The organism is Sporosarcina sp. P12(2017), from assembly GCF_002743035.1.
GTDB lineage: Bacteria > Bacillota > Bacilli > Bacillales_A > Planococcaceae > Sporosarcina > Sporosarcina ureae.
Map to the genome: position 1 here is coordinate 57,672 of NZ_PDYL01000009.1, position 57,671 is coordinate 115,342.

At 40.0% G+C, this 57,671-nt stretch carries 59 protein-coding genes (2 of these 59 cut by a window edge); 23 read left to right on the forward strand and 36 right to left on the reverse strand.

Annotated features, from left to right (window positions below):
• On the forward strand, window positions 1–459 hold the 3' portion of the coding sequence (locus CSV80_RS08935; RefSeq protein ID WP_099670551.1) for an AAA family ATPase. Its footprint begins 1,275 nt before the window's first position; only the last 459 of its 1,734 coding nucleotides appear in the window; the start codon falls outside the window, past its left edge; its stop codon occupies window positions 457–459.
• 54 nt (window positions 460–513) lie between these two features.
• Here the strand turns inward: CSV80_RS08935 and CSV80_RS08940 are convergent, their stop codons facing one another.
• Window positions 514–1,830: a cytochrome P450 gene (locus CSV80_RS08940; RefSeq protein WP_099670552.1), complete on the reverse strand. Its 1,317-nt coding sequence runs from the start codon at window positions 1,828–1,830 to the stop codon at window positions 514–516.
• A 95-nt stretch (window positions 1,831–1,925) separates the two neighbouring features.
• On the opposite strand from CSV80_RS08940, the gene CSV80_RS08945 reads away from it, so the two are divergent.
• Window positions 1,926–2,081: a DUF1540 domain-containing protein gene (locus CSV80_RS08945; RefSeq protein ID WP_085131684.1), complete on the forward strand. Its 156-nt coding sequence runs from the start codon at window positions 1,926–1,928 to the stop codon at window positions 2,079–2,081.
• An 89-nt stretch (window positions 2,082–2,170) separates the two neighbouring features.
• Here the strand turns inward: CSV80_RS08945 and CSV80_RS08950 are convergent, their stop codons facing one another.
• Window positions 2,171–2,662: a PaaI family thioesterase gene (locus tag CSV80_RS08950; RefSeq protein ID WP_233208473.1), complete on the reverse strand. Its 492-nt coding sequence runs from the start codon at window positions 2,660–2,662 to the stop codon at window positions 2,171–2,173.
• A 301-nt stretch (window positions 2,663–2,963) separates the two neighbouring features.
• Here CSV80_RS08950 and speD point away from each other — a divergent pair, with 301 nt between their 5' ends.
• The 6 genes from speD to nspC are packed head-to-tail and all read left to right on the forward strand — an operon-like array spanning window position 2,964 to window position 9,316.
• A complete protein-coding gene (gene speD / locus CSV80_RS08955; RefSeq protein WP_099670553.1) occupies window positions 2,964–3,788 on the forward strand; it encodes an adenosylmethionine decarboxylase in 825 nt (274 codons plus the stop codon).
• Window positions 3,775–5,271, forward strand: a complete 1,497-nt coding sequence (locus tag CSV80_RS08960; RefSeq protein ID WP_099670554.1) for an aminotransferase class I/II-fold pyridoxal phosphate-dependent enzyme — start codon at window positions 3,775–3,777, stop codon at window positions 5,269–5,271. The genes speD and CSV80_RS08960 overlap by 14 nt, the downstream gene beginning before the upstream one ends.
• Window positions 5,252–6,103: a polyamine aminopropyltransferase gene (gene speE / locus CSV80_RS08965; RefSeq protein ID WP_099670555.1), complete on the forward strand. Its 852-nt coding sequence runs from the start codon at window positions 5,252–5,254 to the stop codon at window positions 6,101–6,103. The genes CSV80_RS08960 and speE overlap by 20 nt, the downstream gene beginning before the upstream one ends.
• On the forward strand, window positions 6,093–6,953 hold the full coding sequence (speB, locus tag CSV80_RS08970; RefSeq protein ID WP_099670556.1) for an agmatinase: 861 nt from the start codon (window positions 6,093–6,095) through the stop codon (window positions 6,951–6,953). The genes speE and speB overlap by 11 nt, the downstream gene beginning before the upstream one ends.
• 16 nt (window positions 6,954–6,969) lie before the next feature.
• The gene (locus CSV80_RS08975; RefSeq protein WP_099670557.1) at window positions 6,970–8,169 is read left to right on the forward strand and encodes a saccharopine dehydrogenase family protein; all 1,200 of its coding nucleotides are present in this window, start codon (window positions 6,970–6,972) and stop codon (window positions 8,167–8,169) included.
• Window positions 8,170–8,179: 10 nt separating this feature from the next.
• Complete coding sequence (nspC, locus tag CSV80_RS08980) at window positions 8,180–9,316, forward strand: carboxynorspermidine decarboxylase (RefSeq protein ID WP_099670558.1); 1,137 nt, start codon at window positions 8,180–8,182, stop codon at window positions 9,314–9,316.
• 43 nt (window positions 9,317–9,359) lie between these two features.
• Here nspC and cax read toward each other — a convergent pair whose 3' ends face one another.
• Together cax and CSV80_RS08990 are read right to left on the reverse strand one after the other, a co-directional pair.
• Window positions 9,360–10,406, reverse strand: coding sequence for a calcium/proton exchanger (gene cax, locus CSV80_RS08985; protein WP_233201556.1), 1,047 nt, complete (start codon window positions 10,404–10,406; stop codon window positions 9,360–9,362).
• A 368-nt stretch (window positions 10,407–10,774) separates the two neighbouring features.
• A complete protein-coding gene (locus CSV80_RS08990) occupies window positions 10,775–12,670 on the reverse strand; it encodes an alkaline phosphatase family protein (RefSeq protein ID WP_158231982.1) in 1,896 nt (631 codons plus the stop codon).
• A 302-nt stretch (window positions 12,671–12,972) separates the two neighbouring features.
• On the opposite strand from CSV80_RS08990, the gene CSV80_RS08995 reads away from it, so the two are divergent.
• On the forward strand, window positions 12,973–13,599 hold the full coding sequence (locus tag CSV80_RS08995; protein ID WP_099670561.1) for a superoxide dismutase: 627 nt from the start codon (window positions 12,973–12,975) through the stop codon (window positions 13,597–13,599).
• 146 nt (window positions 13,600–13,745) lie between these two features.
• On the opposite strand, the gene CSV80_RS09000 is transcribed toward CSV80_RS08995, so the two are convergent.
• The 3 genes from CSV80_RS09000 to CSV80_RS09010 all read right to left on the reverse strand — a co-directional run bounded on the left by CSV80_RS09000 (window position 13,746) and on the right by CSV80_RS09010 (window position 16,788).
• The gene (locus CSV80_RS09000) at window positions 13,746–14,549 is read right to left on the reverse strand and encodes an alpha/beta hydrolase family protein (RefSeq protein ID WP_099670562.1); all 804 of its coding nucleotides are present in this window, start codon (window positions 14,547–14,549) and stop codon (window positions 13,746–13,748) included.
• Window positions 14,550–14,979: 430 nt separating this feature from the next.
• Complete coding sequence (locus CSV80_RS09005) at window positions 14,980–16,326, reverse strand: sodium-dependent transporter (RefSeq protein ID WP_099670624.1); 1,347 nt, start codon at window positions 16,324–16,326, stop codon at window positions 14,980–14,982.
• 177 nt (window positions 16,327–16,503) lie between these two features.
• On the reverse strand, window positions 16,504–16,788 hold the full coding sequence (locus CSV80_RS09010) for a KGG domain-containing protein (protein WP_099670563.1): 285 nt from the start codon (window positions 16,786–16,788) through the stop codon (window positions 16,504–16,506).
• Between the two features lie 233 nt (window positions 16,789–17,021).
• Between CSV80_RS09010 and CSV80_RS17660 the strand changes: the two genes are divergently transcribed.
• Entirely contained in the window at window positions 17,022–17,180 is a 159-nt protein-coding gene (locus CSV80_RS17660; RefSeq protein WP_199083955.1) for a hypothetical protein, read from the forward strand.
• Between the two features lie 40 nt (window positions 17,181–17,220).
• On the opposite strand, the gene CSV80_RS09015 is transcribed toward CSV80_RS17660, so the two are convergent.
• Complete coding sequence (locus tag CSV80_RS09015; protein WP_099670564.1) at window positions 17,221–17,955, reverse strand: hypothetical protein; 735 nt, start codon at window positions 17,953–17,955, stop codon at window positions 17,221–17,223.
• A 4-nt stretch (window positions 17,956–17,959) separates the two neighbouring features.
• A complete protein-coding gene (locus CSV80_RS09020; protein WP_099670565.1) occupies window positions 17,960–21,808 on the reverse strand; it encodes an AAA domain-containing protein in 3,849 nt (1,282 codons plus the stop codon).
• Window positions 21,809–22,450: 642 nt separating this feature from the next.
• Between CSV80_RS09020 and CSV80_RS09025 the strand changes: the two genes are divergently transcribed.
• Together CSV80_RS09025 and CSV80_RS09030 are read left to right on the forward strand one after the other, a co-directional pair.
• Window positions 22,451–22,639 (forward strand): hypothetical protein, encoded by a 189-nt coding sequence (locus CSV80_RS09025; RefSeq protein WP_099670566.1) that lies wholly within the window; start codon window positions 22,451–22,453, stop codon window positions 22,637–22,639.
• A gap of 30 nt (window positions 22,640–22,669) precedes the next feature.
• Window positions 22,670–22,906 carry a hypothetical protein gene (locus tag CSV80_RS09030; RefSeq protein WP_099639513.1) on the forward strand — a complete coding sequence of 79 codons (237 nt, stop codon included), beginning with the start codon at window positions 22,670–22,672 and terminating at the stop codon, window positions 22,904–22,906.
• Window positions 22,907–22,978: 72 nt separating this feature from the next.
• Here CSV80_RS09030 and CSV80_RS09035 read toward each other — a convergent pair whose 3' ends face one another.
• Complete coding sequence (locus tag CSV80_RS09035) at window positions 22,979–23,320, reverse strand: YunC family protein (RefSeq protein ID WP_099670567.1); 342 nt, start codon at window positions 23,318–23,320, stop codon at window positions 22,979–22,981.
• A 366-nt stretch (window positions 23,321–23,686) separates the two neighbouring features.
• Here CSV80_RS09035 and glnA point away from each other — a divergent pair, with 366 nt between their 5' ends.
• The 3 genes from glnA (at window position 23,687) to CSV80_RS09050 (ending at window position 27,288) form a co-directional block, all read left to right on the forward strand.
• On the forward strand, window positions 23,687–25,021 hold the full coding sequence (glnA, locus tag CSV80_RS09040; RefSeq protein WP_099670568.1) for a type I glutamate--ammonia ligase: 1,335 nt from the start codon (window positions 23,687–23,689) through the stop codon (window positions 25,019–25,021).
• A gap of 143 nt (window positions 25,022–25,164) precedes the next feature.
• The gene (locus CSV80_RS09045) at window positions 25,165–26,739 is read left to right on the forward strand and encodes an amidohydrolase (RefSeq protein ID WP_099670569.1); all 1,575 of its coding nucleotides are present in this window, start codon (window positions 25,165–25,167) and stop codon (window positions 26,737–26,739) included.
• A gap of 54 nt (window positions 26,740–26,793) precedes the next feature.
• Window positions 26,794–27,288, forward strand: a complete 495-nt coding sequence (locus CSV80_RS09050) for a TspO/MBR family protein (RefSeq protein WP_099670570.1) — start codon at window positions 26,794–26,796, stop codon at window positions 27,286–27,288.
• 46 nt (window positions 27,289–27,334) lie between these two features.
• Here CSV80_RS09050 and CSV80_RS09055 read toward each other — a convergent pair whose 3' ends face one another.
• Complete coding sequence (locus CSV80_RS09055; RefSeq protein WP_099670571.1) at window positions 27,335–27,571, reverse strand: hypothetical protein; 237 nt, start codon at window positions 27,569–27,571, stop codon at window positions 27,335–27,337.
• Window positions 27,572–27,650: 79 nt separating this feature from the next.
• Complete coding sequence (locus CSV80_RS09060; protein WP_099670572.1) at window positions 27,651–28,628, reverse strand: YsnF/AvaK domain-containing protein; 978 nt, start codon at window positions 28,626–28,628, stop codon at window positions 27,651–27,653.
• Between the two features lie 149 nt (window positions 28,629–28,777).
• Here CSV80_RS09060 and CSV80_RS09065 point away from each other — a divergent pair, with 149 nt between their 5' ends.
• Window positions 28,778–29,185: a YugN family protein gene (locus tag CSV80_RS09065; protein WP_099670573.1), complete on the forward strand. Its 408-nt coding sequence runs from the start codon at window positions 28,778–28,780 to the stop codon at window positions 29,183–29,185.
• A 39-nt stretch (window positions 29,186–29,224) separates the two neighbouring features.
• On the opposite strand, the gene CSV80_RS09070 is transcribed toward CSV80_RS09065, so the two are convergent.
• The 4 genes from CSV80_RS09070 to CSV80_RS09085 all read right to left on the reverse strand — a co-directional run bounded on the left by CSV80_RS09070 (window position 29,225) and on the right by CSV80_RS09085 (window position 31,407).
• A complete protein-coding gene (locus tag CSV80_RS09070) occupies window positions 29,225–29,551 on the reverse strand; it encodes a hypothetical protein (RefSeq protein WP_099670574.1) in 327 nt (108 codons plus the stop codon).
• 60 nt (window positions 29,552–29,611) lie between these two features.
• Window positions 29,612–29,953, reverse strand: coding sequence for a CHY zinc finger protein (locus CSV80_RS09075; RefSeq protein WP_099670575.1), 342 nt, complete (start codon window positions 29,951–29,953; stop codon window positions 29,612–29,614).
• Window positions 29,954–30,119: 166 nt separating this feature from the next.
• The gene (locus tag CSV80_RS09080; protein ID WP_099670576.1) at window positions 30,120–30,851 is read right to left on the reverse strand and encodes a YqcI/YcgG family protein; all 732 of its coding nucleotides are present in this window, start codon (window positions 30,849–30,851) and stop codon (window positions 30,120–30,122) included.
• Between the two features lie 187 nt (window positions 30,852–31,038).
• Window positions 31,039–31,407: a carboxymuconolactone decarboxylase family protein gene (locus CSV80_RS09085; RefSeq protein WP_099670577.1), complete on the reverse strand. Its 369-nt coding sequence runs from the start codon at window positions 31,405–31,407 to the stop codon at window positions 31,039–31,041.
• Window positions 31,408–31,508: 101 nt separating this feature from the next.
• On the opposite strand from CSV80_RS09085, the gene CSV80_RS09090 reads away from it, so the two are divergent.
• Window positions 31,509–32,006 carry a metallophosphoesterase family protein gene (locus CSV80_RS09090; protein ID WP_099670578.1) on the forward strand — a complete coding sequence of 166 codons (498 nt, stop codon included), beginning with the start codon at window positions 31,509–31,511 and terminating at the stop codon, window positions 32,004–32,006.
• 12 nt (window positions 32,007–32,018) lie between these two features.
• Here CSV80_RS09090 and namA read toward each other — a convergent pair whose 3' ends face one another.
• Window positions 32,019–33,038, reverse strand: a complete 1,020-nt coding sequence (gene namA / locus CSV80_RS09095; RefSeq protein ID WP_099670579.1) for an NADPH dehydrogenase NamA — start codon at window positions 33,036–33,038, stop codon at window positions 32,019–32,021.
• 142 nt (window positions 33,039–33,180) lie between these two features.
• Between namA and CSV80_RS09100 the strand changes: the two genes are divergently transcribed.
• Entirely contained in the window at window positions 33,181–33,810 is a 630-nt protein-coding gene (locus CSV80_RS09100; RefSeq protein WP_099670580.1) for a Yip1 family protein, read from the forward strand.
• Between the two features lie 77 nt (window positions 33,811–33,887).
• Here the strand turns inward: CSV80_RS09100 and CSV80_RS09105 are convergent, their stop codons facing one another.
• The gene (locus tag CSV80_RS09105) at window positions 33,888–34,442 is read right to left on the reverse strand and encodes a DJ-1/PfpI family protein (RefSeq protein ID WP_029054949.1); all 555 of its coding nucleotides are present in this window, start codon (window positions 34,440–34,442) and stop codon (window positions 33,888–33,890) included.
• Window positions 34,443–34,588: 146 nt separating this feature from the next.
• On the opposite strand from CSV80_RS09105, the gene CSV80_RS17510 reads away from it, so the two are divergent.
• Window positions 34,589–34,762 (forward strand): hypothetical protein, encoded by a 174-nt coding sequence (locus tag CSV80_RS17510; protein WP_155979549.1) that lies wholly within the window; start codon window positions 34,589–34,591, stop codon window positions 34,760–34,762.
• Between the two features lie 265 nt (window positions 34,763–35,027).
• Here the strand turns inward: CSV80_RS17510 and CSV80_RS09110 are convergent, their stop codons facing one another.
• The 5 genes from CSV80_RS09110 to nagZ form a co-directional block, all read right to left on the reverse strand.
• On the reverse strand, window positions 35,028–36,317 hold the full coding sequence (locus tag CSV80_RS09110; protein ID WP_099670581.1) for a purine/pyrimidine permease: 1,290 nt from the start codon (window positions 36,315–36,317) through the stop codon (window positions 35,028–35,030).
• Window positions 36,318–36,821: 504 nt separating this feature from the next.
• Complete coding sequence (locus CSV80_RS09115) at window positions 36,822–39,185, reverse strand: penicillin acylase family protein (RefSeq protein WP_099670582.1); 2,364 nt, start codon at window positions 39,183–39,185, stop codon at window positions 36,822–36,824.
• 238 nt (window positions 39,186–39,423) lie between these two features.
• Window positions 39,424–40,218, reverse strand: coding sequence for a VLRF1 family aeRF1-type release factor (locus CSV80_RS09120; protein WP_099670583.1), 795 nt, complete (start codon window positions 40,216–40,218; stop codon window positions 39,424–39,426).
• Window positions 40,219–40,321: 103 nt separating this feature from the next.
• A complete protein-coding gene (locus CSV80_RS09125; RefSeq protein ID WP_099670584.1) occupies window positions 40,322–40,954 on the reverse strand; it encodes a lipase family alpha/beta hydrolase in 633 nt (210 codons plus the stop codon).
• 18 nt (window positions 40,955–40,972) lie between these two features.
• Window positions 40,973–42,619, reverse strand: a complete 1,647-nt coding sequence (gene nagZ, locus CSV80_RS09130) for a beta-N-acetylhexosaminidase (protein WP_158231876.1) — start codon at window positions 42,617–42,619, stop codon at window positions 40,973–40,975.
• A gap of 114 nt (window positions 42,620–42,733) precedes the next feature.
• On the opposite strand from nagZ, the gene CSV80_RS09135 reads away from it, so the two are divergent.
• Entirely contained in the window at window positions 42,734–42,913 is a 180-nt protein-coding gene (locus tag CSV80_RS09135) for a hypothetical protein (RefSeq protein ID WP_029054954.1), read from the forward strand.
• A 47-nt stretch (window positions 42,914–42,960) separates the two neighbouring features.
• Here the strand turns inward: CSV80_RS09135 and CSV80_RS09140 are convergent, their stop codons facing one another.
• The 5 genes from CSV80_RS09140 to CSV80_RS18025 all read right to left on the reverse strand — a co-directional run bounded on the left by CSV80_RS09140 (window position 42,961) and on the right by CSV80_RS18025 (window position 45,221).
• Window positions 42,961–43,920 (reverse strand): bile acid:sodium symporter family protein, encoded by a 960-nt coding sequence (locus CSV80_RS09140; RefSeq protein ID WP_099670586.1) that lies wholly within the window; start codon window positions 43,918–43,920, stop codon window positions 42,961–42,963.
• 152 nt (window positions 43,921–44,072) lie between these two features.
• Window positions 44,073–44,195, reverse strand: coding sequence for a hypothetical protein (locus CSV80_RS18010; protein WP_255397466.1), 123 nt, complete (start codon window positions 44,193–44,195; stop codon window positions 44,073–44,075).
• Window positions 44,196–44,247: 52 nt separating this feature from the next.
• Entirely contained in the window at window positions 44,248–44,370 is a 123-nt protein-coding gene (locus CSV80_RS18015; RefSeq protein ID WP_255407645.1) for a hypothetical protein, read from the reverse strand.
• A 53-nt stretch (window positions 44,371–44,423) separates the two neighbouring features.
• Window positions 44,424–44,546 carry a hypothetical protein gene (locus tag CSV80_RS18020; protein ID WP_255407646.1) on the reverse strand — a complete coding sequence of 41 codons (123 nt, stop codon included), beginning with the start codon at window positions 44,544–44,546 and terminating at the stop codon, window positions 44,424–44,426.
• A 552-nt stretch (window positions 44,547–45,098) separates the two neighbouring features.
• Window positions 45,099–45,221 (reverse strand): hypothetical protein, encoded by a 123-nt coding sequence (locus tag CSV80_RS18025; RefSeq protein ID WP_255407647.1) that lies wholly within the window; start codon window positions 45,219–45,221, stop codon window positions 45,099–45,101.
• A gap of 362 nt (window positions 45,222–45,583) precedes the next feature.
• Here CSV80_RS18025 and CSV80_RS09145 point away from each other — a divergent pair, with 362 nt between their 5' ends.
• Window positions 45,584–46,057 (forward strand): cupin domain-containing protein, encoded by a 474-nt coding sequence (locus tag CSV80_RS09145; protein ID WP_233201557.1) that lies wholly within the window; start codon window positions 45,584–45,586, stop codon window positions 46,055–46,057.
• Window positions 46,058–46,160: 103 nt separating this feature from the next.
• Here CSV80_RS09145 and CSV80_RS09150 read toward each other — a convergent pair whose 3' ends face one another.
• From CSV80_RS09150 to CSV80_RS09170, 5 genes are all read right to left on the reverse strand, one after another.
• The gene (locus tag CSV80_RS09150; protein WP_099670588.1) at window positions 46,161–46,475 is read right to left on the reverse strand and encodes a hypothetical protein; all 315 of its coding nucleotides are present in this window, start codon (window positions 46,473–46,475) and stop codon (window positions 46,161–46,163) included.
• A 976-nt stretch (window positions 46,476–47,451) separates the two neighbouring features.
• Complete coding sequence (locus tag CSV80_RS09155) at window positions 47,452–48,501, reverse strand: enoyl-CoA hydratase/isomerase family protein (RefSeq protein WP_158231877.1); 1,050 nt, start codon at window positions 48,499–48,501, stop codon at window positions 47,452–47,454.
• A 36-nt stretch (window positions 48,502–48,537) separates the two neighbouring features.
• Window positions 48,538–49,995 carry a CoA-acylating methylmalonate-semialdehyde dehydrogenase gene (locus tag CSV80_RS09160; protein WP_099670590.1) on the reverse strand — a complete coding sequence of 486 codons (1,458 nt, stop codon included), beginning with the start codon at window positions 49,993–49,995 and terminating at the stop codon, window positions 48,538–48,540.
• Between the two features lie 13 nt (window positions 49,996–50,008).
• The gene (locus CSV80_RS09165) at window positions 50,009–51,217 is read right to left on the reverse strand and encodes an iron-containing alcohol dehydrogenase (protein WP_099670591.1); all 1,209 of its coding nucleotides are present in this window, start codon (window positions 51,215–51,217) and stop codon (window positions 50,009–50,011) included.
• A gap of 51 nt (window positions 51,218–51,268) precedes the next feature.
• Window positions 51,269–52,069 carry an enoyl-CoA hydratase-related protein gene (locus CSV80_RS09170; RefSeq protein ID WP_099670592.1) on the reverse strand — a complete coding sequence of 267 codons (801 nt, stop codon included), beginning with the start codon at window positions 52,067–52,069 and terminating at the stop codon, window positions 51,269–51,271.
• Window positions 52,070–52,497: 428 nt separating this feature from the next.
• Between CSV80_RS09170 and CSV80_RS09175 the strand changes: the two genes are divergently transcribed.
• The gene (locus CSV80_RS09175) at window positions 52,498–53,094 is read left to right on the forward strand and encodes a TetR/AcrR family transcriptional regulator (RefSeq protein ID WP_099670593.1); all 597 of its coding nucleotides are present in this window, start codon (window positions 52,498–52,500) and stop codon (window positions 53,092–53,094) included.
• A 201-nt stretch (window positions 53,095–53,295) separates the two neighbouring features.
• The gene (locus tag CSV80_RS09180; RefSeq protein WP_099670594.1) at window positions 53,296–54,288 is read left to right on the forward strand and encodes an NADPH:quinone oxidoreductase family protein; all 993 of its coding nucleotides are present in this window, start codon (window positions 53,296–53,298) and stop codon (window positions 54,286–54,288) included.
• A gap of 175 nt (window positions 54,289–54,463) precedes the next feature.
• Here the strand turns inward: CSV80_RS09180 and CSV80_RS09185 are convergent, their stop codons facing one another.
• From CSV80_RS09185 to CSV80_RS09195, 3 genes are all read right to left on the reverse strand, one after another.
• Window positions 54,464–55,282 carry an enoyl-CoA hydratase/isomerase family protein gene (locus tag CSV80_RS09185; protein ID WP_099670595.1) on the reverse strand — a complete coding sequence of 273 codons (819 nt, stop codon included), beginning with the start codon at window positions 55,280–55,282 and terminating at the stop codon, window positions 54,464–54,466.
• Window positions 55,269–56,954: a BCCT family transporter gene (locus tag CSV80_RS09190; RefSeq protein WP_158231878.1), complete on the reverse strand. Its 1,686-nt coding sequence runs from the start codon at window positions 56,952–56,954 to the stop codon at window positions 55,269–55,271. The genes CSV80_RS09185 and CSV80_RS09190 overlap by 14 nt, the downstream gene beginning before the upstream one ends.
• 95 nt (window positions 56,955–57,049) lie before the next feature.
• On the reverse strand, window positions 57,050–57,671 hold the 3' portion of the coding sequence (locus CSV80_RS09195; protein ID WP_099670597.1) for an acetate--CoA ligase family protein. 1,490 nt of this gene lie beyond the right edge of the window; the window shows 622 of its 2,112 coding nt (coding positions 1,491–2,112); the start codon falls outside the window, past its right edge — the gene reads right to left on this strand; its stop codon occupies window positions 57,050–57,052.

Below are 57,671 nucleotides of genomic sequence, written 5' to 3' on the forward strand. Positions count from 1 at the left end.
CCAGGTTCTGTGAGAAAAGCTACAATCATACCAAGAGGTCAAGCACTCGGTTATGTAGCCCCTATTCAAAAGGAATTGCATTTATCTACAGCTACCGAATTGCTTGATCAAGTCAGTATGATCCTTGCGGGTGGCATTGCAGAGCGTCTCTATTTAGGTGAGCACAGTATTGGTGTTGGAGGCGATGTGGAACAGGCCAAAGATATTCTTGAGCGTATGGTGAACACTGGATTGTTCCAGGAAGGGTTTTCTTTGATCTTCAATAAAGCTGAAAGAGAAGAAAAAATGCAAATGCTATTTAATCAAGCTGCCAAAAAGACGGAAACGCTCATTAAGGAGCACCCGTATCAATTTGAAGAGTTGGTCAATGCTCTATTTAAAGAAGAAACGCTTGAAGGTGATGAAGTACAGCGCATCGTCGAGTTACCGACTCCAAAAGATGCGGTTGTATTTATCTAATAGCAAAACAGCGATCATCCTATTGATGATCGCTGTTTTTTGGGTTCGCGTCGGTTATCGGCGCTTCTCTATCTTCATTGGCCAACCATTTTTAATCCGCAATGAAATCAACGGTTCCGGATCAGGCCGATGCGATCGAACATTATAGAATAAAAACTTCTTATACAGCACTGACAGGATGAGTGTTGCTTCGAGCATAGCAAATCGCGAACCGATGCAACTGCGGGAACCACCACCGAATGGGAAATAACTAAATGGCGCATACTTATTACCTGCCGCAAACCGATCCGGGTTGAATGCACATGGATCCGGGAATACTTCTTCATTTCGGTGAACCGCATACGGACAAATCATAAATGTGCTTCCCTTTTTGAAAGTTCTCCCGAACATCTCAACAGCTTCGTCAAGTTCACGATAAATTAGCCAGGCAGGAGGATAAAGACGCAAGCCTTCTTCAATAAGTTGCTGTGTGTACGGTAATTCTCGCATCCAATTAAATGGGTTACCTACCAAGTCCGCTGTATTCAATTCTTCCAACAGACGTTTCTCCACTTCAGGATGCCCTGCAATTTCAGCAAATAGCCAGCCTAATAAGTTCGCTGTTGTTTCATGGCCCGCTAGCAACATCGTCATCATTTGATCACGTACTTCTTTGTCGGGCAATCTGTTTCCCGCCTCATCAGTCACCGCCATCATCATGCCAAGCAACGAATCTTCAAACCATTCAGGATGCTCATTCGCAGCAACTAACACATCGTCAATCATGGCTTCTAGTGTCTGTATTGCCTCTTTATGTTTCAAGTTCCCTGTAGTCGGAACTGAAGCCGGGATCATCACGGGACTGAATAAAATTTTGACGCTTTGCTCAATCGTTGTCGTGACAGCATCCGCGAGCTCTTTCTCCTCTGCCGAGACATCTGTCGAAAACATCGTTCGTGTAATGATCGATAAAGTCAAACGCATCATAACATTATGTATATCCACTTCCTCTTCATGCTCAAGACGTTCGACTAGCTTCTCGGTTTCATCCATGATGGCATAGGCATAACGCTCCAGTACATCTTTATAAAACGCTGGCTGAATATATTTCTTCTGCGTCGCATGTCGCTCTCCTTCTGTCGTCAGTAGACCTTCTCCCACTGTTCTTCGCAATACAGTCGTTGTCCGTCCTTTAATAAATGACTGGTCTTGACGAATCAAGATTTCACGAATAGCTTCGGGACTGTTGACCACAAACGTCGGGGAAATACCTGTCTTCAAAGAAATCACATCACCAAGCGGCTGTACTCGCGTGAAAAAAGCAATCGGATCACGTACGAATTCCAAGTAATTCTGTAAACGTGGTGTCGCAATATCTTGTACAGTAACCATGAACTCTCCTCCAAAATTATCAAAATGTACTACTTCCCTATCTCCTGTATGTATGCAGTATTTCTGGATATGCTAGTAAAAAGGAGGTGGGTCAATTGGCAAAAGACGTATTATGTGAAGTAACGAACTGTCATTTTTGGGAATCAGGTAATCAATGTGGAGCAGATGAAATCAAAGTTATCTCACGAAAAGGAAAAAAAGCGAAAGACTCAGCCGAAACAGATTGTGGCACGTTCCTTCCAAAAGGATGATCTACCGAGCAGCAGCCACGCTTTTATGCTTGGCTGCTTTTTTAATTTTAAAGCTAGATGCCTACGCATCGCTTCCCAGTTCATAGTAATCATTTCAACTTGAACGTAGCAGTACAATGAGCAACTAATTCATCTTTCTCATTGAAGAGTGTTCCTTCAACCAAAGCTGTAGAGCGTGTTCTATTGATCACGGCAGCTTTTGAATAAACAGCTTCCTGAATGACCGGCTTTAGAAATTGTGTTGTCATTTGTATCGTCATGACATCATTTGCACCCATCGAACGACAAAGCATTCCCATCGTCGTATCGAGTACGGACATATACATACCGCCGTGAATAGTTCCGCGTACATTATCATAGTGTTGACGATAAGGTAAATATAATTCCACATGACCCGCTTCAAGTTTTTGTGTTTGGAGACCTGCAAATTTCCAAAAAGGACTTGACTCGAAATCTTGTCGAACTTGTTCTAAGTATTCCACTGTCGTATCGTTCATTTCATTACCTCCAGAAAATGTAGTAATTGTTTTATATACCATATCGTAAAGACGTTCTGGCGACAATTCAAAGCATTCTACCATTCTCTATATAGTTCCTGTTTTCTAATATTTTTTAATAAAAAGTCTATGTTTTTTATTCTTTTTCCTTTATAATGAAATCAATTTCATAAGTTTTTTAATTTAGGAAGAGTACCTGTGAGTATTATGCCAACCCAATCACCTGTTATGTAATGGAATAGAATTCATCTCTATTCTTATATCAACAAGCGACGCAGAGTAAAGGTCCCTCTCCAATCTGTCATGTTTGTGTTATTTCATGTGGATTGGAGAGGGACTTTTTTTATGTGAACATGCTTATAAACACTTTAATTAGAAAGGACGGATGTTACGGTTGGAAAATAAGCTGAAGCTCTACGGCTTTAACAACCTCACCAAAACTCTTAGCTTCAACATTTACGATGTAAGCTATGCAAAAAGTAGAAGAGAGCAAAGTGAGTATATCGCCTATATAGATGAGCAATACAATTCAGAACGTTTAACGAAAATTCTCTACGATGTGACCGAAATGATTGGTGCGCATGTTTTGAATGTAAGTAAACAAGATTACGACCCTCAAGGTGCTAGTGTAACGTTGATGATTTCAGAGGAAAAATTTCCTGCATCACAAATTGATCCTTCTTGTAATCAAGGCGCGATTCCTATCTTGCCAGATAAAGACTCCGTCGTCAGTCATTTAGACAAAAGCCACGTGACTGTCCATACGTATCCCGAGTATCATCCCGATAACTCTATTGCGACATTTCGTGTAGATATAGATGTGTCGACGTGTGGGGAGATTTCCCCATTGAACGCGCTTGACTACCTTATCGGAAGCTTTGACTCGGATATTATTACCGCAGATTATCGCGTACGTGGATTTACACGATCAGTAGACGGTAAAAAACTATTTATGGATCATGCGATCACATCAATCCAAGACTTCATTGACGAGAAAACATTGCAGAAGTATGATGCCATCGATATAAATGTTTACCAAGCAAATATTTTCCATACAAAATTACTTATTAAAGAAATTGATTTGCAAGATTACCTATTTAACAAAGACGTTTCAGAAATACCGCCAAAAGAACGCCTTCAAATATCTCATAACCTTCGCAAAGAGATGATTGAAATCTACAGCGGTTCCAACGTCTATGAAAATGAGTGAGGAGAGACCATTGAAATTATCACAACATCGCGTTCCAATTATGGAAGCATTGGAGGAATATCAAGAAGCACGTGTCGTTCCTTTTGATGTTCCCGGACACAAACACGGTCGGGGCAATAAGGAACTTGCAGATTTCCTCGGGGAGACTTGCTTGCATCATGACGTAAATTCCATGAAACCTCTTGATAATTTATGTCACCCCGTTTCTGTCATACGTGAGGCTGAAGAGTTGGCAGCAGACGCTTTTGGCGCGAAGCACGCCTTCTTGCTTGTAAATGGGACGACCTCTGCCGTACAAGCTATGGTCATGACCGCTTGTAAAACAGGTGAGAAAATCATCATGCCGCGAAATGTTCATCGCAGTGCCATAAACGCCTTAATCTTAAGTGGTGCTATTCCCATCTATGTGAATCCTGGAGTGCAAAGAGAACTTGGTATTCCACTTGGCATGGCGGTGGATGAAGTAAAGAAAGCAATTGTGGATCACCCTGATGCTAAAGCGATTCTTATTAATAATCCAACTTATTATGGTATCTGCTCCAATCTGCAAGCCATTACTGACCTAGCACACACACACGGTATGCTCGTGTTAGTGGATGAAGCACATGGCACACATTTTTATTTCAATGATAATTTGCCTGCTTCCGCTATGTCCGTCGGCGCGGATATGGCGTCTATCAGTATGCATAAATCAGGTGGATCTTTAACGCAAAGTTCATTTTTATTAATCAATAATAAAGTAAGTGAAGGCTATACGCGACAGATTATTAACTTAACGCAGACTACGAGCGGTTCTTATCTATTGATGTCGTCACTGGATATTTCACGTAAAAACCTGGCATTACACGGTCAGGAAATTTTCGATAAAGTGATCAGGATGGCGCAGTATACTCGCGATGAAGTTAATCAGATTGGTGGCTACTATGCATACTCCAAAGAGCTGATCAACGGTGATACCATCTATGATTTCGACGAGTCCAAACTGTCTATTCATACGCGCCAAATGGGACTTGCAGGAATTGAAGTGTATGATATTTTACGCGATGAATACGATATTCAAATCGAGTTCGGAGATGTAGCGAATATCCTCGCCTATATTTCAGTCGGAGATCGTACGCTGGATCTTGAACGACTAGTTGCAGCACTAGCGGAAATCAACCGGCGGTATAAAAAGGATCCTAGTTCTTTATTCGACCATGAATACATTAACCCAGAAATTGTACAATCGCCTCAACAGGCATTTTACGCGGATAAAGAGATAATATTGCTAACTGAATCTGCAGGACGTGTAGCAAGCGAATTCGTCATGTGCTATCCCCCTGGCATTCCAATTGTGGCACCTGGAGAACGAATTACACATGAAATAATAGAATATATCGACTACTGCAAAGACAAAGGTTGTTTCTTAACAGGTACCGAGGATTCAAAAGTTGATTATATTAACGTAGTAAGGAGGACATTTGATGAACCTATGGTTTACTGAAGATCATTCACCTCATACTCGCTTTTCCTTTCGCGTTGAAGAACATTTATATACTGCAACGAGTGATTTCCAGAAAATTGATGTCTTCCAAACGACAGAGTTCGGTAGAATTTTGACATTGGACGGTTATGTCATGGTGACAGAGAAAGACGAATTCATTTATCACGATATGATTGTTCACGTGCCGATGGCTACTAATCCCTCCATCCAGAAAGTGTTAGTTATTGGTGCAGGTGATGGTGGCACCGTACGTGAATTGACGCGCTATCCATCGATCAAACAAATCGATATGGTGGAGATTGACGAGCAGGTCGTGAAAGTATGTCAGAAGTTTTTACCGCAAACCGCAGCGCAACTAACGGATTCGCGCGTCACGCTTTATTTTGAGGACGGTCTGAAATTCGTCCGTCAGCAAGAGAATGCCTATGATTTGATCATTGTCGATTCCACCGATCCATTCGGGCCAGGAGAAGGTCTCTTCACAAAAGAGTTTTATGGCAATTGCTATAAGGCGTTGAATGAACATGGCATTCTTGTGAATCAGCATGAAAGTCCTTTCTACGCCGAAGACGCACGCGGTATGCAACGAGCACATAAAAGTATTATGGGGTTCTTCCCCGTTTCTAAAGTCTATCAAGCACATATTCCAACCTATCCATCAGGGCACTGGCTGTTCGGATTGGCTTCTAAGAAATATGACCCAATAGAAGATTTGGATTCTGATGCCTGGAATGCACTTGGTTTACAAACAAAATATTATAATACAAAACTGCATGTCGGCTCGTTCGCCTTGCCGAATTATGTTAAGGAGTTACTGACTCATGCTAAATAAAAATATAGAAACATTTCTAGGTTTCGATGCAGATTACAAGGATTCTTCATTCGTAATTTTCGGTGCTCCTTTTGATTCTACAACCTCTTTTCGTCCTGGCACGCGCTTCGCCAGTAAAGTGATGCGCAGTGAGTCATTTGGTCTCGAGACATACAGTCCGTATCAAGAAGCTGATTTAACGGATTACTCATTATTCGACGGCGGTGATTTGGAACTGAGTTTTGGTAATACAGAACGTGCTCTCGAGCAAATTGAAGAGTTCACTTCACTCGTTTTGAAGGATGGGAAAATCCCTTGCATGATTGGCGGCGAACATTTAGTGACTCTCGGGGCTGTACGTGCTACTGCGGAAAAGTACCCAGATCTGCATGTTATTCAATTCGATGCACATACAGATTTGCGCGATGATTATTTGGATCAGCGTCTATCCCATGCCACGGTTATACGCAGAATTTGGGACTTGCTCGGCGATAATAAAATCTTTCAATACGGCATTCGTTCAGGTGATCGTCCTGAATTCGAATGGGCGGCTCAGCAACATGTATTCATGAATAAATTTAATTTTGATGGTCTTGAAAATACGGTTGAAAAACTACAGGGTAAACCCGTCTATTTGACAATCGATCTGGATGTACTGGATCCTTCCGTATTCCCTGGAACCGGTACACCGGAAGCGGGTGGCGTGAGCTTTGTTGAATTGCTAAATGCGATTTTGACAGTCAGCGGTTTGAATATCGTTGCCTGTGATATTAATGAACTGTCCCCTGTCTATGATCAAAGTGGTGTATCGACCGCAGTTGCTTGTAAAGTGTTGCGTGAATTAACAATTGCAATAAATAAAAATAACTAAATTGGTGGTGTCTTTAATGGGAAAAGCATTAATTATTGGGGCAGGCGGCGTAGCAAGCGTCGTCGTGCATAAGTGTTGTGAGGTACCAGATGTATTTGAAGAAATCTGTATCGCAAGTCGTACAAAGTCTAAATGTGATGCATTGAAAGAAAAGCTGGATGGTGGACGCACCAAAATCCAAACTGCACAAGTAGATGCGGATAACGTGCCCGAACTCGTTGCGTTAATCAATGAATTCAAACCAGATATCGTCATTAATGTCGCATTGCCTTATCAGGATTTGACAATCATGGATGCATGTCTCGAAACGAAAGTAGACTATCTGGATACTGCCAACTACGAGCCGCTTGATACAGCGAAATTCGAATATAAATGGCAGTGGGCTTATAAAGAAAAGTTTGAAGAAGCAGGTATTACAGCATTGCTTGGCAGCGGTTTCGACCCTGGCGTAACCGGTGTGTTCTCCGCTTACGCATTGAAGCATTACTTTGATGAAATCCATACGATTGATATCGTGGATGCCAACGCAGGCGACCATGGCTATCCATTTGCAACTAACTTTAACCCGGAAATCAACATCCGTGAAATCACAGCAAATGGACGCTATTACGAAAATGGAGAGTTCATCGAAACAGAACCTCTTGAAGTGAAACGTGTCTATGATCTACCTGAAATTGGACCAAAAGATGTCTACTTGCTATACCATGAGGAACTTGAATCATTAGCGAAAAATATTACTGGTGTAAATAAAATTCGTTTCTGGATGACGTTTTCCGAAAAGTATTTGATGCACTTACGTGTACTTGAAAATGTGGGTATGACGTCCATCGATCCGATTGAATTCGAAGGTCAACAAATCGTTCCACTACAATTTCTAAAAGCTGTACTACCGGACCCCGCTTCTCTCGGACCGCGTACGAAAGGAAAAACGAATATCGGTTGTATCTATCAAGGTACGAAGGACGGCGAGCCAAAAACGTATTACGTTTACAATATTTGTGATCACCAAGAGTGCTATCGTGAAGTAGGATCACAAGCTATTTCCTATACAACAGGTGTACCAGCTATGATCGGTGCGATGATGATGTTAACAGGCAAGTGGAAAAAGCCGGGTGTCTTCAATATTGAAGAATTCGATCCAGATCCATTCATGGATGCGTTGAATGAGTATGGTTTACCTTGGCACGAAGACTTCAATCCAACTTTGATAGACTGAGGAGAATAGTATGAACTTTGATGTACAAGCAGTTCCATCGCCTAGTTATGTCGTTGATGAAAAATTGCTGATTGCTAACTTAGAAAAACTGAAATCCGTTATCGATCAAACAGGATGCAAGATCTTACTTGCCCAAAAAGGATTTTCGATGTTTGAAGTCTATCCGTTGATCGGACAGTATTTGCATGGTGTTACTTCAAGTGGTTTATTTGAAGCGCGCCTTGGCTTTGAAGAGATGGGGAAAGAAGTACACACGTATGCACCTGCTTTTCACGAAGACGAGTTTGAGGAGATCCTTCGCTACTCTGATCATTTGGTATTCAATTCATTTGCGCAGTGGAAGCAGTTCAAGAGCCGAGTTCAGGAGCAGGAAAAATCCATTGAGTGCGGAATCCGGATAAACCCTGAGTACTCGGAGATTGAAGTCGACATGTATAACCCTTGTTTCGCCTATTCACGATTCGGTGTTACGTTGGAAAATTTTGAAGCTGATGAACTAGAGGGTATTCATGGCTTACATTTCCATACGATGTGTGAGCAAAACTCTGATACGTTGTGGAGGACGATCCAAATCATCGATGAAGAGTTCGGACCCTATTTACAGAAGATGAAATGGATCAACTTCGGCGGCGGTCATCATATTACACGTCCTGACTATGATATCGATACCTTAATCCGCTCTATTCGATTTATGCAGGATAAGTATCAACTTGATGTGTACCTGGAGCCAGGCGAAGCGGTTGCACTAAACACCGGCTTCCTCGTTGCCACTGTGCTCGACACAATGCATAATGGCATGCCAATTGCCATTCTCGATACCTCAGCTTCCTGCCATATGCCGGATGTTCTGGAGATGCCTTATCGTCCTGAGATTGTCGGAGCAGGTATACCAGGTGAAAAAGTCCATACTTATCGATTAGGGGGGCCAACTTGTCTTGCGGGTGATGTTATTGGTGATTATTCATTCGACCAGTCATTAAAACCTGGCGACCGTCTAGTGTTTTGCGACATGGCGCATTATTCAATGGTGAAGAATAATACTTTTAACGGAGTCAATCTGCCGTCTATCGTCCTCCATACTGCGAATAATGAGATCAACATTGTAAAACAATTTGGTTATGAAGATTTTAAGCAACGCCTATCATGATAAAAAACCGATTCGCTATTTTAAGCGAATCGGTTTTTTATACTTATAACAAAAAGAATCCAATCCCCATTATTAAGTAAGCTGAGAATAGCACGAGACCTTCGAACCAATTGGACTCCCCATCATTACATATATTGACCACTAATAATGTAGCAGTAATCATAGCAATCAATTCTGGCCAAGTGAATACTAGTGGCATTGCGGTAGGCATCATTAACGAAATCAGTACAAGCACTGGTGTTACGAACATTGCAATCTGCAAGGTAGAACCGATTGCAATCTCTACCGATACATCCATTTTATTTTTCATTGCCAATGTAATGGCAGAAGAGTGCTCTGCTGCGTTCCCAACGATTGCGACGATGATGACACCGATAAACAATTCTGACCAGCCAAATTTTTCACCTAGTGTACCAAATGTATGCACGAGCTTTTCAGAAACAAATGCTACAGCTACTGTTGCAACTAATAGTACCACTACGGACTTTATCTTTGTCCACTCCGGCACTTCATCTGTCTCATGATTTTCTGAACCGAATACGCCTCGGTGTGTAAATAATTTAAATACTAGACCTGCCAAGTAAATTAGGATCAGTATGATCGAAATACCAACACTCAAATTCAGCCCAGTTCTAGTATCCATCGTCATCGAGAAGACTTCCGGAATCACAAATGCCACGACAATCGCAAAAATTAATAATGCGGAATTAAATCGAGCGTCAAAAATATTAAAATTCTGTCTCTTATGCTTCAGGCCACCTGCGAAAAACGATAAACCCAGTACCAATAATAAGTTACCTAAAACAGAACCAGTTAACGACGCCAGTACGATTGCAATTAATCCGGCTTTTAACGTGAATATAGAAATAATAAGTTCTACCGCATTACCGAAAGTTGCATTTAATAAACCACCAATTCGTGGTCCACTGACAATCGCTAAACTTTCTGTTGCTCTTCCGATGAATCCAGCTAGCGCAATAATACTGTAACAACATAGCGCAAACATCCATAAATCTGACCAATTCAAGAATGACGCTATAAATACTAAAGGCACGCCTGTAAACGCCATGACGGTAAATACTTTATTCAGTGTCTCCACCTCTTTTCATAATCAATTTGTTATAATCTTTCCCTAATTCTATTGCAAATAAACTGGTTAATAAATGGTTGATCACCGGAATGAAGTTGAAGCAAATAGCGTGTAATTAAATTACCACTTATTAGTATTCAGAAATAAGACTTTGCTCTATCAACTATAATTATCAGAATTATTCCAGTTATAAAAAATCATCATTATACTTTTATTCTGATTAAACGCATGATGCTTTTTTGATAAAGTAATATAGTAAGAGAATTTTATTGAAAACAAAAGAAGTGCAATAGGTTATGTCCTACCTACGCACTTCTTAAATGAATGAAATCTGTTTGAATATTATATTTATTCTTCCAGCTGTATAATTATCTTCCTGCCCAAATGATTTTTCCTTCTACAAAGTCTGGAACTCGTAAGCCTAATAACTCATATACACTTGGTGCAATATCTGTCATCGTAATTCTTTTGCTGATTTGGCCTGGTGGGATCATAGGGCCCGATGCATATAAAATCGGCCGTAATGGCAAGCGTTCAGGATTTCCACCATGACTCCCTAATTCCTGCGTTGGTTCAACAGCAATTTCTGCATCTTTCCCCATTATAAACCCTGGAGCAGCGGATAAAAACACGTCCCCACTATTATTATTATTTAAAGTAGCGTATCCCTCTTGATCCTCTGTCCAAATAGTCTCGTATGGATACACTTCAGACTGCTTCTCGCTAGATAAGACAGACCAGTTTGGATACATATAGACCTTATCAAATTTCCCATTTTTACTAGTAAGCCAACGTAAAATAGGGTGTGCTACTTTTTCGGGATTTTGGGAAAGTGCAGTAAAAACGGTCTTATGTGTAAAGATCGATACGACTTCCTTCTTCACTTGTTCATATTCTTCTTCCTTCACGATTCCTTTTTTCTCTCTGCCCTTCAAATTTACATAAACATGAGCAATCGTTCCACTCGCTTCTGCATAAGCTTTTGTTTTAGATGCATCTATATTTCCCTCTTGATCTTTTACAAGTAGTCCTGCCTTTTCCAGTTCTTTATTCGGTGAAAGCCTTGTATGAATTGATTCCAATCCATGATCTGACACAATTAGTACGTGATCATTGGGGTTTAAATTGTTTTTAATTCGACCGATTGCACGATCTGCTTGGCCAAATGCCCAGCTCACATATTCCTCTTTTTCTACTACATTTGCTAATTGATATCCAGGTTGAGCAGGTTCTCTTAATAAAAATTCATGTAGTTCATTGTCTACTACAGAATAATAGTAAAATAATAGGTCAGGCCGATAGTTCTCTTTAATATAAAAACTGACATCTGTCACCCAGTTTGTGAATCGTTCGCCTACTTGTTCATATTCTTCTCTTGTAATATCTCCATTTTTAAACGCCTCTATTTCATCAGCTGCTGGATAAAATCCAAATTCAGATTGTATCTCTTCTGCAAATGTTCCGGGTCCTCTGTATAGTCCACCCATTATAGTACCTTGAAACAACTGAAGTTCTTCTTTGTTCTCAGGATTTCTCTTTAGTTTCACGTAAAACCCTGCACTATCAAAATTATGTAAGTGCAACGCGACAGCAATCCAATCATCGGGTGATACTTCTTCGCCCATATCTTTTCTATCCATAGACATATAATATTTTGATTCTTTTTCATCTGTTCGCAAAATATATAAATTTTTAGCAGGTGATTTTTTTATATCCAATGAAATAACTGCCTCTTCTACTTTTATTGATCCTGCGTTTATTTGTTCAACGCGTTTATCATTTACTTCTGAAAACTTTAGGTTATGAAGCTTCGAATCTGCTAAGGTCCCACCTGAATAGACAGCATAAGTAGCAGCAGATGCGTTTTCTGGATTCGAGTTAGGAAAAGAAACGGTTGCTGTGACTTTCCCTTGATTTCTTGCCTCTTTCCATATAGGCGTAACACCCAACGTCTGCGCAAAACCACTTTGGTCTTCTTTTACTTTCTCCCCTGATGAATGAAAATGATTACTGACAATACCTGTCTTTGAAGGTCCAGCACCCGTAGACATTGCTGCATGGGATGGTGCAGTCAATGATGGTGTAACTGTAACAAAGTCTGTGGCATAAGCTGCCTGTTGCTGAAACTTTTCTAAGTTCGGCATGATTCCTTTGCTTATATAACGTTTTGCATCTTCATATCCCAAGCCGTCAAATGACACGACGCTAATTGTGCCTGTTGTTTCAGCAGCTTTACTAGATGAATGATTAGTAGTGATAGTCATACTACATAAAATAATAATTATTATGAACATACTTATTCGCTTAAACATATTGTCATCCCTCGCTTTATTGACCTATTCCCTTCATGAAAATAAGGTAAACTTGCTAACTAAAAAGCCAAAAAATCTTTCTCTTTCATTTCTAATTTCAAGCAGAACGTTACTAGTCCTTTAGTTCTGTTTATTATTTATTTTTCATAAATCTCTTGCATTTTTATTGTTTCTTTATTAATGTTGCCTTAAGGAAACATTATTTCCTTAGGGAAACTTTTAAAGTTTCTCATCGTTTCTTTGGAGGTGAAAATTTGAAGCCATTTGTTCTTCCTGATTTGCCTTATGCAGTAGACGGCCTTGAACCGTATATTGATGCACGGACATTGGAAATCCACCATGGCAAACATCATCAGACGTACGTCAATAACTTGAATGCGGCATTGGATAACCATGAAGAGTTACACTCTCAATCTCTTGAAACCATATTGACTGATCTCAGTCAGGTACCTGAGGATATACGTACTGCCGTCCAAAACAACGGCGGTGGACATTACTGTCACAGCTTATTCTGGGAATCCATGACGCCAAAAAGTAAAGGGGAACCATCCGCAGACATTAAAAGGGAAATCGAAAAGTATTTTAATACATTCGATAATTTCCAAGATGTCTTGTCAAAAGCGGCAGTCAGTCGCTTTGGTAGTGGGTACGGCTGGTTAGTACTTTCTGACGGCGAGTTAGAAGTCATGAGCACGCCAAACCAAGATACACCATTGAAAGACGGAAAAACTCCATTACTAGTCATTGATGTATGGGAACACGCTTACTATTTGTCATACCAGAACCGCCGCCCCGAATTTGTACAAAATTGGTGGCACACTGTGGACTGGGACATTGTGAATGAGCGTTTCATTCAAGCTGCTAAAACAGCAGCAACTTAATTTTTCTTTTTTCCTTATCTCCAGTTTTACCCTACATTCCAAAATTAGGGCTGCCGATCCGCGGAAACGGGTCAGGCAGCCCGCCTTTTTATTTTCACTAAAAAATCTCCCGCCACGTGTATACTGTGCGGAAGATTTTCACGAATTTATGTTTGAGACACTAACTTTTCTACTAGACTACCTTCGAGCCAAGCTAAACTCTTGTCGAATAGTTCATCTTCGAATGAATGACTGGAAAATGTATGATCTGCTTTGTCGATATACTGTTCAAACACTTGCCTAGTATCTACGCGTTTATTAAGTGAGTTTGCGTATCGCACCGCATGTTCTTTCGGAATTTGCTCGTCTTCCTTTGCATGAATAATATGCGCTGACCCTCTAAATGAGCGAACCGCTTCAATAGGCTGATGCTTTTTTAAATCTTTCAGGAACGTTTGACTGATCATAAAACCATGGTAATCATGACTGCCTTTTCTAGCAATTTCTTGAACCGCTTTCGGTCCAAGAATCCCAGTAATATCTTCGTATGGCGTACCTACCGGCGACCAGAGAATTAATTGTTTAATTCGGGTATCGCTTGCCGCCGTAAGTGATGCAATAGCTCCACCCATACTATGCCCAACCATCGTAATGCGGCGTTGATCTATTCCTCGAATGGAGCATAAATAAGCTACGACATCCTGCACTTCCTTCAATTGATTCGTTACTGTTACACCAGCATAATCTCCATCACTTTCACCACAACCGCTAAAATCAAAGCGGAATACCCCATATCCACGCTCAGTAAAATAACGTGCAGCTTTAACAAACAGACGGTGTTCTCCTACTTTACTGCCTACGAACCCATGAATAAATATTAGTAATGGTATTGCTTCTTTTCTATATTCAGGCAGATGAAGCGCACCAGATAAATTATGTTCCCCAGAACGAATTGTGATCATTTTTTGCATTTCTTCCCCACTCCAGTCAAAATATATTATTCCGACATGTTTAATAGGTATTATACAATTTAGATAGATCTAAGTCAAATCAATCCATTGGTACCCCTTATTTTACATAGAAAAAAGACTCCCGTATAAAAGAGTCTTAAAAAGATGAAAGCTACTTATTTAGTTATTAAGGTTTCCGTTCCTACATGAAGAGTATTTATAGTTGAGACTGCATTGAAGGGAAAAAGTGAAATAGTAACCCCTTTTACAGTTGGTTAAGTTTTGACTCAAAAAATATACTACATAGGATTTTGTCCTTCACTCACTAAATCTAGAAACGTTACTAGTTGATCTTCGTTACAGGCGGCGACTCCGGTGATCAGCTCACCGCGGGCTCTCCCGACCGCCTGGAACGCAGATCAACAGTGCTATTCCCCTCTGTACATCTGCCTTACTTCACTATCCCGAGCGTATTCAAGAACACCACAATAATAGTCAGTGGCACTACCCATTTCATTAAAAAGTGCCAGAGCGGATAGAAGCCTATGGATTGCGTATTATACTGTGTAAATTCATCACGCACCAACACTTGGTCCATCTTGCGGACAATGAACAACGCAATCAGCAAACATCCTGCTGGAAGCAAAATATTACTGACTAGATAATCTGTCGCATCAAAAACACTCTTATTGAATATCAGCAATCCTGACAATGTACTGGAAGACAATGCAGAAGGAATTGCAGCAATGAATACAACCGCACCAATCAACCAAGTAACAGACTTACGCGTCCGCTTGCCACTCGCTGTCATCGCTGCCACTATGATCTCATACAAACTAAACGAAGACGTCAATGTCGCAAACAAGAACAATATCAAGAATAACGCCAGGAATACTTGCCCGAGCGGGAGTTGTGAAAAGACTGCTGGTAACACCATAAATAGTAATTCAGGTCCCGCAGCCGGTTCTTGCCCGAACGCAAAGACCGCTGGGAAAATAGCTAAACCTGCTAGTAATGAAACAAATAAATTCATTCCCACTACGGAACTTGCAGATGAAGTCAAACTAACGTCTTTCTTCAGGTATGAACTGTACGTTACCATACAAGAAAATCCGACAGCCAATGAAAAGAAAGACTGTCCAAGTGCATACAACACCGATTCTCTTGTAATACTTGAGAAATCAGGCTTCAAGAAGAAGGACACACCTTCCATTGCACCAGGCAACGTCAATGATCGAACGACTAAAATAATAAAAAACACAAATAATAAAGGCATCATATATTTATTCGCTTTTTCAATACCGTTTTGCACACCAGAAGATACGACTAATATGTTAATAATCGTAAATAGAAACAGACCGATTAACGTCGTTATTGGCGAACCGACAATTGAACCAAATTGTTCCGAATAGGAAGCACCTTCACTAATGATTTTGCCACCAATAGACAATCCGCTATACACGAATACCCAACCACCCACTACACTATAGAAGGACAGTAAAAGAAAACAGCCTGCTACACCGAGCTTGCCAATCCATGGCCATGCACTAGCCGGCGCCAACTTCTTGTAAGCACTGATTGCTTCTCTACCCGAACCACGTCCAATAATAAATTCAGAAACCAACATTGGCAATCCAATCAAAATTGTAAATACGACGAATAATAGGAAAAACGCACCGCCGCCACTCATTCCTGTAACATACGGGAATTTCCAGATTGCTCCAAGGCCTATTGCTGCACCTGCTGAAGACATAATAAACCCAAGCTTCGAAGACCATTGTTCTTTACGTTGTTCCATTTTCTCACCCATTTCCTTTTACTTCTGCTTATTACAGTTATACTGTACTGCACCATTAGAAACAATAGCATATTTGTATTCTTTATAGTTCAGCACGACAAAAAAGACGTACCGGAGTCAAATACTCCATTCGGTTACGTCTTTTTCTTCTCGACAATATATGTTTAAGCTTGCTGTCTAGTTCATACTCTTATTCTGTTGCGCTCTAGCTTCTCCGCCCTTACGTCCGATATTCTCATAAAATTGTTTATCGTGCTTCTCGGAAGTAGCTTTTCCGCCTTTACGTCCAATTTCTTTATAAAATTCACTACTATGCTTTTGAGCTGTGGCTTCCCCACCTTTGCGACCAATCTGTTCATAGAACTCTTTATCGTGCTTTTTAGCGGTTGCTTGACCGCCTTTACGCCCCGCTTCTTCCAGAGACATTTTCTTCTCTTGTTCTGTAGTATGTTGGTTAGCCATATATATTCCTCCTCCTCGTATTCGATTTACCAAGCTTAATGAATATATTCCCAATCCACTACATGCTAAACACTAGGCAGGTTAAATAACCTTAACTCGATTGAAAGACTTACGAAATAGAATTCATTTCCCATTTACCTGTATTAGCCAAATGCTCTATCTATATTCATGTATAACTTCTCATTTTTGAACCAACTTACTTATGAAGGTACTTACAGAAGGGAGAATGACCAATGGGAAGAGATGAACATAGTAAAGGAAGTAATTCAGCTGGCTCATTACCACAAACGCCAAAGAATCAAACGATTGCCGCACGCGATATGCATGAAGAGATCGCGAAAGAATTTGCTGAATTGCGTAAAGCTCCCACACAAAAAAAGCGTAAGTCATAAGTGAAAAAAGACCAGGGAAAATTCCCTTGGTCTTTTTCAATCATTTTCGAGTAGGCGCTTGTTCATCTATGAGTTTCTCTAGACGCTCGTCCCATTCTTCTGTTAATGTATTCCACACTCTAGTGAAATAGTTGTTTTCCGCACGATTGTAAACATAGAACTCTACACAAGGAATAAGTTGATGATCAAGCGTTCGGGGGGTCTCTATTTTATCCACAACCTTCTGTAGTGGACCTTCTGCAGCTTCTGCTCCAGTAGCAAGTAGTGTTGCCCGCAATTGTTCATCATCTAATCGTTGCGCGCTTCTGGTGAATTTCCTTGCTAATCTAAACTCTTTAACTTTTGCTGTGAAGATTTTTTCAGGTTGTTCACATAAAATCGAATCGTGGCAAGCACTGTAATAAAACTTCTTTTCTGCCTTTTCAGGTGGATGTTCGTAAACACCCGATTGTAATTGCCTTACTCCAATGCTAGTCAATTCAAAACTTTCTTTACGTAACTCGATCATTTGTGCCGCTTCCATCTTATTAAACAAATCCTCTATAAACAGTGGTTCAACAGCTAGAAATTCTGCAATCATTTTTGATTCAGATACATCTAGCTTTTGAACTGTAAGTAAAATCATTTTCATTAGTATATCCATTGTCGTGCGCTTAATAGTTGTGAAGGGTATATTAATGAGTTCGACCGGCAATCCCCAGCTGTCTGATTGTTGTATTTGGATATCCGACTGTTGTTCGAGTTCTCGTTGCAACCTTTTCCGAAGCGAATCCATCTACTCAACCTCCTTGGATTTGCTCTATTTTTCGCAATCCACCTTGATGTTCTACTACTTCCCGCAATTTTTTATACATATCTTTCGTAGAGGCATTCTTTGTCTTGATCGTAAACATTTCAGAACTTCCGATGATAATAAGCAGTTCTCTTGCACGTGATAACGCTACATTCAGTCGTCGATAGTCTTTCGCGAATCCAATATCACCATTTTTCTCACCATGATTCCTAACGAAGCTTAAAATGATAATATCCATTTCCATACCTTGGAACTTATCTACTGAACCTGTTCGACAATGCAATTGTTGGGGTCGAATTTCCTGCTGAATCAATCGATCGATTCGTTTTACCTGTTCACCGTAAAAACTGATTACGCCGACACTTTTCTTTTCGTCTGGCATCATTAGGCCATCCTTTTTAGCTTTTTCGGTCGCTTGTTCAATATCTTGCAAAGTTTCTTGAATGATGGTTAGTTCTGCTTCATTGAAACGACTTGTCCCACCTTTGACTTGATTTTCGAAAAATGATGGGGTATTGGGTGTATCCAGCCATAGTAAGTGGTCTTTTCTAGTGATATTTCTACTTTCGAGCAGATGATCCCGTAATTCGTCTGAATTAGGAAGCCCACATTGTAATTGATAGTCCCCATCTTTATAAAACGGTGCGATCGTTTCCATGATTTTTTCATGCATACGGTACTGAATACTGAGCATCGTTTTGTTTTGCTTGGGCAACGTACGGAATAACCGTTCAAATAATGATTCATTGAGCAGTTTTTTCATTTCACGTTGCACTTCAGGATCTTTTTGTTGATCTACCAGTTCGTCCATCGTTTCTTGTCCTACGAGTGGCGGTAACTGATGATGGTCGCCCACTAGAATAATCTTTTTACCTTTTAGCATGGGCAATAGTAATTCTGGCGGTGTTGCTTTTGATACTTCATCGATTATGACGACATCGAAGACAGGATATTCCTCCATAAACTTCTTGGAAGCTGATGCGACACATGTCGTGCCAATTACATTCGCATGATCGATATAAAGCTTACGGATTTCATCCAGGTCATAATCGTTGGCATCACGCAGTAATTCTTCCCATTGCGCTTGCAGTTCTTGTAGAATTGGAAGCTGTTGCTGTTCTTTTACTACTTCTGCTAGTTGGGGTTCAGCTTGAGTAAGCACTATTTCTACTTTTTCTAATTGCTCCTTTATATCTGGTTTCAACTGAACTGCAAGCTCTTCTATTTCCTGCTGTCGTTGTTGTTGTTCTTTCTGTAATTGCAGTGTTTTTTGCTCTACTGCTAGAACTTCTACTTTTTCTTGTTCAAGCAGCTGTTTTGCTTGAGAACACTTTAGTTCTGAAGTAGTTATGGACGCTGTTAATTGCGTTACGTTTTTTATTTGTTGTCGGCACGCAATGATCTTATTTTCTAGCTGCTTAATTTCCTGTGTGAGCTGATTTTCCTCCCACTGTTTTTCAGGCGGCTCGTTCGTTTGTAGCCATGCTTTAATCTGGTTCTCCAATTCTATTTGCTTAGATTGCAGATGTTGCTTCTGCTCTTCTTTTCGTTGTATAGTGGCTTGTATTTCTTGAAGTTCCTGTTGTAGGAATTTCAGGATTTCATGTTTCACTTCTGCAAATACTTCCTTTACAGAGTGGACTTTCTGTTGCTGAAGATCCATTCCTTTTGCACGAACGATCTCTTCTTTACCATAAAACAATGACATACCTTGTGCAATCTTTTGTAGAACTTCCGTTTTGGCGGATGAAATCTCTTTGTTTTGTAGCACTTTTTTTGTTGTAGGGTTAATAAGAAACTTCCCCAGACGATCAATCATTTCATGCATTTCCTGAATGGTTGTGAAGTTTTCGGTTGAGCACTTTGTAATGGTTTCTACCGGGTAACGGTGAGTCTGCAAAAGAGAATGTGTTTTATTAATAGCCGTCTGAAAACGCTCATGAAGCTCTTTCCATTCTTGAAATTCATAGGAATACTCTCCACTTTCAATCGACTTGATGATTCGTTGTAAGTCGTTATTCCGCAACGTGATATGAATGGGTAATTCAATCTGGTTTGCAGCAAGCGTCATGTGGATATCTTTCATTTTTGTCTGAGACATCACATCACGCTGTGTGGCTTGTAGCATCTGTTCATGATCAGGAAATGTTTTGTACTCTTCCATGATCTCTTGTTGCGTTTCGGTATTGCTCTGCAGCTCTGCAAGCCAATTGATATATATTAGTGTCTCTCTTAAAAGTTGCTGCTCTTTTAACAGTTCTTCTATTCGGGCTGACAATTCTTCTTTATACGGCTCTGAATTCAACTGTTTACGTAGCTCTGCAATTTCTTTTACGCGCTGTTCAAGGTCTATTTCAGTTTGCTCAATTCCCTGTTGCTTTTGAGAAAGCCGACGTACAGATTGGTCAAGCAGGGATTTCCGAGAGAAGTATTCAGACTTTAGTTTTTTCAATTTGTTTTGCACTACATTTTGCATTTGTAGCTGCTCAGTTAATGTAATTTTCAATTCTGTGTTCTGTTGAATTTGCTCGGATAATTGATCTGCACGTTTTTGTAATTCGATATCTTTTGTTCGATAAACAGCACGTGTCGCTTGCACGGTTTCTATTGTTTCATTTCTCCAGTGCAACGCCACGTTTTCTTCCATGAAGCGCTTGCCCTCTTCTTCAATACTTTCTGATCGTCCATAGCGTAAAATACGTGTCGCTGGATCTGTCAGTAATCGACCGAGTGCGTTATCCACTGCTAGGTTTGATTGGGATGCGACAAGTGTCCGCAAGCCAGCTTTGACGTTCTGATAGCAAATCTCGGAAATGACCGTTGTTTTTCCTGTCCCAGGCGGACCTTGTACTACAAACAAATCATGTGCTTTCATCGCTCCCGAGACTGCTTCTTGCTGGAATTCATTCAAATTATTATGGAACTCCAGTTGCGGCTGTTTGTTAGTAATTTGCACAACAGGCCGTTCTTCAAATAAAACCTTTTCCAAATTCGCATTGGCAGCTAGACCATCTTGTAAGTCTTTGAAACCTTTACGTAACCGACGAATCTGACTTAATTCAGCAAAGTTCGTCAACACAAGACTTTTATTACGTGTTGGTAACCATCGTTCGGATCGTGCTTTCTTTTGAAACCGTTGATTTAGTTCTACGACGATTATCTTTTGACCTTTCTGAGCATCGACGATTTGACCGATTTCAGTAGAAAGTTCATTCATTTTGACACTAAATCCACGGAGTTGCTTCCAGTTTTTCGTTTGTAAATCTTTACATTGTAGACGTACCTTTGTAAAATCACTGGTGAAACTGGCTTGGCTAAATGTACAGGAGATATCCGCTACATCCGCATTTTTCTCCGCAATTTGTAGATAGCCTTCCCAACTTTCAATTCGCTTTTTTACATATTCTGAACGCTCTTCTGCGATCGGCAATTGACGTAACTTCGTATAGAATTCGATTGGTAGTGCTACTCCCGCGCGGTGTAGCCTAAACTTTATTGCTGTATGTAGCCGCCGATTTGTCTGGACAGGCTCTCTTGCACCTCTAACATGAAAGCCGGTTGCTAGCAGACCATCTGGTTTCAATACACATTCCATAACTGCCACACGTTGTTGAACTTCTTTAGCAAACCTTTTATTTGTTTTCGGATCAAAAAACAACGCATAGGATTGGTTCCCCATACGATTCTCAGGTTTCTTTTCAATATGTATATCAAAGGCAGTCTCTGATGATACGAAGGCTTCTTCACTTAAAAACCACTGTTCCAAACCTTTTCGTGCATTTTTCGTTATTTCTAAACTGCAAAGAATCATTTCTATATTTTGTAGCACACTCATATTCGTACATTCTTTTCAATATAGGGTCTTACTTCAGCAAGTTTATTCGTCATGCTTCTCCCTGTTATTCCCTTGTTCAAAGCTCTCACCTCAGTCCTCTATTATAGATCATAAGTGCATATACCGCGAGTAAGAAAAATCTTAGAAAACTTTTAAAATTAATTTTTAAAAAGATGTTTAGGAATGATTTGCATGGGTATACTATTACTACAAGGCAAACTGAAGGAGCTAGTCAGAGAAGTAAACTGCTAGATCCGGAAGAGATGCACAGCCTTGGCGGAAAATTTTTCTTTACTGGCAAGTGGTACACTCGGTTTGGGAATCTGCCTTTAAGATTCCAACAGAAAGACAGGTTTACCAGGTAATAGGAAAGAAGTTTTTTGTGTAAGTGCACGTGAAATACCTGCTTCAAAGAAGTTAAGCAGTGTAAGATGTAAGACGCATACTACGAGGGTACAATATCGTCAGTATGGAGTAATCGCAACATAAAATTTTCCGCATAGTAAGAGAAGAACAGTCAGTGATTGAGAGTTTTCGATCACTGACTGTTTTTTAGTTCATCTCACTATAAAATGAATTGTTTAGTATGAATGAGATTTGGGAAAACAAGATCTAAGAGACGATAACGAGGAGGGTCACTTTATGAAAAAAGGAATGGCTTTGACTGCGATCGGTTTAGGTGCGGCCTATTTAATGCGTAACAAAGATGCCCGGAACAAATTATCTCGCCAATTCGATGAGTTCAATGACACACCTATGCGCGGTGAGCGAAAAGATCACAATCAAAAATCTGACTCGAATAAAGGGTTACTAGGTAGATTTTTAAATTAAAAATATTCAATTGCAAAGGAGTAAATTTGAATGAGTGAAGAGAAAAATGTATTTACAGAAAAAGACCGCAAGAAAGCAAAGGGTGGTTATATGGACAACCCTGAGAATTTAAAAACCGATAAAGAAAGTATTTATGATATGCATGAAGATATGCAGACGGTAGATGCTATTCCTTTAGAAGATGTTCGTATGGAAGAAGAAGAAGAGAGAAATCATCGTGAGACAAAAGATCGTTCATCAAGCGAAGAAAAATACGATAATAATTAATCGATATTCACTCCCCAATATTTTACTTGTATACAATAAAAAACGACGCCCTAATTATATGGGCGTCGTTTTTTACGTCATCCTCAATAATGCCTCAGAACCGATCATACCTGCAGAAATACCGTATTGTTCAGCTTCAAGTGTCACGGATTCTAAAGGTGCTGCGAGCAATTGCTCAATCGTTTTTACACCAACAGCACGACCCGCAACAATTTTGCGGTCTGCTAGCACACTATTTAATAATCCTACATCGAGTGCACCACACATAATATACCCTTTGTCATTCGAAACTGTAAGCAAAGTCGTTTTCGGTAGCTTTACCGTGACTGCTTGAAATGACTTTCCATCTATAGATATACTTTGGTGTTCAATCAAGACACCCACCCCTTTCTTTATCAGCTTATGATGAATCATTCAAAATGTGCGAGATTTTAAAACATTATACACTCGGCACTACATACTGCATCAAATACTCAAAATACTTTTGGTCATTGTAGTCACCTTTTGCTTCTTGAATTATTTTAGATAGCAAAATGGTGAGTGTTCCAACACTTAAATTATTTTTAGCAATTTGTATAACTTTATTTTCTATTAGTCAAATAGATATATATTACAACTTTTTATGTAGTCTGATTATGATTTTTAAAAAATAAACAACTTAAGTCATGTCTTTCTTTCAAAAAATAACAAAAATTTCTTGTAATCTGCCTTCCTGGGCTATATTATAGAAAAATGTTGCGAAGTAGATTCATACCAAACAATCATAAGGAGTGTGGTCTGATGGAAAACGTTACAAGAGAAGATATTTATCAATTCGTGGAAGAAAACCATGTCAATTTTATCCGTCTTCAGTTTACTGATATTTTTGGCATGATTAAGAATGTAGAGATTCCGATCAGCCAGCTCGAAAAGGCGCTAGACAATAAAATGATGTTTGACGGATCTTCTATCGAAGGTTTTGTACGGATTGAAGAATCAGATATGTATTTAGTACCTGACTTGGATACATGGATGGTATTTCCATGGCCATCAGGTACAGGAAAAGTAGCACGCTTAATCTGCGATGTCTATTTGGCGAATGGCGAACCTTTTTCTGGAGATCCCCGGGGAAATTTAAAACGAATCGTTAAAGAAATGAAAGAGCTTGGATTCACTGATTTTAACTTAGGACCTGAACCGGAATTCTTTCTTTTTAAACTAGATGCCAATAAACAACCGACAATGGAGCTGAATGACCATGGTGACTATTTTGATTTGGCCCCCATTGATCTAGGTGAAAATTGTCGTCGCGATATTGTCTTGGAACTTGAAGAATTAGGATTTGAAGTGGAAGCTTCCCATCATGAGGCAGCGCCAGGACAACATGAAATTGATTTTAAATATGCTGATGTCCTAACAGCTTGTGATCATATTCAAACCTTTAAACTAGTAGTTAAGACGATAGCACGCAAACACGGATTACATGCCACATTCATGCCTAAGCCATTATACGGAGTGAGCGGTTCGGGCATGCATTGCAATGTTTCTCTATTTAAAGATGGCGAGAACGTCTTTTTTGACAAAGATGGCGAACGTCAGTTAAGTGAAACTGCTTATCACTTCATGGCTGGTGTGCTGGCACATGTACGTGGTTTCACCGCTATCACGAACCCTACTGTCAATTCTTATAAACGTTTGGTGCCTGGCTACGAAGCGCCTTGCTACGTAGCTTGGTCCTCACAGAACCGTAGTCCATTGATCCGCATACCTGCATCACGTGGAATGAGTACACGTGTTGAAGTGCGTTCTGTCGATTCTTCTGCCAATCCTTATTTAGCAATGGCCGTTATACTAAAAGCTGGTCTTGATGGGATTAAGCGCAGGCTGACTCCTCCAGCCCCAGTTGATCGCAATATTTATGAGATGAAAGCAGATGAGCTTGCGGAAAATAATATTGGATTATTACCGACAGATCTTGACCATGCGCTCATCGCCTTATCAGAAGACTCGATTATACAAGACGCACTGGGTTCACATATTTATGCAAACTTTAGTGAAGCAAAACATCAAGAATGGGAAAGCTTCCGGATTACGGTGCATCCATGGGAACTTGAACGATATATGAAGATGTATTAATAGGTCTTCACAATAATAGGATGTACAATAAAGTAAACGGCTGTAAATACAGCCGTTTTTTTGATAGAGAAAGTTATATAGAATCCATTCTATTGTCGAATTGTCTCACTCGATTTACTATAGGAAGATAAGGAGGTTTCGCTATGATTACGATTTGGTTTAATGCACTCTTTTATACGATGCAAAATGAAGGACATACAATAGATGCTTTACTGACAAAAGACGGTAAAATAGTAGCAACCGGTTCATATGATAAGCTAAAAGATCTAGCCGATGAACAAATAGACTTGCAGGGTGCTTTTGTTTACCCAGGGTTTATCGATAACCATATGCACATAATCGGGCAAGGTGAAAAGTTATTACGCCTTGATTTATCTAACACCACATCTTCAGAAGGTATGATGGAGTTACTTCTGAATGCGTATAAAGATTTGCCAAAGGACGAATGGTATATCGGAGAAGGTTGGGATGAGAATAATTTTCCTGACAAGAAAATCTTTACTCGCTATGAGTTGGATGCTGTAACGGATTCACCTATGCTATTAAAACGCACTTGCTGGCATGCCGCGATCGTGAATTCAAAGGCCCTCGAACTGGCTGGCATTACAAAAGATACGCCTGATCCTGATGATGGTGTCATTGAGCGCGATCATACCGGAGAGCCAACGGGGTTATTGAAAGAAGGCGCTATGCAGCGAGTGCTTGAACTATTGCCAAATCCAACACTGGCTTATGTAACGAAAGCATTGGAAACTTCTGTTGACCACCTCCTATCTGTTGGTTTGACAGGTGTTGTGACAGATGACTTAGGTTACTACGGTCATTATCAGACGCCATTAAAAGCCTTCAATAACGTACTGGGCGGTGATCGAAAATTCCGTGCTCACTTACTACGTCATTTTAGCGTATTTTCTGACTTGATGGAAGATCATGCATTCTATAATGTCCCCTGGATAGAACCTGGTGAGATGAAGTTCTTCATTGATGGTGCTTTGGGCGGCAGTACAGCGCTGTTAAGTGAGCCTTATTCTGATGAACCCGATAATGTAGGAACTACTGTATTAACTGATGAAGAGCTCGAGGACCACGTCAAAATAGCAAGGCACTATGGGGAAGCTGTTGCTATACATGTGATTGGGGATCTGGCAGTAGAAAAAGCATTAGATATCATTGAAAAACATCCTGCCCCTTCAGGTAAAAAAGACCGGTTAATACATGTCATCTTATTGCGTGAAGACTTAGTGGAGCGTATGCAAAAGCTCCCGATTGTTTTAGATATTCAGCCTGCTTTCGTACCTTCCGATTTTCCTTGGGTTGGAGATCGACTCGGCAAGGACCGGCTTGACTGGGCGTATGCTTGGAAGAAACTTCTAACTAAAGGTTTTATATGTGGCGGTGGGTCAGATGCGCCAATCGAAGACCCGAATCCATTGCTAGGAATACACGCCGCAATAACAAGGAGATTGAATATTGAACAGCATGAAGGGTATTTGCCAGAAGAAAAGCTGAGTCGCTATGAGGCAGTACAATTATTTACTTCTGGTGCAGCAGCTACTATAAATAAAGCTGATTCACGAGGGAAGATTTCCGTTGGATTTGATGCAGACTTTACTGTGTTACAAGAAGATCTTTTCTCCGTGGAAGTGGATCGAATAGCTGAAATACAAGTAGAGAAGACTATAGTCGCTGGTGAAGTGATGTATACAGCGAATACATGATAACTGTTTAGTAAGTAGCGAAAGGGGAAAACTTTCTAAAAAGGAGGTTTTACTTTGGAGTTACTAAAAGTACAGAATGAACTGGATTGGAAGAAGCTAACGCGTAATGTGCTGATACCCGTCGTCGGTGGATCGATTATCGGGTATCTTGCCAACCGCAATACACAAGAACAGTATGCTAAATTGGACAAACCTTCATTTTCTCCTCCCGGGGCTATATTCCCGATTGCTTGGACGACTCTATACACGATGATGGGTGTAGCGAATTACCGTGTAGAAATGAAGCAGGATACAAATAATAACGATTCCGCCATCTCCTTATATGACGTTCAATTAGGTCTCAATTTTCTTTGGTCCTTCCTATTCTTCAAGTGGAATTTACGAGGCACCGCACTGATTGAGATGACGATGATGTTAGGTGCCATTGCTATGACTGCGTATGAATTCAATAAGACCGATCATACCGCAGGTGCATTGATGGTCCCGTATATCGGATGGGTCATGTTCGCACTGACATTGAATTATTCTACGTGGAAATTAAATAAGTAAAACAGAAAAATGTCCCAGCCACTTCCGGCAGGGACATTTTTCATTGTTAATTATATCGGTTTTGATTGTAATTCATACGCTCTGCAGTTTTATAGGCATCGTACATTCCCCAAATCCATACAATGGGATACGTAATGAAGCCGATCACTACAAACATAAGTAACCCGTTAATTCCTTGTAGGATAATAAGCAAAATCCCTTTAAGGATTTGTCCGTTATAAATTTGACCGACGCCAGTCCAGAAAAAACTTAGCACGGCGGCAATACCTGGATGCTTAAACATGTCATCTCCCCTTCCTGGCTATTACGTCTATCTTACATTATGCAGAAAGGGAATGACAAGGTGTTTGCTACATGTCTTTTTAGAAACGGTCTTTATCTAATGGGTCGCCCTTGACGTCTACGTCACCTTCTTTGTCGAAGTGTACTTCCTCACGTTTTACTGTTTCGTGAATCGTTTCATTCTCTACAACTTCACGCTTCTTGAGAACAACTTCTTCTGTGACAACTGGTTTCTTAGTCACTTCTACTTGTTCTTCAGTAATCGGAATACGAATTGTTTCGTCATCTTCTCTGAATGCTGCGTTATTACCATAGCGGTCGTTAACACTAGCTTCATTATCTACAACAGGTCTACGTTCAATGGTGACTTCATCATGTGAAACACTGACATCTACTGATCTAGGTTCTTCCACGACTTCTTTCTCTACATGAATTTCTCCACGTTGTGTCGCATGCTTATCTACTTGAAGTCGTTCTTCATGTAGACGTAAACGTTCTTCTTCTGTGTCGGTATCAGTTAAACTAGGATTATTTGTATGGAGTGCAGGATCTACCTCGTGATCCTGATGATTTACTGTTTGATCAGGTAGTGTCTGACTCATTCTGAATGCAGGGTCTCCTCCATTCAATTCTTGATCTGTAATGCTTAGACCATTTGCTCCAAGATTGACGTCCGTACTTTTTCCATCTCTACCGTAGAAATCCATATTATCCCTGTAGTGGCGGCTAGCTTCACCCGAATCCACATAAAGCAACATGCCACCTTGTTCAATGTCGCGATAGTACTTCATTGTATCTTCTTTTCCAAAGTCTAGATTTTCGACCATGCGGCGTACGTGATCTTCCCCTGACACGAATCCCATAAAGCGATCCCACCATGAATCATCTGCGGTTTTAATTTCTGCGTCTGAACGACTTCTAACCATAGTTAGCTGGTCATCATTTTTTACAACTACATAAATATCATCTTCAGGCCAACCTTCTTTTTTCAACTCATCCAGACGGTTCACTAACTCCGCTTCATTAAAGTACATTCCAATATATCTATTCTTACCCATATAAATCTCCTCCTATTATGATAGTTAATTATTTTAACGTCGTGTTGATACTTTTACCCGGGATAGGTAAATTAGAAACCTTTACATTGTTTTTTGTTCAATGTATAAATCATTCCTAATTAGGAATGCTAAGTAAAAGGAGTGATTTCATGCTGGAATTAGATACGCCGATTGAAGGCAAACTAGCGTGCTTTGGAACATTACGGGATAAAGTGGACCAGCACGGGTATCATTTTGGCGGAGGCTGGGATTATCATAAAGGCAGTTTCGATTCCATCCTTCATAGAGATGCCGGAGAAACCATTTACTTACGTGTTCCCTTTGAAGTCCATGACGGTGAACTTGACGATTTCAACACCTTTATAAAATTTAAAAAACCTTATGTGATCAAACATGTGGTCAATACAGGACTGGATCCCGACTCAAGTTCTTTAATAAGTGGTTCTTTCAATCAATTCCAAGAACCATTGGATCGAGATGCTGAAATTCGTGATAAAAGTCGTTGGGAAATTGCTGGTGAACTGGCAATAGAAGACATATTGCAGTACTTGGAGTGAAAAAGAGGATCTTCTAGCTTTGGCAGAAGATCCTCTTCGTTATTCTGTTATATTTTGTACTTTTTCATCCATTTCATCTGAACTCAGCACTTTTTTGGGGAACGTCTCGAAAACCGGTTCAAGTTCACTCATTAATTCTTCTAATTCAGCTCCAGTATAGAAAAGTGATTCGAAGTATTTCGCATTTCCAGCCGACTCCACTACTATCCGTAGACGTTGCAAAGGCTCCTTGCCTGCAAGGTCTTCATCCGTCATGATTACTTCTTCTCCTGCATAATCCGCTTGCTGGATCCAAGATGTTCCCGATTCATGCGACCTTTCAGCAAATGCCAATAGTTCTTCTGTATTCATCGTCTGTTGCTTCATGCAAACCCCTCACTTTACCTGTTTTTCATAGTGTTCCCTGTTGGTTATAGTTAAAACCATTCAGCTACTTGCCTCATTTTCAAAGTACAGTTCCTTATGCAGACCGCAACCCGGATTAAAATTCGCCAGACACGAAGGACATTGATAGTCGCTTTGGAAGTACTCGGTAATAGTGAGTTCGTGTCCGCAACTACCGCACAGTATGGCTTTTTTGTTAGACTGACTAGCTGGCCAGACAGCATGAAGACCGCAACCTATTTCTTCATGACATAGGTGACATGGGTAGTATATTTTACAGCAATAAAACTTGATCGCAATTCGATCATTTTCTGTCGAGTAATGAACGCAGCGCGTTTCATCATCCACAAGTAATCCCTGAACTTCTTGACTGTATTTCTTCATTTCGCCCACTCCTCTGTATGTACATCATAAGAGGAGAAAGCCGTATAAGGCAATTGATAATAGATATCCGAAATAAAGTAAAAGGTTGCGGTGTTGAGCTTGGACTAACTAAATAGAAGGACATCTCCAACAACCGTATGTTTACGACTGTAGAGACATCCTATGATTACATATCCTTATGAGTAAAAGGGCATTTTCCAGTTAGTGGCACACAATCGTCTCCGATGAAAAATTGTTTCCATTCATTATGTGTTGGATCACCGTAGTGACTTATATCCGGATGCTTGGGCAGGTCATCCCATACCTCCACACGTTCACGAACTTTTTCACGTGAATTGATGCCACCTTTTTCAGTGCCTGTCAGACCTTTGAAAATTTTTCGTGGCTGGAAACCAATGACCATAGCGTTCCCTAGATCACGAGTCTTCCGCTGTTTATATGCAGGCGCATTGCCAAAAGCGAAAATGGGCTCGCCATGAAAGTGGAAATCCCATAAATAATGATCTGGGTCCCGTGGAGCGTCAGCCGGCCATTCTTCGGTATCTTCTATATGTACGTACTGCAAAATATCCCAAAATTGCTGACGATACTCTCCTATTGATCCTTCTTTTTCAAAGGGTTCCACAAACACAAATAACCCGTGCCGTTTATGCTTTGGATTGTTAAATAGTGTCAAAAACTCTTCCAACGCTTGAGGTAAATTTGACCAGTCCTCTTGAGAAATATAGGCATAGCGCAACTCACCTTTATTTTCACCAGCCATTCCAAAATAACACGGGAATGTTTTATCGGTCACAGTATTATGAAACGTCTGGTATTCTCTAAGAAGCCATTCCGGTAAATCATCACGTTGTGCAAAGTCTTCCTTTGTCAATAAAGCATTTGATGTTTGAATCAACGTTTTATATCCCCTTCCGAATTTCTATACTGTTTATCCGCTACCCTGTATTTTGCAAAATGAAACATATGGAATGCTTCATTCATCTCCATATCTTCCCTAATTTTAGATTCAATTCAAACGATAAGATCACTATATGCCAACATAAAAAAACACCTTATCGAATTTTTATCGACAAGGCGCTCTCTTATTGTAAAGGTTTTGGATTTCCCTGTAATTCGTCAATCGTCTGCATAACCAATGTGACGGCTTGACTCAAAGCACTTCCACCGCCAAGAGCCGCAGCTACACCAACCGCTTCCAACACTTCTGGAACTGTACAACCTGCATCCATGCAAGCTTTCGTGTGGAAAATAATACAATACTCACTATGGGCATAAACACTTACAGCAAGTGCGATCAGCTGCTTATATTTCTGACTAATTTCTCCTTCTTCAAAACTAATTTCCGTAAATGCATGGAATGATTTCATTAATTTCGGCAATTGTTCACTCATTGCACCCATACCGGTTTTATAATCTGCCAGTACTGCATCTGTAAATGTATAGTCTTCCATATAGATCGCCTCCCGTTATAGCAATAGTATGTCCGATTCTTTGTTTGCTATGCAGTGATATAGGAAATGATATATGCAATAACAAATCTAGGAGGTTCGTCATGAAAATTGTCATAACAGGAGATACACACATTCCTAGTAGAGGAAGTGTTTTGCCTTCACGGTTAACAAACGAATGTATTACGGCTGATTTAGTTTTACATACGGGTGATTGGCAATCATTTGAGGTAGTACAGATGCTTTCTGAATTTGCGGAAGTAAAAGGAGTCTCTGGAAATGTAGATGGAGAAGATATAAAAGAACAGTTTCCATTGCAGCAGGTCGTTCAAGCAGGACACGTAAAGATCGGCTTGGTACATGGACATGGAGAGAAAAAAACGACGGAAAAGCGTGCAATTGAAGCATTTGAAGGAGAGCCACTAGATGTCATCATCTTCGGACACTCCCACATTCCGATGCTTCGTTACATGAATAAAACCTTGTTGCTGAACCCCGGATCCCCGACAGACAAGCGGAAACTGCCTCATTATTCATTCGCTATCTTACATATCGAGGATGAGATTCGTGCAGAATTAATTTTCTTTGATGATAAAACGTAACCTACAAAAGAATTAGAACGTCCAGCCACGTTTATATTGAACAGGAGATTCAATTTCAACGTTAAGCTCTTTAGCTGCTGTATACGCCCAATATGGATCGCGTAATAATTCGCGAGCGAGTAATACAATATCGGCACGATCGTTTTGAAGAATTTCTTCCGCTTGCAGCGCTGACGTAATCAACCCTACCGCACCCGTTGCAATATTTGCCTGCTGACGAATTGTATCCGCAAACGGCACTTGATAGCCTGGGAAAGGATGAATAGCAGCTGGTACTACACCACCAGAGCTCACGTCGACTAAATCGACACCTTGCTCTTTCATCCAACCCGCCATTTCTGCATACTGCGAAGGATTCATGCCGCCTTCTTGATAATCTTCTGCTGAGATTCTGACAAATAACGGACCTTCCCAAACAGACCGGATTGCATCAATCACTTGTCCTAATATACGGTAACGATTTTCTGCTGTTCCGCCATATTCATCTTCACGATGATTACATAACGGAGTTAAAAACTCATTTAGTAAATATCCATGTGCGCTATGAATTTCAATTACGTCAAAACCAGCTTGCTTTGAACGGATAGCTCCTTGTTTAAATGCTTCAATTGTTTCTTCGATATCAGTAATTGTCATTTCCGTTGGTGTTTTATATTTTTCATTGTATGCAATGGGGCTTGGAGCATGAATCGTTCCGTCTACTGTCGCTTTTCTACCTGCGTGTGCTAATTGTATACCAGTACGGGCACCTTGCTGTTTCATCAAACGAACGATTTCGGTTAGACCTTTGAGATGCTCATCTGACCAGATCCCTAAATCCTCACTTGAGATTCTTCCTTGTGGTTGAACAGCTGTTGCCTCAACAATAATTAGGCCGACTTGTCCTACTGCGCGAGTCGTATAATGTGTTTTATGCCAGTCTTCTACTTTACCGTCTTGATTATGTGAAGAATACATACACATCGGTGCCATTGCGACCCGATTTTTGAACTCGACGCCACGTATAGTATAAGGACTAAATAATTTTGCCATGAATAATTCCTCCTCTAATAGTTGCTAGGGAAAGTATAGCAAATCTATGTGTTTATTTAATGTTTGAGGATTTAAAACCAACTTTATGAAACATATGGTAGGGCTCTAACGTATAGTAGACTATATAAAAGGAGGTTTTCCCATGAAACCGCTCATTTCGATATGGACACAACCTAAGCAAACGATTCGTTATGTTCTCGAATATAAAACATGGAGTTATAGTTTCTTTATCTTATTCCTTACTTCGGTCAGCGTCGGTATGACATCCTTTGCTGAAACAGATATCTTACCTGACCTTTCATTACCTGTAATTATTCTGCTCAGTATCGTTTCGTCGTTCATTGGGACGATTATCAGCTTGTTTATCAGTTCTGCTCTCTACACTTGGGTAGGTAAGTGGCTTGGAGGTAAAGGGAATTTCAAGGATATGGTGCAAATGTTGCCAATCGTTTCGATTCCGATGATTTGGATGATGCCGATTAACTTACTACTAGTCATTATTTTCGGTAAGAATTTATTTGTTGATATGATGAACAACGCTGATGCTGATGTATTTGGAACTTTGTCTACCACGCTGATGATCACTAATTTCCTCACATTTTCTCTAGGTATTTTCAGCACGGTGATCTTGTCCAAAGGTATTGGGATTGTCCACCACTTTTCTTCTTGGCGCGGATTTGGCACGATTATGATTGTTGTCGGATTCTTTTTAGTTTTGCTGATTCCAATTGTTTTGTTACTGATATTCGCTCTATTTGCTAACGCATTCTAAAAAACAAAAAACTGAAGACGACTCCACCTCTGGAATTGTCTTCAGTGTAATGCAAAGCTTAATAGGCTTTGCATTTTTTATTTATTGACCATTTTCATAAATTCTCTCATTAAACCCGGAAGATCTGGCCAAGCATGTCCTGACACTAAATTTCCTTCCGTATGAAGATCTTTTTCGATATATGTGGCACCAGATGCTGTAACGTCTGGCTTACACGCGATATATGCCGTATATTCTCTGCCTTTCATTAAATCTGGAATGACAGATAACACCTGTGCAGCATGGCAAACTGCCGCCACTGGTTTATTTTCTTCAAAGAAGTGCCGGACAATAGCTGGTAATGATTCGTCTAGACGAATATACTCCGGTGCACGTCCACCTGGAATAATGAGCGCATCATAGTCTGCAGGATTGACATCTTTGAAGGCAATATGTGAATCCAAACCATACGCTGGTTTTTCAACATATGTTTCCATTCCATCGATGAAGTCATGGGTAACGGTATATAATTTCTTTACCGATGGCGAAGCAATAGTCGTATCAAATCCTTCTTCCAAACAACGATAGTACGGATAGAAAATTTCCAGTGCTTCTACGGCATCTCCGCCAAGAATTAATACTTTTTTACTCATATGCAGATCCTCTCCCTATTCTGAAATGTATGACTACTGTACTTCATTCGACAATTTACTAATGAACCCTCTTTCTTTCAATGAGATTCTCTTCTTTATGTATGGTTATCTCAAATTCAACCATATTATGATGAGGAGGGATTTCTATGGATAAGGATATACGTCATTTGTTTCATAAAGGAACGATCAACGAGGAAATGGGAATGGAGTTTGAAGCAACTGCCGAAGAAGTTTCACGCGCTCGTGAAAATGCAAGCGGTAAAGAGTATCGAGATGCTTTGAAAGAAGTCTATCGCGCAACCGAGGATAAAAGAAAATAATCGTAAGAGGCTGGGACATAACTATCTCACCTCGTTTCCCTGCACTCCGAAAGGCACGCTTTCCGAGGGGCGTGGCTTGATCCGCTTCCTTCGCTTTGCTCCGTCCAGGGTCTCAAGACGCACGCTGATCCCTCAGGAGTCGGCCTTTCTCCGTTCCGGTACACTCTGATACTCTAAAATTTTTTTACTGATAAGAACAGAAAAAAAGCGTAAAGGACTCCCCTTACGTTTTTTCTGTTCTGTCCCAACCTCTTTTCATCTTACTTTACGAATTCCTTTGCCTTCTACGTATCATATATTGCTCAATAATGATCGCAAGAATCGTTCCTGTAATCAATCCGTTTGATAGTGTTGAAGCTACCACGGCAGGAAGTTGTGACAGGCTTTCTGCTGGGACGAACATTGTACCTACACCTACCATCAATCCAAATGCTACGGCTTGGCGCGCGCGTTCTTTTTCTGGATCAGCATCGAGTTCATTGAATGCCATCGACACCATTTTCGTAAAGATGGCAAAAGTTACAGCGTATGCAACGGGCGCAGGCAAAGCCGCAAATATGGCCATGATACTTGGAAACAACGTGATTAACACTAGGAGTGTGCTACCAATTATAAATGGTTTAATGGACGGCATACGTGTCGTGCCAACAAACCCAGCAGACCCTGAAATCGGTACGGAACCAATGGCAGAAAAGGCACCCGCAATCAGATGGATAAATCCTGAAGCAAATGCTCCTTGGCGTAATCGATCGGGCTGAGTGATTTGAAAAGATTGCTCCAATAAATGTTCCATGACACGGATCGATGCGAGCATATTCGCTACTAGCAATAATGTGATAAAGATCGCTGTAACGAGAACACCACTGTCCCATACGGGCTTTCCATAGACGAACATTTTCGGTAGTTGGATTAACTGATCGGACACTTTCGCGATGGTTGGTGTTTTCCCTAGCATTAAGAAAATTCCCCAGCCAAGTGCAATTGAAATCAATATGGCATATCTAGATATGGACGGCCGTTTATTAGCCATCGCAATAAAAGTGATTAATAAAACAATGAAACTTCCGAGTAAAATGATTGGATCCAAATGGTCTCCTGCTTCTTCGACACCCATCATGCCATTAATAAAGGTCCCGCTTAATTGTAAGATTAGCAACATTAAATAAGTGAACGTGATCGCTGGTGTGAAGAGCACTTTCATTTTCGTGATAATTCCAGTAGTTGCAAGGATAATGAATAGCACTCCGCTGTACAACATACCACTTTGCAATGCTTGCAGGGCGTCTGATGACGTTGTATAAAAAATACCGACCATGCCTGCATAGACTACATAGATTCCCCACCATAAGCCTGCGGGCCCTTCGTTAATTGGCATTCGATGTCCGAAAAATGCTTGGATCAGACAGGCAATACCGAGAACGAATATGGTTCGTTGCATGAATAGCGATGTGGCTACGGGGTCCATACCGAAGCCGTGTGCGATCGCGATGGGGGCTGCAATAGATGATGCGATGAGAAAGACGGTCCATTGTATGCCGCCCGCTAGATGTTTCATTGTAAAATTCCTCCGATAATACTTTGCAAATTAGAATCCATATAGTATACCATGTAAGATGTGTTCTTTGCTTTTTGAAATTAATCTGCGCTTTTTTTGAGTGACTGGGGCTAGAGAGGTCGTAGTTTTGAACCGGGTTAGTAAGATGCGGCAAGATCATATATTTGTCTGTTTTGAACAGAGCTACTCGTTTGACTGCCTATAGGAGTGTAATGCTCATTGGTCCCACTACGGCGCTGCTTTTCTTCCTATTAGAACCACAATCTAAATTAAATACCACTCAGTAGCGCAGGCACAACTGCGGGGTAGGCCGTGGCCAGGAGCCAATCCCCCACGTGCCAGCGCGGGTCGAGAAAGCAGACACGCACTAACTTTAGTACGCAAAAACTAGTCGAGCAGCGCCTCCAACAAAAACTGACCAAGACGCGCAGCGCAACTAAAAAAGGACCATCGCAAGAAGCAGTAAATCACTACTTTCCAGAGATGATCCTTAAGCAATTCTGATTATTTTCCTATAGGCTGCAACGTAAGTACACGACCGTCGGGAACGTTTTGTCTCATCAGTGTTTCATGGTATTGGCCTTTTGCCCAGTCCTCTGCTTGGTCGTGGAACCATTTGGATTTCAGATGTCCGCTTTGGCCGGGTCCGACGACGTGATATGTCTTGGTTAAATCGTCTAGGTCTGCAACGAAACGCCATGATGCACCGTGGTTGACGGAGCCGTCATCTTTGAAGGCGGCGGCTTGTACTGTGATATTGGATCCGCCGATTGGTTGCTTTTCAGGATTTAATAGTTTGGCGAATATGGGTGATGCACTTGCAAGTGGGTGAGGGAATGTTAGTTGGTGATAGTCACCCCATGCCCATTTTTGTTGCTTGTCACCGAAGTCATTGGCGATGTTTTTCATTGCGTTGCTAAATGAATCGAACACCCATTGATCAATGCCTTGTTTTTCTTCTAACCAGACGCTTTCTTCTCCGCTATATCCTTTACGCAGAAGTTCGTCTGTAATCTGATTTTTGCCCGGCATTAGTTCATAGACATCCGCCGGCATTTCTTCACGGAACATTTCAATTTGCAGTTGTTTCATCCACTTATGGAAAATTAGCGGAGCACTACTATCTTTTGAATCCACTTGATCCCATTCTTTTAACGTATTCAATACTTCAGTATAGTCACCTGATGGGTCTTCGTTCTCCACTGATCCAACCATGGAATCAAGGAATTCTGCTGCATGGAGGTTTTTTTGATCCATTTGCAGTTTCATCATGTCATCCACTGTGAAGTGTTCCCCTTCTCTTAACACTTCCGCTATCCGTTCAAAGCGGTATGGCTGTGCCCAGAACTTCGTGATGTGATATGGATACTTTTCATCCACCACTTCATTATTTGCTGTAGCAATGAAACCTTCTTCGGGATTCACCACACGTGGTAGTTCATCATATGGAATATATCCTTCCCAGCCATAATCGGAAGAATCTCCCGGCACTGCCAATTGTGCGTCACCTTGTTTACGGATAGGTATGCGACCGTTTGCTTTATACGCGATCGTGCCATCCGTCGAAGCAAAGACGAAATTCTGTGCAGGTGCGTGAAACTTCTCTAATGCTTTCTCAAAACCTTCCCAATCTGATGATTTATTCATCTCCATAATTGCTTCTAGTTCAAGTGTCGGCTCAAGTGCCGTCCACTGCATGGAAAACAATGCATCGGGATCTTCTTCTTTGTACATAACGTCTGAAATAATCGGACCGTGTTTCGTGACGATTACTTCATATGGTATGTCTTCGGCATCTTTAACTTTAATCGTCTCATTACGTACTTCTGCCTGCTCCCACTTTCCATCATAACGGAATTGAGCTTTTTCACTTGGATGTGGGACTTCAATGTAAAGATCTTGCACATCCGGACCAACGTTCGTAACACCCCAGGCGATTTCTTCATTATTCCCCAAAATGATTCCTGGAATTCCTGCAAAAATTACACCTTCAACATTTTGTTCAGGGGATTGTAAATGCATCTGATACCAAATAGACGGAGTACTCAGTCCTAAATGCGGGTCATCAGCGAGTAATGGTTTACCGGAAGCGGTCTTCTCACCTGATACAACCCAGTTGTTACTTCCATTGAATTCAGGCGGTGAAAGTTCCGGTAGAAAACGTCCCGCCACTGCCACATTATGTTCTTTATTAGCCGTCATGATCGATTCTGCGTTTTCGGGATACGTCAGGAATAAATCTTTCATTTTCTCTTCAGGAAACGCATTAATCGCCCAGTGGCGGAATGCTTGCGGTTGCCATCTACCTCCTAAGTCATAAGCCATATACTTCCCGATGGTTAATGAATCGACAGGCGTCCACTCTTCAGGCTCATATCCAAGAAGCGAAAATTCATAGGACAATCTCTTTTCAGATGTAGCTTCCTCAATGAATGCATTGACCCCTTCTGCATACCAGCCAAGCACCGCTTTCGCATGTTCTCCATATCCTTCATATGAAGCTTCCGCTGCATTTCGCAGACTGAATGTACGGAATAACTTATCCGTATCAACTGCCTTGTCACCGATGACTTCAGCTAGACGACCACTCGCCTGCCTGCGTGCTAGATCCATTTGGAATAAACGGTCTTGCGCTTGCACATAACCTTGCGCTCGGTACAGGTCTTCATCCGAAGCGGCATTAATATGCGGAACCCCATTGTGATCCCGTGTAACAACTACTTCTTGATCAACGAATGAAACTTGATGCTCTCCTGCTATCAGCGGTTTCGACTTTGATATGTAAGCGTTTGCAAATATAGCGACAAGAACCACTATAATTGATAGTATACTAAGTGCCCACAGCGTAATTTTCCTGACTCTTCCCATGTTAATCCCCCTCTTTAAAACTTAGTATACTATTAATATTCTGAAATTACTTTAATTATTATTCTTTAGTGCAGCCACATAATAATAGGTTGTAAATAAATTGGAGAGACGCCTCCCCGGTTAAAGTTTCAATCCGCTCTCACCGTATTAAAATTTAGATCTTACACTAAGATCAAAAAACCAAAAAAGAATGCCCCTTGAAGTCACGGACCTCTGGGACATCCTCTTATGGCACTACTTAGCGGGATTCGAAGATCTTTTGGATGACGTGATTATTGTTCGATTTTCCAAAGTTTTTGTGAATACAGCTTTCGGGCTTTTCACGCAAGATGGATGCGAAGCTTTTGGCCAGTTCCGCTTCCCCTGCCACATGCACTTCTTTCCATCCGCGCTTCTTTTTCATATTACCGACCACAGCGCCCATGTCTTTATAAAAACGATCTAGATTCTCTTTTAAGCGCAGATCAAATCCGTCTGTATGTCCTCCTACTCCCCGCTGTATGGAAGACTTGATGTTTTTTTGTTCTTTCCAGACATCGAGACCCGAATCAAATTCATACACTGTTTCGTCATGGACTCTCCCCATTGCTGTATCCAAAATCCGGACATTGCTGTAACTTGGGAGTATAATTCCCGCTTCTGGATATGCTTGTAACATATACTCTAATTCATTCGTCATCGCTTGGTTTTCCCAATGAAAGCTCGTCTTGACTGCCACTTGAACATAATGAACAGACCAAATTTCAGGATTTGCTGCTGCAAAAATGATAGCACCTTTCGCCAAATCATTTTGCTTATCTTCAATTTCCTTCATCACTCGGTCTTTCAAAGAACGAAATGCAGTCAACTCTTTTTCATCTCCCGATGCGACGAGATATTCATCAATCCTTTTCAATCCTGATTTCAAATGAATTCTCCACGCAGCTTGCTGTTGGTCAGGATCAGCAGGATTCGTGTTTAAGTATACGGACAGCACACATCGATCATCACAGTGAAATGCTTTCAACTTTTTCAACTCTTCACTAATACCCATCCAATCATCCTCCTTATTCCCTCAGCTGTAGCATGCCCGCTGAAATGAATATTACAAGGTAATTAGAGCTGTGAATTTTTTCAAGTAGAAAAGAAGTGCTGTATCAAAAATGGCCAGTTTGCAAAAAGCGTGCAGTTAAATCAGCCACTTCTCTCTGGTGATGGATTTCCTTATGACCATATGGTACCGTAATAAAATCAGCTAATCCGGCATAATAAACTGAATCCAACTCTACTCGTCCATCATTTTCCCCTTGGAGTAACTTTCCAAGCCATAAATGATTTCGGGTTCCCGCGATTGCGCCAATTGAAAAGGCTGTTATATCCGGCAAATTCAGCTGCTCAATATACGTAGCGTTCAATGAACGTAATGTTCTATAGTACTCAGTGTACCCTGAAATTTTACTCGCCACTTGCGCAAGCTGACTTCCTCGGTTTGGCGTGGCAATTTGCACACAGTGACCAATTGAATCACTCCATTGTGTTTCCTGCAATACTTTTCGAATAAGTAGACCGCCTGTACTGTGACCAACCAAATGAATAGGTGCATCGCTTTTGGAGACCATATCGGATAAATGTTTTTCCACATGATAAAGTGCTTGATCAAATTCATGATATGTTAACGGTAAGTCGAGCGATCTGCACTGAAAGCCATGATATTCTAAATAGGTAGACAACGTCTGCATATTGCGTGAGTTTTTATTAAAACCATGGAGTAAAAGAACACGTTCTTCCATGCGATCACTCCTTTATCGTTAATTACCTGATTCGATTTTCTTTATAAGTTTCTTCGTTTGTTGATTCAGCTCTTCTACATTCACTTGCTCTCGTTGAATATCTTCCACTCCATACTGTTGTTTCAGCAGTAAAACCCGTTCGACACTTTGATTGATTCGTTGTTCTGTAAATACTCCTTCATTTAGAGCTTCTTCTAATGCAGAGAGTAGCTCGTTTACTGGCGAATATCTATGCCCAACGAGCAAAATATCTCCACCTGCTACAATAGATTGGACTGCCACCTCTCCAATCGTATAGTTTTCTCCGATAGCTCCCATGACCAAGTCGTCTGTAATAACGACACCGTCAAACTGTAATTCATCACGCAATAAGTCTTGAATGATTATTTTTGAAAAAGATGCAGGTGTTTTCGAATCATACGCCTCTACAAGTAAGTGGCCGACCATTACCGCATTGACGCCGCCCTCAATCGCTTGTTTAAAAGGAAGCAGTTCTACGTTCTTTAAACGCTCCTTATTATGCGTGATCACGGGCAAATTAATATGCGAGTCTACACTTGTATCACCATGTCCCGGAAAGTGTTTGACGACAGGTATGACATGTTGCGACGCCATACCATTCGCTTGCTGGATTCCTGCTTTACTGACTAGCTGTGCATCATTACCATAGGAACGATCACCAATCACTGGATTATCCGGATTGCTATCCACGTCTAGTACAGGTGCAAAATTCATATTCAATCCAAACGCACTCATTTTGCGGCCAATTAACTCGCCAACATCATATGCATATTTTCCGTTTTCAGCAATCCCTACTTCACGATTGGAAGGAGTTTTTACGAGTCCTTTTGGCAAACGTGTAACACGTCCTCCTTCTTCGTCTGCACTAATGAATAACGGTGTTTTGGCATTAGTATTTGCTTGTTTTAAATCATTTATCAAACTAAGCGACTGCGAAACAGACACAAAATTACGAGTAAATAAAATGATGCCACCGACATGTCTGTCTTGGATAAATGCCTTCGCCACTGAATCCAGCTGCGGACCTTGCACACCCATCAGAATCAACTGACCGAGCTTTTCATCTAGTTGCATTCCCTCTATGACAGCCTGAATGTCAGCAAGTGGCTTATGGAGGACAGCGATTTCTGCGATGGATGTATTGTTTTCTGAAGAGGTAAACAGCAAGGTTAATTGATATTCATCATTCAATTCATAAACAAAAGCCGTTTGCTCATCTACTTGTCCTAGTTTGTCTGGAGCTCCTAGTATTTCTCTAGTTTGCGACTGCGTTACATCATCAAGTTTTGATTCCACTGTACGCAATTTATAGACCATATTATTCTCTGTCAAACGAAGCTTCAGCTGTTCTTTTTCATAAACCGCATAGGTTCCTTTATTATCACGTTCTACTTTATCTGCTTCCCCCAACTGGTCTTGAACTTGTTGAAAAGTAGTTTCTCCTGCTTGCCACTGTTGGTTGGGCAGCCTTCCTTTTTTAGCGGCATCGTGAATCGTACTCAACGCTTGTTTGTTCTGCTTATTTCGTATTTCTAATTGTTTAGCTTTTTCATCCTGTTCGTTCTCTTGATTCGAACACCCTGTTGCTATTATAAAAAGGGCACCGACGACGAGTAACCGTACGATTCTAGATACTTTTCGCATAGTTCCACCTCTTCTTTTAGTCATGATAACATTTTTCAGATATCTATTGATGTCGTCAACTGTCGCATAAAATTTCGAATTTTGTCCATTATAGTCGGTAGGAGGTGGACGAACATGACGAATAAAAATAACAAAAAAACCATGAATGAACGGACACACAACCCATTGGATACGTATCAGAATAAAAACAAAGAAGCCAGTAATAGTAATAATCAACGTCCGGAGGGTCATTCATTAGAAGAATTTTCTGCTGAGTTTGGATCTAGACCCAAAAATAAGAAGAAGAAAAAATAAAACAACTGCCGTGTTCTGATCTTCAGAATGACGGCAGTTGTTTTATTTTATCCCTCTTCATTTACCTCAAAATGACGTCTTCCATACCAGTTCCCTACTTTATTGTATACGGAGGCAAGTACTTGCTGGAATAGCATACCGAAAACGACAGGCATGACGACTTTCGCCGGGAAGAACGTTGTCGCGATGACAACACCAGTCGCAATATTTCGCATGCCGCCCACAAACATGAATGTGGTAGCAATTACTGGGTCTTTCCATAGTACATGCGCAATCCATAAGGCGATTGCATAGCCCGTTAACGCTATGAATAGTACAAGAGCAATAATGCCGACCAGTTCCAAAGAAACCTTCTGAACATAAGGCGCTACTGCACTACCATTGATCGCAACAATCGCAAACAGACTTAATTTAGAGAAGGGAGCTAAAAAGGGGCCCCATTTCTTTTGGATGCTTCCCTTTGATAGTTCATTTAACGTAATACCTAGTATTGTAGGAAGTACAATCATCCACAGTAAATTTAAGATTAGTGACATCGTATCAATTGTCACACTTTCTCCTACGACGAAGTACAGCATAGCCGGTAAAATGATAGGTGCCAGTAATGTATCAATCAATATGATAGATAAGCACAGAGGTAGATTACCCTTCGATATGGTTACCCAAATCACACTCGTAACCCCCGTCGGAATAGCTACTGCCAATACAAAACCTACCGTCAGTAAATGATCATCAAAAAAGACTGTGGATAAAAAGTAAGCCCATGCAGGCATTACTATATGCAGAAAAGCGATGCTTACGAGTACTACGGCAGGATACTTCCTTACCATACGCACTTCTTTGACATTCATGCCAAGACTGCCTACAAACGTCATAAAGGCAAACAACCAGGAGACGATAAATAATAACTGCTCCCCTACTTGATGAAACAATACACCGATCACTAAGCTAAGTGGTGTTAATATGGCAATCCATCGTTGTAAAAAAATATTTAAATTACTAAACATATAATTCCCTTCTTTACTAGCCTGACGTCATGGTTGATATAGTCGTATTCTAGCATAGTAGATTGTGTGAGAATCAATAATCTAACTAACAAATATAATGGATGCATAAAAAACCCGCAGCAGTACATCGCTACGGGCATGTGATGATGAAATTATTTTGTGTATGAAAGAACTGCATATTTGCTGAAGTTCTTCATCGCGTCAGTCGCTTCTGCTTTCTCAGCATATTCAAAAATACGTACGTTTGCTTGGTCGAACAAAGTAATTACCCACATGTTTGTCAGTCTCCTTTTAATTTGTATTCATTTATCACTAGTAAAGCATCGCTTAGTATGTGTATGTTAGAACTGCGTAATTGTTAAAGTTCTTCAATGCTTTTGTTGCATCTGCCTTCTCAGCATATTCAAAGATCCTTACGTTTGCTTGATCAAATAATGTGATAACCCACATGTTTGTCAGTCTCCTTTTAATTTGTATTCATTTATCAATAGTAAAGCCAACACTTAGTATGTGTATGTTAGAACTGCGTAATTGTTAAAGTTTTTCATTGCATTTGTCGCTTCGGCCTTTTCAGCATATTCAAAGATTCTTACGTTTGCTTCGTCAAACAATGTGATAACCCACATGCTGTGTAGTCTCCCTTTTGTTTGGCAGCATAGTTCCTTGAATGGAATCTGCTAACCAATTTCTTTTGTTACTCTTATCATACTCTGTTCTACAACAAAAGAAACCGATATGTGAAGCTTTTCACAAATCATTCAAAGTCAAAACGCTTACATATGTCGTAATTGTGTCTGCAAACGTTTTCTTATCAACGAATTAGAAATTATGCATAATTTTATACATATAACTTAATTTTTTCATCAACATAAAATTACATCCTTCGACAGCGGCCGTGAACTAGCATCTCCAATTATATAAGTTCCAATTCAATTTACATGTAAAAACCGTAGCGAAGTACGCTACGGTTAAGGTAATAACTGCTTATCTTGTGTAAGTAAGAACGGCATATTCACTAAAATTTTTCATTGCATTCATGGCCTCTACCTTCTCTGCATACTCAAATATTCGTACATTCGCTTGAGTAAATAAAGTAATTACCCACATGTTTGTCCATCTCCCTTTGACATTCTTTTATATCGTTCATTATTATTAGCTATGTGTATGTTCAGTACTTTTTATTTTGTATAGGATAAAACAGCGTACTCATTGAATTTTTCCATGGCAGTGGTAGCTTCTATTTTCTCTGCATATTCAAAGATCCGTACATTTTCTGTTTCGAACAAAGTGATAACCCACATATTGTTCAATCTCCTTTTTAGTTGTATGTTGATTCACTAGGCGAGAATCTATAATCAACTTCTCTTGTCACCCTTAGTATACTATCCTTTTCAATTGGTTTGGCCACATTGTGAATACCTTCACAATTCATTCAAAGTTGAACCGCTTACATATGACTACTTTGTGAATTCTAGTCACAATAAGTTTAGCTGTTTACTCATTTTTCTTTTAAACACAAATTAGAGTTCCATACATATACTATGATGAAAATATAAGGAGAGGGATGAGTGTTATCCATCAACCTGTTTCTAATTTCATATTAGCGTGTTGGTATCACCCGATGTATATATGGCCTTGTTTCCCTGTGTATCCTTCACAGCAAATGAATCAGTCTGAATTTCATGCTGTACTATCACACCATAGTCAAACAGATTATGGTCCTATGCCTTTCACGATTAATATAGAAGAGGCAACAAAAAGGAACCAAACATTTCGCACCGCGTTATGGACAGGTGACCATTTGCAACTCACACTTATGAGTATTGCACCGGGAGAGAATATTGGTTTAGAGATACATCCCCATGTCGATCAATTTATTAGACTTGAGGAAGGGCAAGGAATGGTTCAGATGGGACGTAGAAAAGATCAAGTAGATTTCGAGCGGCACGTTCAGGGTGATGATATTATTATTATTCCGGCTGGGTCCTGGCATAATTTAATAAACACCGGTACTGTGCCCATCAAATTGTATTCTATTTATGCACCGCCAAATCATCCGCACGGTACGGTACACGAAACGAAGGCTATAGCGGATGAAATGGAGTCCACACATACTACTCACAATACGGATATATAGTTATCTGAAATCACTATGATTATGATAGTAAAAGTTAAAAAGACAAGACACCCATTTACACGGCGTCTTGTCTTTGTCATTTCTATTCATAGTGTAAAATTTTTCATAAAAATAATAAGGCTAAGCTAACTACGATAGAAATTGAGAGCGCAATTTTACTTAACAACACAAGCTCTTCACTTCTGAACTTAATAACAACTGCCAATATAGCTACTATCCCCATTACGACGGCTAGTGTTCTTTGAATTGCAAAGTTTGAAGGAAAAGTTGTAAACGCTAGGTACGATAAAAGCAGGCCAAATAACATATTGATTATAATTATACTGTTATTGGATTTACTTTTATATAATACGACTTGAATTCCTATCGCTAGGACTATTAAAACTATATACATGATTTCCAATATGCCTAATGCCATATGAGTACCCTCCTCCCTATTATAAATAACTAATTCAGTAATTGTAACATGAAGTCGATACTTAGGATATTTCTTCATTAACTGTTGCATAATTAATTCAAATTCCGCATCGGTTCTATGATGTCCACATTTTTATGAGTGTATTCATCTGAATCACGTCGGACATATTAATTTTTATAAAATTTCCGGAGATTATAGGATGCCTCTTAAGGTAGAAAATAAGAAGATAAGAGAAAGTATTGGTCTAATTTTAAATTATAACAGTATATTTATATTTATATATGAATATCATCGCAAAAACCGAAGAAATTATTGACAGTGTTAAAGCAAAAATTTCTTTGGACAAAGTTGAGGGTCTTCTAGGAAAAGCATAAAACGGTTTTAATCTATTACTAAACATTAAGGGCCTTACCTTTCATTAATATATGAGGGATCAGGGTCCTAATTTTTGCTCATTTTATAAAGTACTAGCAAATGGATTTGATCATTTCATGTGGAAGGTGTATCAAAGTTTTAAGGTAGATTACGGATTTCGAAGGTTTTTAACAAGAGAGAAACAAAGTGTGAAGGTAGTGTTTATGCTTCTTTTTTTGGCAATACACTGAATAAACTTTGCAAAAATATCCAAACTTATTTTTTTAAGTATCACTCTCAATAAAGTTAATCTTTAATCAGAGGGGGCTCGATCCCCCACTGATTAAAGATTAACCACTGTTCAATGAGAAAGCGAAAGAGGAGTGGGACCTTACTAACTCATGAAAATTGTTAGCTAAAATGCTATTCTGAAAGCTCTTGATGACAGCTGATGAGTGTGAGTTCCAGCCATGAGAAGTTCGATTAAACGTACTTAAATAAGTGTAATAAAAATAAAGAATCCATTCTACGCAAGAAACCGTTTGCGCAGAATAGATTCTTATTTTGTATATAAAATGTTGGTAATGCATTCATACACGCAAACACATTGTATTTCAGCAAATTATACTTTGATTGAAGAAAAATACTTCTCTACGTCTTCATTCGTGACTTCCGCAATTGATGGTGGATTCCATTTTGGAGAATGATCTTTATCCACTAATACCGCACGAACTCCTTCATAAAAGTCTGCAGTCTCCATAAAATGAAGGGCCATATTTCTTTCCATTTCCAAACATTCTAACAGCGATTGGCTTTGTCCGTTGATTAATTGCTGGAGGGTAACTTTTAAAGACGTAGGCGATTTTGAAAGAATATTTTTCACTGTTAATTCTGCCCATTCATTACCTTTAGCCTTTGCATTTTGCAAAGAATCCACGATTTCTTCAACTGTTTCAAATTGGAAATGCCGTTCTATCTCTTCCTTTTCAACCGACAACTGTGAGCGACCTGGCGTTTCAGTAGAGTAGGATTGAATAAACGCATCTAAATCTACCATGATTGATTCAGCAGACCATTGTTTGGTGCGCATTTCACTTTGGATAGTTTCCCAATTGGCACTCTCCATATAATAATCTGCAACATTCATATAAATAGTATCACTTGCGGGTATCACTTTTGAAGTGAGTGCTAGGTAACGTCCAGTATAGCCTGGTAGTTGATTCAGGAAAAAGCTAGCCCCTACATCTGGAAAGAATCCTATATTCATTTCAGGCATAGCCCATTTGGTTTTCTCCGTTACGATTCGGTGTGATCCCCCTATGGAAAGACCAACACCACCGCCCATTACGACACCATTCATATAAACCATAATCGGTTTTTTATAATGATGAATCGTAGCATCTAATCGGTACTCTTTTGAAAAAAATTCATTTGCATAGGATTCGATGTTCTCATTTTTCAAATCGTAGAACTTTCGCATATCCCCTCCCGCACAAAATCCTTTTTCTCCTTCACCTGATAAACAAACGAAGACTACGCGATCATCATTTTTCCATTTTTCAAGAGCTTCCGTTACTAGTTCAACGACTTCGATATTGATGGAATTTAAAACTTTAGGACGGTTGATTTTTATCCAACCTACTCCATTGTCCACCTCTGTTAACACCACCACATGCTTCACCACCTAAACTATTTGGATGTAATTATTTCAATATCTTGCCGTAAGCATTTTTCTTCTTGTATAGAAATTGACTCCGTCTTTTCCATTTGCATGAAGATCTCCATAGAACGAATCTTTGTGACCAGAGAACGGGAAGAAAGCCATTGGAGCTGGTACACCCAAGTTCACTCCTAGCATTCCTGCATCCATTTCTTCTCGGAATTGTCTTACTGCTTTGGCGCTATCTGTGTAGAGACATGCCCCATTCGCAAAATCAGATTCATTGGAAAGTGCTATAGCTTCATCTAAAGTTTCCACCCGAACGATGGATAGTACTGGAGCAAAGATTTCCTCTTTCCATATTTTCATTTCTGACGTCACGTGATCGAAAATAGTAGGTCCTACATAGTATCCTGATTCCTTTACCTGGTCATTACGACCATCACGAATAAGTCGAGCTCCTTCTTCCTCACCTACAGAGATGAAGTTTTCAGTTCGCTCTTTATGTGAATCGCGAATGACTGGACCTAAAAACACATTATCTTCCAGCCCATTGCCGATAATTATTTCATCTGAAGCTTTTACAAGTCTATCAACTAATTCATCCGCAACGTTTCCGACCGCTACAACTACGGAACATGCCATACAGCGCTCTCCAGCTGAGCCAAATGCAGCACCGATAATATTTGTAACTGCGTTATCCATGTCTGCATCCGGCATAACGATCGAGTGGTTCTTTGCCCCAGCAAGAGCCTGCACACGTTTTTTATTGGCTGCAGCAGTCTTATATACGTATTCCGCAACAGGTTGAGAACCAACAAACGAGATCGCTTTCACATCTTTGTTCTCCATTAATCCATTTACCACGTCATGTGCACCATGTATAATATTCAATACTCCATCCGGTAGACCCGCTTCTTTGAAAAGCTCAGCTAGACGATTGGCTAGGAGTGGTGTTCTTTCAGATGGCTTAAGAACAAATGTATTTCCAACTGCAATTGCAAGTGGGAACATCCAACATGGAACCATCATCGGGAAGTTAAACGGTGTGATTCCACCTACCACACCTAAAGGATAGCGGTACATACCCGACTCTACTCCAGTTGCGATGTCAGGTAGCTGATCACCCATCATAAGCGTAGGAGCCCCTGCTGCAAATTCCACACATTCAATTCCACGCTGCACTTCTCCATAAGCTTCCGTGTAACTTTTACCATTTTCAATAGTAATGATTTTCGCCAATTCTGACCAGTTATCGACCAACAACTGTTGATAACGAAACAGGATACGTGCTCGTCTAGGGACTGCCACTTTACTCCATGATTTAAAAGCCTCTTTTGCAACTGCTACCGCTTGATCTACGTCTTTTGTGGATGAGATAGGTACAGTGGCAATTATTTCGCCTGTTGCTGGATTAGGCACTTCTTCGTATTCTTCAGTATCCGCTATCACCCATTCACCATTAATAAAGTTCTTTACTTCTTCTACGTTTGTCTTGACAGTCATCTAAACCGCCTCCTTAGTTTGTTTGTTGAGCAAATTGTATTTTCTCACTAAAGTCATAATGATAACACTTTTGATATAATTCTATAATTTCATCTGCAGAAGGTATCTTAGGCGTATTTGCTGGACTCCCACTTTCAATTGCATCCGCTGCCATCTTTGATAAAGAACTTGTAAATAATTCTTTATCTATTCCATATGTTTTCATATTAGGAATGTCTAAATCAAAACAGAGTTGCTTTAATTCATTAATGACTTCGATTGCTAATTCTCGATTTGAGTAAGTGTTCGCATTTTTAACAATTCGCTGTCCAATTTGTGCGAGTCTATCAATTGTTGCTTCCATAGTAAATTCAAGCACAGCTGGTAGTAGCATAGCGTTAGAAATTCCATGAGGTGTATGAAATAGCGCTCCTATAGGTCTAGACATTCCATGAACGAGCGTCACTGAAGCATTAGAAAATGCAGCCCCTGCCAGCATGGAACCTAGCGCCATGCTTGATCTCGCGTCCATATTCGTCCCCTCTTCATAAGCGGTTCGAATACTTCCGATGATATGATCAATAGCAGTCAATGCTAATACGTCAGTAACGGGATGCGCTTTCCTTGATATATACGCTTCAATTGCATGACATAATGCATCCACACCAGTCGCTGCCGTAACGCCTTTCGGACACGATACGGTCAGATTCGGATCTACAATAGCAACTGCTGGTAGTAAACTTGCATCGGCCAGCATCATTTTGATGTCTGTTTTGACATCTGTGATCACTGTTACCTTTGTCACCTCAGACCCTGTTCCTGCAGTTGTAGGAACTGCAATAACCGGCAGTGGTTCCTTCGTAAGTTTTTTTCCTGTCCCAAAGTAGTCTGTCATTGTACCACCATTTGTCATCAATACTGAAACCGCTTTCGCAGTATCAATACAACTCCCCCCACCAATTGCGACAATGTGATCACATTTTTCATGGGAGCAAATATCAATAGCTTCTTTTACGTGTACATCCGTCGGTTCTGAATCGACATCCAAATACGTTACGTAAGACAATCCACTCTCGTTGAGCAAGTTCTTACACTCTTCCACATATCCTAGTTTCTCCATTATGGGATCACTGATAATTAAGGTCTTCCCACCCAATTTTGTCGCTTGTTTTCCTACTTCTTTGAAAGAATCAATTCCATAAAGGATCGTGCTTGGCATTAGCAATTCGTAAAAAGTATTCATCAATTTACACCCCTTTACATCTATCTGCTTGAGTAGTATTTTTACGTTTCGTTACGACTTAAAAACCGGTTTACGTTTTTCAATAAATGCGTTAACACCTTCTACCATGTCTTCTGTCACGAATAATTGAGCCCACTGCTCTGTTTCGATTTCTAGTCCTTCAGAAAGTGTTGTTTTTGTACCTTCATTAACTGCAGTGATCGCAGCTTGAATAGAATGTGAGCTTTTATTTAAAACAATGGATTCGGCAAGTTTCTTCGCTTCATCTAATAACTCTTCAAGTGGTACAGATTTATTGACTAAGCCTATTCTTTCAGCTTCTACCCCACTTATAAATTGACCAGTCAGTATTATTTCGAGTGCTTTTGCTTTATTCGTTAGACGTGGCAATCGCTGCGTACCACCAAATCCGGGAATCAGACCTAAGTTTAATTCCGGTTGGCCTAGTTTCGCTTCATTTGCTGCAATACGAAGATGACAGCTCATGGCAAGTTCAAGACCTCCGCCTAAACATGCACCATTAATCGCTGCTATGACAGGTTTAGTTAAGCTCTCAATTTGATTTAATACCGCTTGTGCATCAACAGATAATTTCTTACCCTTTTCTTTATCATGGAAAGCTTCAGTAAACTCTTTAATATCTGCACCTGCAACAAACATCTTACCTGTACCTGTTAATACAGCAGCCTTAATGCTTTGGTCAGATTCGATAAAATTCATACAATCTGACAAACCTTTAATAGTCGTTGAGCCTAATGTATTTGCAGGAGGACAATTAATAGAAACATAACCTACTCCATTTTCCACTTTTAAATCAATATTTGTAAATTCTCTAATTTTTACACTTTCCATCAACAATCACTCCATTTCAATGATATAAATTCATTTATAACTTTTAGAATGTTTAACTTTAGAAATTTGTGTAAACTTCACTCCTCTTTTATCTTCTACACCCCTTTCTAAATTATTCAAATTAATAATCTTCTTTACACTTTTAGTTTAATATGAATATCTAACATAGTCAATAAAAATTTGACCGGACAGAATAAAAATAAATATTGTTACCTTCAAATTAAGGAAGGTTCACGACATAACGGCAATAAGCATACAATTGGCCTTGTGGTGAATTGCTAATTAATGATATGATTTTACTATAGAAGCTATTTTTTCAGTTATGAGTACATAACAAAAGGACTTTCCTTATACTGATAGACACTCCCATTATGTACTTGAACATATTAATATCGATTTAGGAAATTTAAAATTGGAAGGTGAAGTAAATGAATGCTAGAGCAGAAGAGAGAAGAAAACAAGTATTACGCGCAACACTGAAAGCAATTAGCGAGAAAGGTTTTAACGCAGTTACCCTTCAAGATATCGCTGACTATGCTGATGTCAGTAAAGGAGTTATTAGTTATTATTTTAAAAATAAAGAGGATGTCTTTTATCATTTGCTTGAGTGGATGACTGATCGTATATTTCAAAATGAATATGCTGCAATCCAAAAAGAAGAGCTCGCAATTGATAAAATGAGAGCATACGTGAATGCAGCTTTCAAAAGTCCAGAGGATAACCGTATATTTTACAGCGTCTACTTAGAATTCCTTGCTCAAGTGAACCAAAACGAACGGTTTCGTGAAGTCAATAATATGTTCTATAAAAATTGCTGGTTTATCGGAAGTGAAATCATAAAAAAAGGTAAATCAGAAGGGATCTTTGAAACGATAGAAATTGAAAGCGGAAGCCATATGATTCGCGCTTTGATTGATGGTTGCCTTCTCCAGTGGTTGATGAGGAATGACAAATCACTTCACTCTCGTTATAGAGACAATTGTTTTGAAACCATCGTTACTTATTTAAACTGCAAGCAGTCCTAACATTCTCTTAATCCCAAAAAAGATTGACCGGTCACATATCTGTTGTATAATAGACGTTACAGGCTTTATAATATTGAAACAAGATATATCATCTTTTAGATCCTGGTAGGCTTGAGATGTATAGGGGGTATATCTGCAAGAAAATTAGTATGACCAGTCAAAACATTTCAAACAATAACATCTACATTGGAGGGATTTTAAATGAACGATTTACAATTTAGAGCTTTACTAGTAAATAAAGATGAAAATGACTTTTCTTCAACAATCACTACTTTAAAAGTAAGTGACTTGCCCGCTGGCGATGTGATCATAAAAGTTGGATACTCCAGTATCAATTATAAGGATGGGCTAGCAGCAACTCCTAATGGTAAGATAGTCAACGCTTATCCCCATGTGCCTGGAATTGATATGGCAGGTACTGTCGTTTCCTCTACAGATTCCCGCTTTAATGAAGGGGATGAAGTTATCGCAACGAGCTATGAAATTGGCGTTTCGCATTTTGGCGGATTTAGTGAGTACGCTCGAGTTTCTGCTGATTGGATTGTTCCATTACCAGATGGTTTATCCATGCAAGAAGCTATGGCTTTCGGAACAGCTGGTTTTACAGCTGCACTCTCTATACAACGATTAGAAGAAAATGGAGTGACACCTGATAAGGGACCCGTTCTGGTCTCCGGAGCCACTGGCGGCGTCGGAAGTTTCGCAGTATCTATGCTTGCTAAGCTAGGGTATCATGTAGTTGCAAGTACTGGAAAAGAAACCGAGAAAGAATTCCTCAATGATATTGGTGCGAATGAAGTTATTTCACGTCAAGATCTACAACCAGAAAAAATAAGACCTCTCGATAAACAACTTTGGGCTGCAGCCATCGATCCAGTTGGCGGCAATACACTTTCTTATATAGTTAGCACACTGCAATATGGCGGTTCGGTTGCTGTAAGTGGATTAACAGGAGGAACTAATGTCCCGACGACAGTCTTTCCGTTCATATTAAGAGCAGTTAATGTACTTGGGATTGATTCTGTTTATTGTCCCATGTCAACACGCAGTGCGTTATGGAAACGAATGGCGACTGATATGAAACCTGATAATTTAGATGTACTTACAACTGAAGTAACTTTAGATGAGTTGCCTACTACTTTGTCAAAGATTTTGGAAGGTCAAGCAAAAGGAAGAACTGTTCTTAAACTATAATAGATCACTTTGAATCAATCTAGGAATACATGCACAGCTAATTATACTATCGCCCCATGAATGAAGTAGGCATATGTTTCGCCTCCATTCATGGGGCGTTATAACGAACATTATCAACTATATTCAGCCGTCAAAAAGCCCACTATGATTTCATAGCGGGCTTTTTAGTGGAAGCTTACACTTTCTCTGTTCCCTTTAAAAATGCACCTACACCCTTCTCACGAATGATTCGGCCTGCTTCCGCAAATTCTTGTTCCTGGCTTAAGAAGAACATAGAAATTGCCGTTTCAATATTGTAATCAAGCGATTGTTTTAAATTCATCATTTCATATGTCTTATTAATTGTCATTTTTGTGATTTTTAGTGCAGATGGCGGTATATTGACCATTTTTTCCGCCATCTTTATAGCTTCTGCCACCAATTCTTCTTGCGGCACAACCCGATTGAAAATACCTAGGCGATAGCCTTCCTCCGCATCAACGGAATCACCGGTATAGAGTAGTTCTTTAGCTTTTCGCATGCCTACTATCCATGGCATCATCAACGTAGCAGGTGCAGCGCCAAAACGAATCTCAGGTTCACCGATCATAGCCGTATTAGACGCAATGGCCAGATCTGCCGAGAATATCCAATCCGCTGCTACACCGTAAGCGTGTCCATCCACTGCTGCAATAACAGGTTTTTTCAAGTCCCATAATTTTAGTCCAACCCGTAAGAACGTCTCTAATTGTGCACGATATACTTCTGACGGTTCATCGCCAATAGGAGACGGTAAATCCATAGACTCTTTAAGGTCTGCACCAGCAGAGAAGTTTCCTCCAGCTCCTGCCAAAATTACCACTTTTACATTCGAGTCCTTTTCTGATTGATCCAATGCATCCCAGACATCTTCTGTCATTTGCTCGGTTACCGCATTTAACTTATTCGGGCGATTTAAAGTAATCGTCGCAATGTTATTTTCAACTTTATATAAAACTGTTTTATAATCTTTCATATTTTTCTTCCTCTCTATTTTCAAATTTTACAATACCACTATCCAAACGCTGGTCCGTTATGATTCCAAGATTTTCTTTTTGTAAATTGATACTGACTGATCCTAGGTTCTCCTTTTCCAAACTTTGAATAACAACTTCAGCTTCTTCTAACTCCGTATCCTGTTCAAGATGCGCTTCTGTTTTCAGCATTCTCATTAAAGAAACGACAAGAAGTAGAATCACTAAAATAAAAGGCAGCGCTGTTAAAATTGAAGCCGTTTGTATTGTTTGAAGATCTCCTCCAAGAACCATCAAAGTAGCTGGCAGGATAAACAAAGTAATAGCCCAAAACAATCTATTCCATTTAGCTGGCTCCTCATTTATTTTAATTTTAGGAGTAGTTGCCGATGCCATCATATACGCAGCAGAATCGAATGTCGTAGCTAAAAATATTAAGGCAATGAAACTAAATACTAATACAGCCAACCAGCCAAAGGGAAGCGTATTGATGACTTCAATAATTGCGGCCGGTGCACCTATTTGCTCTACCAAGCTAGTTACCGATAAAGCATTCGTAAGTTGTAAATTCATGGCGTAATTACCTAGTACCGTGAAATATGCTGTACACCCCAACGAACCCCATGCAATTCCTCCCAAGATCACTTGTTGAATTGTTCTTCCTTTAGATATCTTGGCAATGAATAATCCCATAAATGGAGTGTAAACAATCCACCACGCCCAATAAAAAACAGTCCATCCTTCAACAAATCCTGAATTTCCTACTGGATCTGTGTACGTATTCCAACGTATAAAGTTACTAAATAGCATTCCAATACTGTTTGTTCCCATTTTCAATATAAATTCAGTCGGTCCAACCATAAGGACATAGCTTAACAAGAGGATGGAGAAAACAATAGCTATATCACTTAAAACTTTCAATCCTCGTTTTAAACCCGAATAGGCACTCCATGTAAATAATGCTGTACATAATATTAGTATAAACACATTCATTCCCATGGATGCCTCTATACCTGTTAGCTTACTTACTCCTGCAGCGACTAATGGCGTCCCTAAACCTAAAGATGTACCAGCTGCTCCTAAGATTCCGAACATAAACGCAATATCAATAGCCTTGCCTAATAGGCCATCTGCACGCTTCCCTATCACATTTCTACAAATTTCACTTAGTCGTAATATAGGTACTTTCAAGATATAGTATGAATATGCAATTGGAATAGCCGGTAAAACGAAAAATGCCCAAGCCGATGGGCCCCAATGGAATATTCCATAAGCGGCTGCAATTTCTGCTCCATTAACAGTTCCTGCTTCAATGCCATATGGAGGCGCTTTAAAATAATATGCCCATTCAATCGTAGCCCAGTAAACTAACCCAGAAGCAACTCCAGCACAGAATATCATTGCACCCCAACTAAAATTTGAAAACTCTGGTTTTTCATCTTTTGTACCAAACTTTATTTTCCCATGTTTACTAAAGTATAAGTAAATTAGAAAGGCGAATCCACCTGCTCCTGCCCAAAGAAAAACCATACCGAACTTTTTTGTGACAAAGCCATTGGCTATATTAACCAACTCACTACCCTTTTCAGGAAACAGAATCAATGGTAAGCAAATTGCAACAATCAATACAAATGTGGAGATGAATATAAACCAATCAATTTTAGTTTTTCTCAAATCTATTACCTCCCTGAGGATACATAGAACTAATTTTTCTGCAACGATAATCTGTGTATTTTGGTTCATCTTATTTAGTATACATATCGAATTTTTTACCTAATCAATTCTCCCTGATGTTCTTTAACAGTTTTTTTTACGGATGCTAGAACATCCAATGCGACCACTCCAGTTGTACGAACGGCTAACGGATTAATTTCAAATTCCACGATTTCCTCATACTTTTCGGTAGCCATTTTACCCATTTGTATAATAGACTGAACTAATGCCTCTTTATCTAATGGCGGATTCCCCCTAAACCCTTGAACATTTTTCCAAAGCATAGGTATACTACGGATCATGCGCTCTGCTTTTTCAGTTGAAATCGGTGGAACTGCTAAGACTACCTCATTAAATAATTCTGTGTAGATGCCTCCTAACCCAAATATAACAATCGGACCATACTGAACATCTGTTTTATAAGCTAAAATGGTTTCAAATCCGTCAGTTACCATTTCTTGAATTAAATAAAATGGGGAATTGAGATGTGCCATACCTTCCCATGCAGCTTTCAACTCATTTGCATTATTTATATTCAGAGCGACTCCGCCTACATCTGTTTTATGTGCTAATCCTTGTGCTTTTAACACGACAGGATAGCCAATCGAATCGCCATATTCAATAGCATCCTGAAGAGCGGTTACCACTTTTTCTCTAGGTGACGAAAATCCGTTGTTC

What these genes read in the sequence shown, in the direction of transcription:
- CSV80_RS09120 (WP_099670583.1), bottom strand. Translation starts at nt 40,218, where the DNA reads ATGGGTATTAGTGAAGAGTTGAAAAAGTTGAAAGCATTTCACTGTGAT.
- CSV80_RS08960 (WP_099670554.1), top strand. Translation starts at nt 3,775, where the DNA reads ATGAAAATGAGTGAGGAGAGACCATTGAAATTATCACAACATCGCGTT.
- CSV80_RS09140 (WP_099670586.1), bottom strand. Translation starts at nt 43,920, where the DNA reads ATGTTTAGTAATTTAAATATTTTTTTACAACGATGGATTGCCATATTA.
- CSV80_RS09115 (WP_099670582.1), bottom strand. Translation starts at nt 39,185, where the DNA reads ATGGGAAGAGTCAGGAAAATTACGCTGTGGGCACTTAGTATACTATCA.
- CSV80_RS09135 (WP_029054954.1), top strand. Translation starts at nt 42,734, where the DNA reads ATGACGAATAAAAATAACAAAAAAACCATGAATGAACGGACACACAAC.
- CSV80_RS09175 (WP_099670593.1), top strand. Translation starts at nt 52,498, where the DNA reads ATGAATGCTAGAGCAGAAGAGAGAAGAAAACAAGTATTACGCGCAACA.
- CSV80_RS18015 (WP_255407645.1), bottom strand. Translation starts at nt 44,370, where the DNA reads ATGTGGGTTATCACATTATTTGATCAAGCAAACGTAAGGATCTTTGAA.
- nagZ (WP_158231876.1), bottom strand. Translation starts at nt 42,619, where the DNA reads ATGCGAAAAGTATCTAGAATCGTACGGTTACTCGTCGTCGGTGCCCTT.
- CSV80_RS09150 (WP_099670588.1), bottom strand. Translation starts at nt 46,475, where the DNA reads ATGGCATTAGGCATATTGGAAATCATGTATATAGTTTTAATAGTCCTA.
- CSV80_RS09075 (WP_099670575.1), bottom strand. Translation starts at nt 29,953, where the DNA reads ATGAAGAAATACAGTCAAGAAGTTCAGGGATTACTTGTGGATGATGAA.
- CSV80_RS18010 (WP_255397466.1), bottom strand. Translation starts at nt 44,195, where the DNA reads ATGTGGGTAATTACTTTGTTCGACCAAGCAAACGTACGTATTTTTGAA.
- CSV80_RS18025 (WP_255407647.1), bottom strand. Translation starts at nt 45,221, where the DNA reads ATGTGGGTTATCACTTTGTTCGAAACAGAAAATGTACGGATCTTTGAA.
- CSV80_RS09070 (WP_099670574.1), bottom strand. Translation starts at nt 29,551, where the DNA reads ATGAAGCAACAGACGATGAATACAGAAGAACTATTGGCATTTGCTGAA.
- CSV80_RS09025 (WP_099670566.1), top strand. Translation starts at nt 22,451, where the DNA reads ATGAAAAAAGGAATGGCTTTGACTGCGATCGGTTTAGGTGCGGCCTAT.
- CSV80_RS08990 (WP_158231982.1), bottom strand. Translation starts at nt 12,670, where the DNA reads ATGACTATCACTACTAATCATTCATCTAGTAAAGCTGCTGAAACAACA.
- CSV80_RS09005 (WP_099670624.1), bottom strand. Translation starts at nt 16,326, where the DNA reads ATGGAACAACGTAAAGAACAATGGTCTTCGAAGCTTGGGTTTATTATG.
- CSV80_RS09125 (WP_099670584.1), bottom strand. Translation starts at nt 40,954, where the DNA reads ATGGAAGAACGTGTTCTTTTACTCCATGGTTTTAATAAAAACTCACGC.
- CSV80_RS09010 (WP_099670563.1), bottom strand. Translation starts at nt 16,788, where the DNA reads ATGGCTAACCAACATACTACAGAACAAGAGAAGAAAATGTCTCTGGAA.
- CSV80_RS09100 (WP_099670580.1), top strand. Translation starts at nt 33,181, where the DNA reads ATGAAACCGCTCATTTCGATATGGACACAACCTAAGCAAACGATTCGT.
- CSV80_RS09035 (WP_099670567.1), bottom strand. Translation starts at nt 23,320, where the DNA reads ATGATTCATCATAAGCTGATAAAGAAAGGGGTGGGTGTCTTGATTGAA.
- CSV80_RS09045 (WP_099670569.1), top strand. Translation starts at nt 25,165, where the DNA reads ATGATTACGATTTGGTTTAATGCACTCTTTTATACGATGCAAAATGAA.
- CSV80_RS09000 (WP_099670562.1), bottom strand. Translation starts at nt 14,549, where the DNA reads ATGCAAAAAATGATCACAATTCGTTCTGGGGAACATAATTTATCTGGT.
- speE (WP_099670555.1), top strand. Translation starts at nt 5,252, where the DNA reads ATGAACCTATGGTTTACTGAAGATCATTCACCTCATACTCGCTTTTCC.
- nspC (WP_099670558.1), top strand. Translation starts at nt 8,180, where the DNA reads ATGAACTTTGATGTACAAGCAGTTCCATCGCCTAGTTATGTCGTTGAT.
- CSV80_RS09180 (WP_099670594.1), top strand. Translation starts at nt 53,296, where the DNA reads ATGAACGATTTACAATTTAGAGCTTTACTAGTAAATAAAGATGAAAAT.
- CSV80_RS09110 (WP_099670581.1), bottom strand. Translation starts at nt 36,317, where the DNA reads ATGAAACATCTAGCGGGCGGCATACAATGGACCGTCTTTCTCATCGCA.
- CSV80_RS09185 (WP_099670595.1), bottom strand. Translation starts at nt 55,282, where the DNA reads ATGAAAGATTATAAAACAGTTTTATATAAAGTTGAAAATAACATTGCG.
- CSV80_RS09090 (WP_099670578.1), top strand. Translation starts at nt 31,509, where the DNA reads ATGAAAATTGTCATAACAGGAGATACACACATTCCTAGTAGAGGAAGT.
- CSV80_RS09105 (WP_029054949.1), bottom strand. Translation starts at nt 34,442, where the DNA reads ATGAGTAAAAAAGTATTAATTCTTGGCGGAGATGCCGTAGAAGCACTG.
- speB (WP_099670556.1), top strand. Translation starts at nt 6,093, where the DNA reads ATGCTAAATAAAAATATAGAAACATTTCTAGGTTTCGATGCAGATTAC.
- CSV80_RS09020 (WP_099670565.1), bottom strand. Translation starts at nt 21,808, where the DNA reads ATGAGTGTGCTACAAAATATAGAAATGATTCTTTGCAGTTTAGAAATA.
- CSV80_RS09060 (WP_099670572.1), bottom strand. Translation starts at nt 28,628, where the DNA reads ATGGGTAAGAATAGATATATTGGAATGTACTTTAATGAAGCGGAGTTA.
- CSV80_RS09165 (WP_099670591.1), bottom strand. Translation starts at nt 51,217, where the DNA reads ATGAATACTTTTTACGAATTGCTAATGCCAAGCACGATCCTTTATGGA.
- CSV80_RS08940 (WP_099670552.1), bottom strand. Translation starts at nt 1,830, where the DNA reads ATGGTTACTGTACAAGATATTGCGACACCACGTTTACAGAATTACTTG.
- CSV80_RS17510 (WP_155979549.1), top strand. Translation starts at nt 34,589, where the DNA reads ATGGATAAGGATATACGTCATTTGTTTCATAAAGGAACGATCAACGAG.
- glnA (WP_099670568.1), top strand. Translation starts at nt 23,687, where the DNA reads ATGGAAAACGTTACAAGAGAAGATATTTATCAATTCGTGGAAGAAAAC.
- CSV80_RS18020 (WP_255407646.1), bottom strand. Translation starts at nt 44,546, where the DNA reads ATGTGGGTTATCACATTGTTTGACGAAGCAAACGTAAGAATCTTTGAA.
- CSV80_RS09170 (WP_099670592.1), bottom strand. Translation starts at nt 52,069, where the DNA reads ATGGAAAGTGTAAAAATTAGAGAATTTACAAATATTGATTTAAAAGTG.
- CSV80_RS09055 (WP_099670571.1), bottom strand. Translation starts at nt 27,571, where the DNA reads ATGTTTAAGCATCCAGGTATTGCCGCCGTGCTAAGTTTTTTCTGGACT.
- CSV80_RS17660 (WP_199083955.1), top strand. Translation starts at nt 17,022, where the DNA reads ATGGGAAGAGATGAACATAGTAAAGGAAGTAATTCAGCTGGCTCATTA.
- CSV80_RS09085 (WP_099670577.1), bottom strand. Translation starts at nt 31,407, where the DNA reads ATGGAAGACTATACATTTACAGATGCAGTACTGGCAGATTATAAAACC.
- CSV80_RS09160 (WP_099670590.1), bottom strand. Translation starts at nt 49,995, where the DNA reads ATGACTGTCAAGACAAACGTAGAAGAAGTAAAGAACTTTATTAATGGT.
- CSV80_RS09030 (WP_099639513.1), top strand. Translation starts at nt 22,670, where the DNA reads ATGAGTGAAGAGAAAAATGTATTTACAGAAAAAGACCGCAAGAAAGCA.
- CSV80_RS09065 (WP_099670573.1), top strand. Translation starts at nt 28,778, where the DNA reads ATGCTGGAATTAGATACGCCGATTGAAGGCAAACTAGCGTGCTTTGGA.
- CSV80_RS08950 (WP_233208473.1), bottom strand. Translation starts at nt 2,662, where the DNA reads ATGGTAGAATGCTTTGAATTGTCGCCAGAACGTCTTTACGATATGGTA.
- namA (WP_099670579.1), bottom strand. Translation starts at nt 33,038, where the DNA reads ATGGCAAAATTATTTAGTCCTTATACTATACGTGGCGTCGAGTTCAAA.
- CSV80_RS09015 (WP_099670564.1), bottom strand. Translation starts at nt 17,955, where the DNA reads ATGGATTCGCTTCGGAAAAGGTTGCAACGAGAACTCGAACAACAGTCG.
- CSV80_RS08975 (WP_099670557.1), top strand. Translation starts at nt 6,970, where the DNA reads ATGGGAAAAGCATTAATTATTGGGGCAGGCGGCGTAGCAAGCGTCGTC.
- speD (WP_099670553.1), top strand. Translation starts at nt 2,964, where the DNA reads ATGTTACGGTTGGAAAATAAGCTGAAGCTCTACGGCTTTAACAACCTC.
- CSV80_RS09145 (WP_233201557.1), top strand. Translation starts at nt 45,584, where the DNA reads ATGAATCAGTCTGAATTTCATGCTGTACTATCACACCATAGTCAAACA.